This is a genomic window from Bradyrhizobium zhanjiangense, from assembly GCF_004114935.1.
Lineage (GTDB): Bacteria > Pseudomonadota > Alphaproteobacteria > Rhizobiales > Xanthobacteraceae > Bradyrhizobium > Bradyrhizobium zhanjiangense.
Window position 1 is genome coordinate 229,562 of record NZ_CP022221.1, and the last position, 57,127, is coordinate 286,688.

Annotated in this window: 52 protein-coding genes (2 of these 52 cut by a window edge); 42 read left to right on the forward strand and 10 right to left on the reverse strand. The window is 65.2% G+C overall.

Features of this window, described 5'->3' with window-relative positions; translation table 11 throughout:
* On the reverse strand, positions 1-48 hold the start of the coding sequence (locus XH85_RS01075) for an adenosine kinase (protein WP_128930376.1). Its footprint begins 954 nt before the window's first position; the window shows 48 of its 1,002 coding nt (coding positions 1-48); the start codon lies at positions 46-48; the stop codon falls past the left edge of the window.
* Positions 49-171: 123 nt separating this feature from the next.
* On the opposite strand from XH85_RS01075, the gene murJ reads away from it, so the two are divergent.
* The 16 genes from murJ to trmB all read left to right on the forward strand — a co-directional run bounded on the left by murJ (position 172) and on the right by trmB (position 15,526).
* Positions 172-1,707 (forward strand): murein biosynthesis integral membrane protein MurJ, encoded by a 1,536-nt coding sequence (gene murJ, locus XH85_RS01080; protein ID WP_128937052.1) that lies wholly within the window; start codon positions 172-174, stop codon positions 1,705-1,707.
* 110 nt (positions 1,708-1,817) lie between these two features.
* Complete coding sequence (gene trpS / locus XH85_RS01085) at positions 1,818-2,870, forward strand: tryptophan--tRNA ligase (protein ID WP_128930377.1); 1,053 nt, start codon at positions 1,818-1,820, stop codon at positions 2,868-2,870.
* A gap of 108 nt (positions 2,871-2,978) precedes the next feature.
* Positions 2,979-3,473 (forward strand): universal stress protein, encoded by a 495-nt coding sequence (locus tag XH85_RS01090; RefSeq protein WP_164934829.1) that lies wholly within the window; start codon positions 2,979-2,981, stop codon positions 3,471-3,473.
* Positions 3,474-3,638: 165 nt separating this feature from the next.
* Positions 3,639-4,208 (forward strand): NifU family protein, encoded by a 570-nt coding sequence (locus XH85_RS01095; RefSeq protein WP_128930378.1) that lies wholly within the window; start codon positions 3,639-3,641, stop codon positions 4,206-4,208.
* A 201-nt stretch (positions 4,209-4,409) separates the two neighbouring features.
* Positions 4,410-5,105, forward strand: a complete 696-nt coding sequence (gene tsaB, locus XH85_RS01100) for a tRNA (adenosine(37)-N6)-threonylcarbamoyltransferase complex dimerization subunit type 1 TsaB (protein WP_128930379.1) — start codon at positions 4,410-4,412, stop codon at positions 5,103-5,105.
* On the forward strand, positions 5,102-5,587 hold the full coding sequence (rimI, locus tag XH85_RS01105; protein ID WP_128930380.1) for a ribosomal protein S18-alanine N-acetyltransferase: 486 nt from the start codon (positions 5,102-5,104) through the stop codon (positions 5,585-5,587). The genes tsaB and rimI overlap by 4 nt, the downstream gene beginning before the upstream one ends.
* Before the next feature lie 40 nt (positions 5,588-5,627).
* Positions 5,628-6,083, forward strand: a complete 456-nt coding sequence (locus XH85_RS01110) for a Fur family transcriptional regulator (RefSeq protein WP_094894339.1) — start codon at positions 5,628-5,630, stop codon at positions 6,081-6,083.
* Positions 6,084-6,313: 230 nt separating this feature from the next.
* The gene (locus XH85_RS01115; protein WP_128930381.1) at positions 6,314-6,994 is read left to right on the forward strand and encodes an HAD family hydrolase; all 681 of its coding nucleotides are present in this window, start codon (positions 6,314-6,316) and stop codon (positions 6,992-6,994) included.
* A 192-nt stretch (positions 6,995-7,186) separates the two neighbouring features.
* Positions 7,187-8,581, forward strand: coding sequence for a tRNA (N6-isopentenyl adenosine(37)-C2)-methylthiotransferase MiaB (miaB, locus tag XH85_RS01120; protein WP_128930382.1), 1,395 nt, complete (start codon positions 7,187-7,189; stop codon positions 8,579-8,581).
* A gap of 64 nt (positions 8,582-8,645) precedes the next feature.
* Positions 8,646-9,641, forward strand: coding sequence for a PhoH family protein (locus XH85_RS01125; RefSeq protein ID WP_091882190.1), 996 nt, complete (start codon positions 8,646-8,648; stop codon positions 9,639-9,641).
* A 60-nt stretch (positions 9,642-9,701) separates the two neighbouring features.
* Positions 9,702-10,211, forward strand: a complete 510-nt coding sequence (gene ybeY, locus XH85_RS01130) for an rRNA maturation RNase YbeY (RefSeq protein ID WP_128930383.1) — start codon at positions 9,702-9,704, stop codon at positions 10,209-10,211.
* Between the two features lies 1 nt (position 10,212).
* A complete protein-coding gene (locus XH85_RS01135; RefSeq protein ID WP_164934831.1) occupies positions 10,213-11,331 on the forward strand; it encodes a hemolysin family protein in 1,119 nt (372 codons plus the stop codon).
* Positions 11,328-12,941 (forward strand): apolipoprotein N-acyltransferase, encoded by a 1,614-nt coding sequence (gene lnt, locus XH85_RS01140; RefSeq protein ID WP_128930385.1) that lies wholly within the window; start codon positions 11,328-11,330, stop codon positions 12,939-12,941. Before XH85_RS01135 ends, lnt begins: the two co-directional genes overlap by 4 nt.
* A 219-nt stretch (positions 12,942-13,160) precedes the next feature.
* Positions 13,161-13,574, forward strand: coding sequence for a helix-turn-helix domain-containing protein (locus XH85_RS01145; RefSeq protein WP_024338547.1), 414 nt, complete (start codon positions 13,161-13,163; stop codon positions 13,572-13,574).
* Between the two features lie 87 nt (positions 13,575-13,661).
* Positions 13,662-14,819 (forward strand): M20 family metallopeptidase, encoded by a 1,158-nt coding sequence (locus XH85_RS01150; RefSeq protein WP_128930386.1) that lies wholly within the window; start codon positions 13,662-13,664, stop codon positions 14,817-14,819.
* Positions 14,816-15,526 carry a tRNA (guanosine(46)-N7)-methyltransferase TrmB gene (gene trmB / locus XH85_RS01155; protein ID WP_128930387.1) on the forward strand — a complete coding sequence of 237 codons (711 nt, stop codon included), beginning with the start codon at positions 14,816-14,818 and terminating at the stop codon, positions 15,524-15,526. The genes XH85_RS01150 and trmB overlap by 4 nt, the downstream gene beginning before the upstream one ends.
* A 136-nt stretch (positions 15,527-15,662) precedes the next feature.
* Here trmB and XH85_RS01160 read toward each other — a convergent pair whose 3' ends face one another.
* On the reverse strand, positions 15,663-16,745 hold the full coding sequence (locus XH85_RS01160; RefSeq protein WP_128930388.1) for a DUF2336 domain-containing protein: 1,083 nt from the start codon (positions 16,743-16,745) through the stop codon (positions 15,663-15,665).
* 356 nt (positions 16,746-17,101) lie between these two features.
* Between XH85_RS01160 and rimP the strand changes: the two genes are divergently transcribed.
* From rimP to pnp, 8 genes are all read left to right on the forward strand, one after another.
* Positions 17,102-17,857, forward strand: coding sequence for a ribosome maturation factor RimP (gene rimP, locus XH85_RS01165; protein ID WP_128930389.1), 756 nt, complete (start codon positions 17,102-17,104; stop codon positions 17,855-17,857).
* 2 nt (positions 17,858-17,859) lie between these two features.
* The gene (gene nusA, locus XH85_RS01170) at positions 17,860-19,467 is read left to right on the forward strand and encodes a transcription termination factor NusA (protein ID WP_128930390.1); all 1,608 of its coding nucleotides are present in this window, start codon (positions 17,860-17,862) and stop codon (positions 19,465-19,467) included.
* 77 nt (positions 19,468-19,544) lie between these two features.
* The gene (locus tag XH85_RS01175; protein ID WP_128930391.1) at positions 19,545-20,228 is read left to right on the forward strand and encodes an RNA-binding protein; all 684 of its coding nucleotides are present in this window, start codon (positions 19,545-19,547) and stop codon (positions 20,226-20,228) included.
* Positions 20,229-20,298: 70 nt separating this feature from the next.
* Entirely contained in the window at positions 20,299-23,007 is a 2,709-nt protein-coding gene (infB, locus tag XH85_RS01180; protein WP_128930392.1) for a translation initiation factor IF-2, read from the forward strand.
* 154 nt (positions 23,008-23,161) lie between these two features.
* Positions 23,162-23,593 carry a 30S ribosome-binding factor RbfA gene (rbfA, locus tag XH85_RS01185; RefSeq protein WP_128930393.1) on the forward strand — a complete coding sequence of 144 codons (432 nt, stop codon included), beginning with the start codon at positions 23,162-23,164 and terminating at the stop codon, positions 23,591-23,593.
* On the forward strand, positions 23,590-24,711 hold the full coding sequence (gene truB / locus XH85_RS01190; protein WP_164940034.1) for a tRNA pseudouridine(55) synthase TruB: 1,122 nt from the start codon (positions 23,590-23,592) through the stop codon (positions 24,709-24,711). The genes rbfA and truB overlap by 4 nt, the downstream gene beginning before the upstream one ends.
* A 2-nt stretch (positions 24,712-24,713) precedes the next feature.
* Complete coding sequence (rpsO, locus tag XH85_RS01195; protein WP_008540131.1) at positions 24,714-24,983, forward strand: 30S ribosomal protein S15; 270 nt, start codon at positions 24,714-24,716, stop codon at positions 24,981-24,983.
* 379 nt (positions 24,984-25,362) lie between these two features.
* Complete coding sequence (gene pnp, locus XH85_RS01200; protein ID WP_128930394.1) at positions 25,363-27,525, forward strand: polyribonucleotide nucleotidyltransferase; 2,163 nt, start codon at positions 25,363-25,365, stop codon at positions 27,523-27,525.
* A gap of 208 nt (positions 27,526-27,733) precedes the next feature.
* Here the strand turns inward: pnp and katG are convergent, their stop codons facing one another.
* Positions 27,734-29,899, reverse strand: coding sequence for a catalase/peroxidase HPI (gene katG, locus XH85_RS01205; protein WP_128930395.1), 2,166 nt, complete (start codon positions 29,897-29,899; stop codon positions 27,734-27,736).
* Positions 29,900-30,012: 113 nt separating this feature from the next.
* On the opposite strand from katG, the gene XH85_RS01210 reads away from it, so the two are divergent.
* From XH85_RS01210 to XH85_RS01230, 5 genes are all read left to right on the forward strand, one after another.
* A complete protein-coding gene (locus XH85_RS01210; protein ID WP_128930396.1) occupies positions 30,013-30,939 on the forward strand; it encodes a hydrogen peroxide-inducible genes activator in 927 nt (308 codons plus the stop codon).
* 7 nt (positions 30,940-30,946) lie between these two features.
* A complete protein-coding gene (locus XH85_RS01215; protein ID WP_128930397.1) occupies positions 30,947-31,396 on the forward strand; it encodes a GNAT family N-acetyltransferase in 450 nt (149 codons plus the stop codon).
* A gap of 129 nt (positions 31,397-31,525) precedes the next feature.
* Positions 31,526-32,341, forward strand: a complete 816-nt coding sequence (locus XH85_RS01220; protein WP_245473349.1) for a hypothetical protein — start codon at positions 31,526-31,528, stop codon at positions 32,339-32,341.
* Between the two features lie 125 nt (positions 32,342-32,466).
* Complete coding sequence (locus tag XH85_RS01225) at positions 32,467-32,676, forward strand: hypothetical protein (protein WP_128930399.1); 210 nt, start codon at positions 32,467-32,469, stop codon at positions 32,674-32,676.
* A 143-nt stretch (positions 32,677-32,819) separates the two neighbouring features.
* Complete coding sequence (locus XH85_RS01230) at positions 32,820-33,416, forward strand: glutathione S-transferase family protein (RefSeq protein ID WP_128930400.1); 597 nt, start codon at positions 32,820-32,822, stop codon at positions 33,414-33,416.
* A gap of 111 nt (positions 33,417-33,527) precedes the next feature.
* Here XH85_RS01230 and fabI read toward each other — a convergent pair whose 3' ends face one another.
* From fabI to fabA, 3 genes are all read right to left on the reverse strand, one after another.
* Entirely contained in the window at positions 33,528-34,325 is a 798-nt protein-coding gene (gene fabI / locus XH85_RS01235; RefSeq protein ID WP_128937055.1) for an enoyl-ACP reductase FabI, read from the reverse strand.
* 137 nt (positions 34,326-34,462) lie between these two features.
* Positions 34,463-35,686, reverse strand: a complete 1,224-nt coding sequence (gene fabB, locus XH85_RS01240; RefSeq protein ID WP_128930401.1) for a beta-ketoacyl-ACP synthase I — start codon at positions 35,684-35,686, stop codon at positions 34,463-34,465.
* Positions 35,687-35,725: 39 nt separating this feature from the next.
* Positions 35,726-36,247: a 3-hydroxyacyl-[acyl-carrier-protein] dehydratase FabA gene (fabA, locus tag XH85_RS01245; protein WP_091882246.1), complete on the reverse strand. Its 522-nt coding sequence runs from the start codon at positions 36,245-36,247 to the stop codon at positions 35,726-35,728.
* A 351-nt stretch (positions 36,248-36,598) separates the two neighbouring features.
* On the opposite strand from fabA, the gene irrA reads away from it, so the two are divergent.
* Positions 36,599-37,090, forward strand: coding sequence for an iron response transcriptional regulator IrrA (gene irrA, locus XH85_RS01250; protein WP_091882249.1), 492 nt, complete (start codon positions 36,599-36,601; stop codon positions 37,088-37,090).
* Between the two features lie 68 nt (positions 37,091-37,158).
* Here irrA and XH85_RS01255 read toward each other — a convergent pair whose 3' ends face one another.
* Positions 37,159-37,692: an SH3 domain-containing protein gene (locus XH85_RS01255; protein ID WP_128930402.1), complete on the reverse strand. Its 534-nt coding sequence runs from the start codon at positions 37,690-37,692 to the stop codon at positions 37,159-37,161.
* Between the two features lie 333 nt (positions 37,693-38,025).
* Here XH85_RS01255 and XH85_RS01260 point away from each other — a divergent pair, with 333 nt between their 5' ends.
* Positions 38,026-39,027, forward strand: a complete 1,002-nt coding sequence (locus XH85_RS01260) for a 2-hydroxyacid dehydrogenase (protein WP_128930403.1) — start codon at positions 38,026-38,028, stop codon at positions 39,025-39,027.
* Positions 39,028-39,031: 4 nt separating this feature from the next.
* On the opposite strand, the gene XH85_RS01265 is transcribed toward XH85_RS01260, so the two are convergent.
* Both XH85_RS01265 and XH85_RS01270 read right to left on the reverse strand, forming a co-directional pair.
* Positions 39,032-39,361 (reverse strand): barstar family protein, encoded by a 330-nt coding sequence (locus XH85_RS01265; RefSeq protein WP_128930404.1) that lies wholly within the window; start codon positions 39,359-39,361, stop codon positions 39,032-39,034.
* 37 nt (positions 39,362-39,398) lie between these two features.
* Entirely contained in the window at positions 39,399-40,202 is an 804-nt protein-coding gene (locus XH85_RS01270) for a HesA/MoeB/ThiF family protein (protein WP_128930405.1), read from the reverse strand.
* Positions 40,203-40,435: 233 nt separating this feature from the next.
* Here XH85_RS01270 and XH85_RS01275 point away from each other — a divergent pair, with 233 nt between their 5' ends.
* Both XH85_RS01275 and XH85_RS01280 read left to right on the forward strand, forming a co-directional pair.
* On the forward strand, positions 40,436-41,794 hold the full coding sequence (locus XH85_RS01275) for a peptidoglycan-binding protein (protein ID WP_164940035.1): 1,359 nt from the start codon (positions 40,436-40,438) through the stop codon (positions 41,792-41,794).
* A 377-nt stretch (positions 41,795-42,171) separates the two neighbouring features.
* Positions 42,172-42,915, forward strand: coding sequence for a ParA family protein (locus tag XH85_RS01280; RefSeq protein WP_128930406.1), 744 nt, complete (start codon positions 42,172-42,174; stop codon positions 42,913-42,915).
* Between the two features lie 275 nt (positions 42,916-43,190).
* Here the strand turns inward: XH85_RS01280 and mutM are convergent, their stop codons facing one another.
* Positions 43,191-44,096 carry a bifunctional DNA-formamidopyrimidine glycosylase/DNA-(apurinic or apyrimidinic site) lyase gene (gene mutM / locus XH85_RS01290; protein WP_128930408.1) on the reverse strand — a complete coding sequence of 302 codons (906 nt, stop codon included), beginning with the start codon at positions 44,094-44,096 and terminating at the stop codon, positions 43,191-43,193.
* Positions 44,097-44,177: 81 nt separating this feature from the next.
* Here mutM and ubiE point away from each other — a divergent pair, with 81 nt between their 5' ends.
* The 9 genes from ubiE to addB form a co-directional block, all read left to right on the forward strand.
* The gene (ubiE, locus tag XH85_RS01295) at positions 44,178-44,939 is read left to right on the forward strand and encodes a bifunctional demethylmenaquinone methyltransferase/2-methoxy-6-polyprenyl-1,4-benzoquinol methylase UbiE (protein ID WP_128930409.1); all 762 of its coding nucleotides are present in this window, start codon (positions 44,178-44,180) and stop codon (positions 44,937-44,939) included.
* Entirely contained in the window at positions 44,936-46,510 is a 1,575-nt protein-coding gene (gene ubiB, locus XH85_RS01300; protein WP_128930410.1) for a 2-polyprenylphenol 6-hydroxylase, read from the forward strand. Before ubiE ends, ubiB begins: the two co-directional genes overlap by 4 nt.
* A gap of 56 nt (positions 46,511-46,566) precedes the next feature.
* On the forward strand, positions 46,567-48,018 hold the full coding sequence (gene coaBC / locus XH85_RS01305) for a bifunctional phosphopantothenoylcysteine decarboxylase/phosphopantothenate--cysteine ligase CoaBC (protein WP_128930411.1): 1,452 nt from the start codon (positions 46,567-46,569) through the stop codon (positions 48,016-48,018).
* Positions 48,015-48,473: a dUTP diphosphatase gene (gene dut / locus XH85_RS01310; protein WP_128930412.1), complete on the forward strand. Its 459-nt coding sequence runs from the start codon at positions 48,015-48,017 to the stop codon at positions 48,471-48,473. The genes coaBC and dut overlap by 4 nt, the downstream gene beginning before the upstream one ends.
* A 357-nt stretch (positions 48,474-48,830) precedes the next feature.
* Positions 48,831-51,335: a sensor histidine kinase gene (locus tag XH85_RS01315; RefSeq protein WP_128930413.1), complete on the forward strand. Its 2,505-nt coding sequence runs from the start codon at positions 48,831-48,833 to the stop codon at positions 51,333-51,335.
* On the forward strand, positions 51,332-52,852 hold the full coding sequence (gene tsaE / locus XH85_RS01320) for a tRNA (adenosine(37)-N6)-threonylcarbamoyltransferase complex ATPase subunit type 1 TsaE (RefSeq protein ID WP_128930414.1): 1,521 nt from the start codon (positions 51,332-51,334) through the stop codon (positions 52,850-52,852). Before XH85_RS01315 ends, tsaE begins: the two co-directional genes overlap by 4 nt.
* 89 nt (positions 52,853-52,941) lie before the next feature.
* The gene (locus XH85_RS01325) at positions 52,942-53,259 is read left to right on the forward strand and encodes a PilZ domain-containing protein (RefSeq protein WP_091883010.1); all 318 of its coding nucleotides are present in this window, start codon (positions 52,942-52,944) and stop codon (positions 53,257-53,259) included.
* A 124-nt stretch (positions 53,260-53,383) separates the two neighbouring features.
* Complete coding sequence (locus XH85_RS01330) at positions 53,384-54,106, forward strand: nucleotidyltransferase family protein (protein ID WP_128930415.1); 723 nt, start codon at positions 53,384-53,386, stop codon at positions 54,104-54,106.
* Between the two features lie 221 nt (positions 54,107-54,327).
* Positions 54,328-57,127 carry the 5' portion of a double-strand break repair protein AddB gene (gene addB / locus XH85_RS01335; RefSeq protein ID WP_128930416.1) on the forward strand. The gene runs 347 nt beyond the window's last position, so only the first 2,800 of its 3,147 coding nucleotides appear in the window; its start codon is at positions 54,328-54,330; its stop codon lies beyond the right edge, outside the window.

The following is a 57,127-nucleotide window of genomic DNA, read 5'->3' on the forward strand; positions in this document are numbered from 1 at the left end:
GAACAGCGCGTTGCCGATGCCGAGAACGTCATATTTCACGTCAGCCATTCACCTTGATCCTGTTGCCGGATTGCGATCCCTGCGGAAATCCGCTTCCTGTAGTCCTGAAATCTGGCTCGCGGCCTATCACGACCAGCCCTTCGCGGGCAAGCAACGGTATTATTGCGCCCGATGATCCGCTCCTTCCTGACCGTCTCGACGGGAACGCTGGCCTCGCGGCTGCTGGGCTTTGCCCGCGATTCCCTGATCGCGGCGCTGCTCGGCACCGGCGCCGTGGCGGATGCGTTCCTGGCGGCATTTCAGCTCGTCAACGTCGTGCGCCGGCTGCTCAGCGAGGGGGCACTGAATGCAGCACTGATCCCGGCATGGCTGCGTATCCGCGACCGTGATGGCGAGGCCGCTGCGGCGGCGTTCGCCGGACGGGTGCTCGGCACGGTCAGCGCAGCTCTGGTCGCGATCTCGATCGGCATTGCGCTTCTGATGCCGCTGATCATCACGGTGATCGCCCCGGGCTTTCTCGGTAGCCGCACGCTCGATCTCGCCGTGCAGAACGCGCGGCTGATGCTGCCTTATCTCGCCTTCGCCGGCCCCGTCACCGTGCTGATGGGACTGCTCAACGCGCAAGGGCGCTTTGCGCTGACGGCGTTCTCGCCGCTGCTGTTCAACATCGCGCTGATCGCCGCGATCGCGGCGCTGCTCGCCTGGCATGCCGATGCGGACCTCGCTGCGTGGATGCTGGCCGCCGCCGTCGGCGTCGCCGGTCTGCTGCAATTGCTGATGCTGCTGTCGCAGCGAAGCGCGCGCCTTGCGACGCCGTTGCGCGTGAGTTCTGACAAGGAGATGCGGGCCTTTTTTGCCAAGGCCATTCCCGGCATGATCGCAAGCTCGGGCCCGCAATGGTTGATGGTCGCCGGCGCGATCATCGCCTCGGCGACGCCCTCCGCTGTGTCCTGGCTCTATTTTGCCAACCGCCTGATCGAGCTGCCGCTCGGCATCGTCGGCGTCGCCATGGGCACGGTGCTGGTGCCGGAGCTGACGCGTGCGGTCGGTAGCGGCGACCGTGTCGCGGTGGCGCATGCCGAATCGCGCGCGCTGGAGCTGGCGACCGGGCTGGCGCTGCCGGCCACGCTCGGCCTGATCGTGCTGGCCGAGCCGATCGTACGGCTGCTATTTGAGCATGGTGCGTTCAGCGTCGAGGACAGCACGGCCACGGCGCGCGCATTGATGTGGCTGGCGCTGGGCCTGCCGGCGCACGTGCTGATCAAGGCGCTGTCGCCGGCCTTCTACGCCCGCAGCGACACGATGACGCCGCTACTCGCGACGGCCAAAGGCTTTGTGGTGACGGTCGGGCTCGCGGTTGTGCTCGGTCATGTCTTTGGCGCCAGCGGGATCGCGGCGAGCATCGCGGCCGGCGCCTGGAGCAGCGCGCTCTCGCTGCTTCGGAAAGGCACAACCGAATTCGGCTTCTCGGTCGACGCCTCGGCCCGCAAGCGGCTGCCGCGGATCGTGCTGGCCGCGATCGCCATGGGCGCCCTGCTCTGGCTGACCGCCGGTCTCGTGCCTGCCGAGACCCATGGCTTGATCAAATTCGTCGCACTGGGTGTGCAGATCGCGGCGGGGATCGCCGTCTACGGCCTGCTCCTGCAAATCCTCGGCGCAACCTCCTGGCGCGAGGCGATTAACGCGTTGAAACGGCCGGGTCGTTAGAGCGCTCGGCGCCCGGCTTTCCACCTCTCCTATCGGGAGAGGTGGAAATGCCCTTGACGGGGCTGCGCCGCTGTTGGAAACGACGGCCGTATCTTCCAGGAAAGCTGACCATGCCATTCGTTGAACGAGTCTTTTCGGGCGTCCAGCCGACGGGCAATCTGCATCTCGGCAATTACCTCGGCGCGATCGTCAACTTCGTGAAGATGCAGGAAACCCACAACTGCATCTATTGCGTCGTCGACATGCACGCGATTACGCAAGGCGTCGATGTCTGGGGCGGACCGGCCGAGCTCACGCGCAACACCCGCGAGGTCACCGCGGCGTTCATCGCTGCCGGCATCGATCCGAAGAAGCACATCGTGTTCAACCAGAGCCAGGTCTCCGGCCATGCCGAACTCGCCTGGATCTTCAACTGCGTCGCGCGCATGGGCTGGCTCGGCCGCATGACCCAGTTCAAGGAGAAGGCCGGCAAGGACCGCGAGAACGCCTCGGTCGGGCTGTTCGACTATCCCGTGCTGATGGCGGCGGACATCCTGCTGTACCGCGCCACCCACGTGCCGGTCGGCGAGGACCAGAAGCAGCATCTCGAGCTCTCGCGCGATATCGCGCAGAAGTTCAACAACGATTTCGGCGATTCCATTCGCGCCCAGGGACACAATGACGGCTTGTTCTTCCCGCTGCCGGAGCCGCTAATCACCGGTCCGGCGACGCGCGTGATGAGCTTGCGTGACGGCACCAAGAAAATGTCGAAGTCGGACGCTTCCGACAATTCGCGCATCAATCTCACCGACGATGCCGACACCATCGCGCAGAAGATCCGCAAGGCGAAGACCGATCCGGAGCCGCTGCCGAGCGAGGAGAAGGGCCTGGAAACGCGTCCCGAAGCCGACAATCTCGTCGGCATCTTCGCCGCGCTCTCCGGTCGCTCCAAGGCCGACGTGCTCAGGGATTTCGGCGGCGGCCAGTTCTCCAGCTTCAAGAACGCGCTGGCCGAGTTGTGCGTCACCAAGCTCGCGCCGATCGCCGGCGAGATGAAGCGCCTCGTCGCCGACCCCGGCCATATCGACGCGATCCTGAACGAGGGCTCCGACCGGGCCCGCACTATCGCCGACGAGACCATGAAGCTCTCGAAGGACATCGTCGGCTTCATCCACCGGCGCTGAAGATCGCATCTGAGAAACCGGCCTGCGCCACGGCGCTGGCCGATGTCCCCTCTCCCAAACGTTCCGGGAGTGTGGCAGCATGCTGGCCGTGCACACGCCGGGACATGCATGACCAGCAAGCGACTTTGCTTCGAGCCGGGTCACAAGCCCAAATGCCTCGTCATCGTCGACGACACCGCCGAATGGGATCGCGCGGTGTATTACGCCAGCCGCTGGGCAATCCGCGCCGGCGGCGGCGTGGTGATGCTGCGCATCATCGAGCCCGAACAGCAGAGCCAGGAATGGCTTGGTGTCGCCGACATCATGCGCGCCGAGGCACAGGAAGCGGCGGAGGCCGCGCTCGACCGCGCCGCCGGTCGCGCCAACGGCATCGCCGCGATCACGCCGGAGCGCGTGATTCGGGAAGGCGCCGCGATGGAACAACTGCTCGCGGTGATCGACGAGGATCCTGATATCGCCATGCTGGTGCTGGCCGCGAGCCCCGGTGCGGAGGGACCGGGGCCTTTGGTCTCGCTGCTCGCCCATTCGCTCGGCACGTTTCCGGTTCCGGTGACGATTATCTCCGGCGCGCTGAGCGACCGAAGCGTGGATTCGCTGTCTTAGCTCTTCCCCTCTCTCCGCAGGCGGGGAAAGGGAGACGCAAGCACCCTAACTTGCTGATATAACAGCGAAACGCCCTTCTCACCCCTTGATCGTGCGTTCCCCGTCGCCATCTGCTACTGGATAGAGCACGCGCCGGCCTTGAACCGGCGACGTCTGGAGAAAACCATGTTCATTCAAACCGAAGCCACCCCCAATCCCGCTACGTTGAAGTTCATTCCCGGCCGCGTCGTGGTCGACGGCAGCCCGGTGGAGTTTTCGAGCCGCGAAGCCGCAGGCCGCTCGCCGCTTGCCGAAAAGCTGTTCGACGTGCCCGGCGTCACCGGCGTGTTCTACGGATCGGACTTCATCACCGTGACCAAGGCGAGCGGTGAGTGGCAGCAGCTCAAGCCCGCGATTCTCGGCGCGATCATGGAGCACTATATGTCCGGCGTGCCGCTGCTCGCCGACGGCACAGTGCAAAGCGATACCGAACTCGACGACCACGGTGAATTCTTCGACGAGGCCGATGCCGAGACGGTCGACATGATCAAGGACCTGATCGAGACTCGGGTGCGGCCGGCGGTCGCCAATGACGGCGGCGACATCACCTTCCGCGGCTTCAAGGACGGCGTCGTCTATCTCAACATGAAGGGCGCCTGCTCGGGCTGCCCGTCATCGACTGCGACGCTCCAGCACGGCATCCAGAACCTCTTGAAGCACTTCGTGCCCGACGTGGTCGAAGTCCGGCCGATGTAAGCAAGCTGCCGTAGGGTGGGCAAAGCGAAGCGTGCCCACCAAGATCCCGTCATTTGCGGAACGATGGTGGGCACGGCGCAGGTGCGCCTTTGCCCATCCTACCGAGATATGGAGCTGCAAAGGCGTGGATGGCCGGGACAAGCCCGGCCATGACGATGGGAACGACGAGCATTCCCTGACGGATGATGCTACGATCGTTCCATGCTGATCCTCGCCATCGATACTGCGCTCGACGCTTGCTCCGCGGCCGTGCTCGACACCGAAACGGCCGAGCTGCGCGCGCAGGAATCGCTGCCGATGAAGCGTGGGCATGCCGAAGCCTTGATGCCGCTGATCGCGCGGGTGATGCAATCGGCCAATCTCGCCTTCACCGCGCTCGACCGCATCGCGGTCACCGTCGGTCCTGGAAGCTTCACCGGCCTGCGCGTCGGTATTTCGGCGGCGCGCGGCCTTGCGCTCGCGGCGAGGCGGCCGGCGGTCGGCCTGACCACCTTGTCGGCCTATGCCGCCGCCATCGTCGGCCAGAGCCGATCGGTGCCCGTGATGTCCGCGATCGATGCGCGGCACGACCACGTCTATTTCCAGATCGTCGCCGGCGACGGCAGCCAGCTGGTGCGACCGCAGGTCGCCAGCATCGACGAGGCGATCGCGGCTTCGCAATTCGGCGCGCCGCACCTGGTCGGCAATGCCGCGAACATCCTTGCCGGGCGCTGGCCGAAGGATGCGCCGCAACCCATTGCGGTCGACGCGCAGCCCGCGCCCGACATCGGCTGGGTCGCCTGGCTTGGCGCCGCGGCCAATCCCGACACGACCCCGGCGCGGCCGTTCTATCTGCGCGCGCCCGACGCCAAGCCGGCCGCGCAGCTACAGCTCGCAGCACAAGCTGCAAGCTCATGATGGGATGGTTCTCGCAATGGTGGCGCGGCGGCACTGCCGCCGTCGAGCCCGCGTCCGCGCGCGATGCCGCGCGGCTGGCGCAGCTTCATGGCGCCTCCTTCGCACGCGGCTGGGGCGAAGGCGAGTTCGAGAGCATGCTCGGTGAGCGCAACACGCTGGTGCATCGCTTGCGCCTCGGCGGCAAGACGATCGGCTTTGCGGTGTCGCGGATCGGCGCGGACGAAGCGGAAATCCTCTCGATCGCAGTCGATCAGGCCCATCGCGGCCGCGGCCTCTCCCGCACGCTGCTGATGACCCATCTCGGCCACCTCGCCGGGCGCGGGGTGCGCACAATATTTCTCGAAGTCGAGGAAAATAACCAGCCGGCGCGCCGCCTCTACGATCGGGCCGGATTCATGGTGGTCGGGCGCCGCGAACGCTACTATAAGCAGCCGAACGGGGAACAATTGAACGCCCTTCTGATGCGACGTGACTTGTCGTAACATTGGTGGCAGAAAGCGCCTCCGCCAGGCAGACAATCATATGACCGCACTGAAACCTTCTTCCGCATCCAAGGCATCCGGCATCGAGGCGCGCTGTGCCGCCACCGGCATGCGCATGACCGAGCAGCGCCGCGTCATCGCCCGCGTGCTCGCGGAGGCGGTCGATCATCCCGATGTCGAGGAACTGTACCGGCGCTGCGTCGCCGTCGACGACAAGATCTCGATCTCGACGGTCTACCGAACGGTGAAGCTGTTCGAGGATGCCGGCATCATCGAACGCCACGATTTCCGCGAGGGCCGCGCGCGCTACGAGCAGATGCGCGACAGCCATCACGACCACCTCATCAATCTGCGCGACGGCAAGGTGATCGAGTTCACCTCCGAAGAGATCGAGAAGCTCCAGGCCGAGATCGCCCGTAAGCTCGGCTACAAGCTGGTCGATCACCGCCTCGAGCTCTATTGCGTTCCGCTCGACGACGACAAGCCGACGAGTTAGTCGCGAATTTGAGCAGATCTCTCCGCGAGCTCACTTCACCTCTCCCCGACGGGGAGAGGTCGATTTGCTCCTGGCGATGCGTAGCATCGTCCAGCGCAAATCGGGTGAGGGGGCTCAGGTCCCACGAGAGTCCACAACCCCTCACCCGGCGCTTCGCGCCCACCTCTCCCTATGGGAGAGGTAGCACCACCCGCGCGGCACCAGAGTGCCTCCACCAAGTCAGGCGCTGAATGCCCATCGACCTCATCATCTTCGACTGCGACGGCGTGCTCGTGGACAGCGAGGTGATCTCCTGTCGCGCGCATGCCGATGTGCTGACGAGGCACGGCTATCCGATCACGTCGGATCAGGTGTTCGCGCGCTTCCTCGGCCGCTCGACGCGGCAGGCGAATCTCGAGATCGAGACCGAGCTCGGCCGCAAGCTGCCCGAGGCCTATCACGGCGATCTGCAGGACGAGCTGTTCCGCTCGTTCGAGGCCGACCTCGAAGCGATCCGCGGCATCCATGATGTGCTCGATGTCGTCACCCAACGCGTCTGCGTGGCCTCGAGCGGCTCGCATCAGCGCATGCGCGTGAGCTTGGGGAGCACGGGCCTCTACGAGCGCCTCGCGCCAAATATCTTCTCGGCCTCGCAGGTGAAGAACGGCAAGCCGGCGCCGGAGCTGTTCCTGTTCGCGGCAAACGAAATGGGCGTGCCGCCCGAGCGCTGCGTCGTGATCGAGGACAGCCTGGCCGGCATTGCCGGCGCGCGAGCTGCCGGGATGCCCGTGTTCGGCTTTTACGGGGGCAGCCATTGCCGCGATGGCTATGCCGAAACCCTGCGCCTGGCCGGCGCCGACCTGCTCTTTGCCGACATGCATCAGCTGCCGGAGCTGGTCCGGCGGGTCGAGGCGGACGCCCTGGCGGGCTGATTTCGCCCTCTCACCGTCATTCCGGGGCGCGCGCGACGCGCGTGAACCGGGAATCTCGCACCAGAACCTCTGGATTCCGGGTTCGCGACTGCGTCACGCCCCGGAATGACGACCCAAATGGCCCCCTTCGCTGGATTTTCGCGCCTCCAGCCTATATCTGAGGGCTGTCCTCCAGCTCCATTTTCGGGTTCCATGACGCCGCCGCGCAAGCTGCACATCAAATCATATGGCTGCCAGATGAACGTCTACGATGCCCAGCGCATGGTGGACACGCTGGCTCCGGAAGGATTCGTGGAGACGGCCAGCGCTGAGGACGCCGACCTCGTCATCCTCAACACCTGCCATATCCGCGAGAAGGCCTCGGAAAAGGTCTATTCCGAGCTCGGCCGCCTGCGCGTTGCCAAGGACGAGGCCGCGCGCGCGGGCCGCGCGATGCAGATCGCGGTCGCGGGCTGCGTGGCACAGGCCGAGGGCGAGGAGATCGTGCGCCGCGCGCCTGTCGTCGATGTCGTGGTGGGACCGCAGAGCTACCATCATCTGCCCGGGCTGTTGAAGCGCGCTGGCGACGAGGGCCGCGCGATCGAGACCGAATTCCCTGCGCAAGACAAGTTCGGCTTCCTGGCCCAGCCCAAACCCGATGCGATCCGCGCGCGCGGCATTTCCGCTTTCGTCACGGTGCAGGAAGGCTGCGACAAGTTCTGCACCTTCTGCGTCGTGCCGTATACCCGCGGCGCCGAGGTGTCGCGTCCCGTGGCAAAGATCGTGGACGACGTGAAGCGGCTCACTGAGAACGGCGTGCGCGAGCTCACGCTGATCGGCCAGAACGTCAACGCCTATCACGGCGAGGGGCCGGACGGAAAAAGCTGGCCGCTCGGCCGGTTGCTCGAGCATCTGGCGCAAATCCCGGGCATCGCCCGGCTGCGCTATTCCACCAGCCATCCCCGCGACGTCGATGACAGTTTGATTGCGGCCCATCGCGATCTCGATGCCCTGATGCCGTTCGTGCACCTGCCGGTGCAGTCGGGCTCGGACCGGATTCTGGCCGCCATGAACCGCAAACATACCGCCGATGATTACCGGCGGGTCATCGAGCGTTTCCGTACCGCACGCCAAGACATTGCTTTTTCATCGGATTTTATCATCGGCTTCCCCGGCGAGAGCGAGCAAGATTTTCTCGCCACCCTCGCGCTTGTCACGCAAATCGGCTACGCTGCGGCTTATTCGTTCAAATATTCCGCCCGGCCGGGAACGCCGGCCGCGGACATGCAGGAGACGGTGTCCCCCGCCGAGATGGACCAGCGATTGGAGCGGCTCCAGGAACTGATCGACAGCCAGCAATCGGCCTTCAACAAGGCTGCGATTGGCTCAACGATCGACGTGCTGTTCGAGCGTCCGGCTCGCAAGGAAGGCCAGATCGTCGGCCGCACCGCTTACCTCCAGCCCGCGCATGTGATGGCCTCGCCCGACATCATCGGCCAAATCCTGCCGGTCCGGATCGACAGCCTCGAGCGCTACAGCTTTCTCGGCGAGCTCGTGACGCCGCGCAACGCGCGCGAGCCCGCTTTATCGCAAGCCACTGGAGCCTGAACCCTTGCCAAAAAGCGCATCGGATTCGTCTTCGTTCGCTCCCAGCCGCAAATTTGACCGCGACATGCAAGTACCGCCCGAGACCCAGGTCGTCATCGATTTCGACGACAACCGTGCCGCTTCCGCGCTGGTCGGCCCGTACGGCCAGCATCTCGCGCAGATCGAGCGGCGGCTCGGCGTGATCGTCGACTCCAAGGGTAACCACATCACCATCGGCGGCACGCGCGACGGCTGCGACGCCGCACGCCGCGTGCTGGAGATGCTCTACGCGCAAGCCGTGAAGGGACAGGATCTCGACCAGGGCGAGGTCGAGGGCGCGATCCGCGCCGTGATCGCCCAGGGCTCGCTGTTCGAGTTCGACGCCAAATCGGCCAAATCGACCTTCGACAGCATCAATTTGCGCAAGCGCCCGGTGCGCGCGCGCACGGCCGCGCAAGATTCCTACATCCGCGCGCTGAAGCGCCACGAGCTGGTGTTCGGCATCGGTCCCGCCGGCACCGGCAAGACCTGGCTCGCGGTCGCGTATGCCGCGCAGCTGTTCGAGCGCAAGGAGGTCGACAAGATCATCCTATCCCGTCCGGCGGTGGAAGCCGGCGAGCGGCTCGGCTTTTTGCCCGGCGATCTCCGCGAGAAGGTCGATCCCTATCTGCGCCCGATCTACGACGCGCTCTACGATCTCATGGACGCGCGCATCGTCGAGCGGGCGCTCCAGACCGGCGAGATCGAGATCGCGCCGCTCGCCTTCATGCGCGGCCGCACGCTCACCAACGCCGCCATCATCCTGGACGAGGCGCAGAACACCACGTCGATGCAGATGAAGATGTTCCTGACCCGCCTCGGCGAGAACAGTCGCATGATCGTCACAGGCGATCCCTCGCAGATCGACCTGCCGAACGGCCAGACCTCGGGTCTGGCGGAAGCAACCCGGCTCCTGAACGGCGTCGAGGGGATTGCGCAAGTGCATTTCAAAGCCGAGGACGTGATCCGCCACGAGCTCGTGGCGCGGATCGTCGCCGCTTACGAAGGGTCGCCGCAGCGGCCGGCCACCGGTCAATCCTGACGAGGCAACAGCCGGACCAAGCGGGCGCGGACAGCGCGCCTTTTCGTCCCAGACAGCACAATGTCCCATTCCAACCTACCCATCACCGAGGTCCTCGTCGTCGCCGATTGCTGGCAGCGCGAGCCCGATTCCGAAACCGTGATCCAGCGCGCGGTTGCGGCCGCCGCCGAGAATGTCGACGAAGACGTCGCCGACGCCGAAGTGGCTGTGATGCTGACCGATGACGCCGGCATCCGCACCCTCAACGGCAACTGGCGCGGCATCGACAAGCCGACCAATGTGCTGTCGTTCCCTGCGCTTCAGCCCGAGGGCGAGTGGAAGCCGGGCGATGCGCCGCGCATGCTCGGCGACATCGCGATCGCCTACGAGACCATGCGGCGCGAGGCGGACGAGGAACACAAGCCGTTCGATCATCATTTGAGTCATCTCGCCGTGCACGGTTTCCTGCATCTGATCGGCTACGACCACGAGAACGACGACGACGCCGAGGAGATGGAAGCGCTGGAGACGCAGATCCTGGCGCATCTCGGCATTCCCGATCCCTATGCAGACCGCCCGGGGACGAATTGAGATGCCGGATTCCGATCCAATCCAGGACAACCCGCGCAACACGCGCAATCTGCCCGCCGTCGTGACCCAAGGCGAGGTGATGCGCCCGACCGCGGAAGGCTGGCTCTTGCGCGCCATCCGGACGCTGTTCGGCTGGAAGGCGGGATCGGTGCGTGACGACCTCCAGGTCGTGCTCGACGCGTCGACGCCTGACGACACCGGTTTCTCCGCGGTCGAGCGCACCATGCTGCGCAACATCCTCGGCCTGCATGAGCGCCGCATCGCCGACGTCATGGTCCATCGCGCCGACATCGTCGCGGTGAAGCGCGACATCCCGCTCGGCGAATTGATGGACCGCTTCGAGAGCGCCGGCCATTCGCGGCTCGTCGTCTACAACGAGACGCTGGACGATCCCGTCGGCATCGTCCACATCCGCGACCTGCTCGCCTTCATGACCGCGCGTGCGCGCGTGTCGGAGGCCACCAAGACCAAGCGCAAGAAGCCGCTGCCGGCCGGGCTCGATTTGCGCGCCGTCGATCTCGCGCTGCCGCTTCACGAGGCGCGCATCATCCGCAAGCTGCTCTACGTGCCGCCGTCGATGCGGGCGATCGACCTGCTCGCGCAGATGCAGGCCACGCGCATCCACCTCGCGCTGGTTGTCGACGAATATGGCGGCAGCGACGGGCTGGTCTCGCTCGAGGACATCGTCGAGCAGATCGTCGGCGAGATCGACGACGAGCACGACAGCGACGAGCCGCCCTCGATCGTGCGCCTGCCCGACAACGCCTTCATCGCCGACGCCCGTGCCAGCCTCGACGACGTCCGCTCGGTGATCGGCGAGGATTTCGTCACCGGCGAGGCCGGCGAGGAGGTGGAGACGCTGGGCGGCTATCTCGTCAGCTTCGTCGGGCGCCTGCCGGTGCGCGGCGAGGTGATCTCGGGCCCCGGCACTTACGAGGTCGAGGTGCTCGACGCTGATCCGCGTCGCGTCAAGCGGCTGCGCATCTCCACGCGGAAGGAGCGTCCCGCGCCTCGCACCCAGCGCGAGAGCCGCCGCCGCGAAGCTGCGCCGGAGAGCGGTCAACCGCCGGCCAGTGACACGCCGACCCCGCCGCCGAGCGACGGGGCCGGTCCGCAGTGAGCCCGCTCCAGCGACTTCGGCAGATTGCGCTTGCCATTATCCTCAGCTGGGGATGGAAGCGCGCCGTCATCGCCATGGCGGCCGGGGCGCTGTCGGTGCTGGCGCTGGCGCCGTTCAATCTCTTCCCGGTGCTGTTCGTCACCTTCCCGGTGCTGGTCTGGCTGATCGACGGCGCCGGCGGCGGACGATATGGCGGCGTGCCTGCCGCGGCGCTGACCGGCTACTGGTTCGGGCTCGGCTATTTCGTGCCCGGCCTCTACTGGATCGGCTACGCGTTCTTCGTCGAGGCCGACGTGTTCGCCTGGCTGACACCGTTCGCCGTGCTGGGCTTGCCGGCCTATCTCTCGATCTTCACGGCAATCGGCTTTGCGCTGGCGCGCCTGCTCTGGACCAAGAACGCCACGCGCGTGCTGGCGCTCGCAGCAAGCCTCACCATCAGCGAATGGCTGCGCGGCCACGCGCTGACCGGCTTTCCCTGGAACGCGTTCGGCTACGCGCTGTCCGAGCCGCTGCCGCTGGCGCAGACGGCATCGCTGATCGGCCTGTGGGGCATGACGTTCCTGACGGTCGCGATCTTCGCGAGCCCCGCGACGCTATTCGATCGCGCGCCCGATCGCCGCCTGCAATGGCGCGCGCCGGCCGCCGCAATTGCGCTTCTGATCGTCATGGGCATCTTCGGCGCGATCCGCCTGTCGCTGCATCCGACCACGATGGTCGCGGGCGCCAAGCTGCGCCTGATGCAGCCGAACCTCCAGCAGGACGCGAAATTCAACTACGCCGCCAAAGCGGAGGTGATGAAGAAATATTTGGCGCTGTCCGACCGCGCCTCCGGCCCGCAATCGACCGGCGTGCGCGATGCCACCATCCTGATCTGGCCGGAATCCGCCTTCCCGTTCTTCCTGACTCGCGAAGCCGACGCGATGGCTGAGATCGCCGACCTTCTGCCGAAGGGCACGGTGCTGATCACGGGTTCGGTCCGCGCGCCCGACCTGCCGCGGGGCACGCCGATCACGCGTGCCTATAACTCGATCTACGTGATCGACCACGACGGCAGCGTGCTCGCTGTGTACGACAAGCTGCATTTGGTGCCGTTCGGCGAATTTCTTCCCTACCAGGGGCTGATGGAGAAGCTCGGTTTCGAGCAGCTGACGCGCGTGCGCGGCGGCTTCATTCCCGGCACCGTGCGCCATGCGCTGCCGGTCGCCAGCGCGCCGCCCGCGCTGCCGCTGATCTGTTACGAAGCCATCTTTCCCGGCGAGGTGGGCGGACGCAGCGAACGTCCGGGCTGGATCGTGAACCTCACCAATGACGGCTGGTTCGGCATCTCGACCGGTCCCTATCAGCATCTGGAGCAGGCGCGGATGCGCGCGATCGAGCTCGGCTTGCCGCTGGTCCGCTCCGCCAATACAGGCATCTCCGCAGTGATCGATCCGGTGGGGCGCACCATCGTCAGTCTCGGCCTCGGAATCGAGGGCATTTTGGATGCAGGTCTGCCCGCCGCGATCCCGGCGACGATCTATGCGCGGGTGGGCGACGTGCCCGCAGCCATGCTCGTCGCGCTCGCCGTGATTGTGGCGGTCCGCCGACGTGTCGCCAAACGGCACCTCTGATTGCCTCGCTGCGGACTTAGCCGGAATCCTTTGACAACCGTAGTCCCACGGTTGACAGACTGCACGCGGGCTCCCCATTCTGCACCAGCTGCAAAAGACAGCGGTGCGTTGCTAAATTTCTCCGCAATGTTTCCCAATAAGAGGGGCTGATTTGACGGTGCTGACACCCGAGGCACGCTTGATGATTGCGCCGAGGGTGATGTTTGGAGGGCTGAGGAAATGTCGAAAGCGCCCAACCCTGTTGACAAATATGTCGGCAGTCGCGTGCGTATGCGCCGCATCATGTTGGGCATGAGCCAGGAAAAGCTCGGTGAAGCTTTGGGCCTGACTTTCCAGCAGATCCAGAAATACGAGAAGGGCACCAACCGGGTCGGCGCGAGCCGCATCCAGCAGATCGCCGAGATTCTCCAGGTGCCGGTGTCGTTCCTGTTCGAGGGCGGGCCGAGCGGTGTGCCGGGCCCGGAAGGCTTCAGCGAAGGCGCCTCGCCCTCTTACGTCTCGGATTTCCTCGCGACATCGGAGGGACTCGCCTTGACCAAGGCGTTCACCCGAATCACCGATTCCAAGATGCGCCGCTCCATCGTCGATCTCGTCGAGCAGATCGCCGCCCGCGAAGGCCCCGACAAGCGCTGACGCGTCCTCGCAATGGCGATTTGAGACTGCGCCAAATCTGGCCTATGTCGTCATTTGCGACCGCGCCCTCGATGCGCGTCCTTCCCGATGATGCGATTCAAAGGCATAGATGCGTTCATGGCCAGCTCCAATTGGTTCGATTCCCAAACCATTCTCGATGGCATCCGGCGCTGGGTTGAGATCGAGACGCCGACGGAAGCACCTGAACAGGTCAACAAGCTGATCTCCGTGGTCGCGGAGCAATACCGCGATCTGCCCGTGACGCTCGAGCGCGTCGCCGGCGTCGGCGGCTGCGGCGACCATCTCGTGGCGCGTTCGACCTGGGGCCAGGACGAGCCGGGCATCCTGGTGCTGAGCCACCTCGATACCGTTCATCCCATGGGCTTCATCAACCGCCTGCCGTTCAAGGTCGAAGGCGACAGTGCGTTCGGTCCGGGCATCTACGACATGAAAGGCGGCGCCTACATCGCCCATCACGCCTTTGGTGCGCTCTGCGCCGTCGGCGATCGTTCGCCGCTCGGCATCACCCACATGTTCACCTCCGACGAGGAGATCGGCAGCCCGACCTCGCGTGCGCTGATCGAGCAGGAAGGGCGCAAGGCCAAATACGTGCTGGTGACGGAGCCGGCGCGCGACGGCGGCAGGATCGTCACGGGGCGCAAGGGCGTCGGACGCTTCCGAGTCTTCATCAAGGGCGTCCCCGCTCATGCCGGCACGCGACCCGGGGACGGCCGAAGTGCCGTCCGCGAGCTCGCCAACGTGATCCTGGCGCTGGAGGGAATGAACGACCTGAAGCGCGGCGTCACCGTCAATGTCGGCGTGGTGCGCGGCGGCACGCGCCCCAACGTGACGCCGGAAGAGGCCTATGCCGAAGTCGATCTGCGCGTGTTGAGCCTCAACGACGCGGACGAATTCGTCGGCAAGATCCTCGCGCTCACGTCGAAGACCGACGGCGTCACCGTTGAGATCACCGGCGAACTCAATCGTCCGCCTTACGAGAAGAGCAATGCAGGCGCCGCACTCTACGAGCATGCGAAGACACTCGCCGCCGAGATCGGCTTCGAGCTGATCGACACCCACACCGGCGGCGGCTCGGACGGCAATTTCACCGCCGCGCACACTGCGACGCTCGACGGGCTCGGCGTCGACGGCAAGGGCGCGCACACCCATTATGAGCAGCTCTATATCTCGTCGCTCGCGCCGCGCGCGCGGCTGCTCCATCGCCTGTATCAGACGCTGCGATGAGCGAACGCAAATCAGTTTCCGAGCGCGATGACAGCGAGCGCGCCTTCTTCGGGCGCCGCAAGGGCCACAAGCTCAGGCAGCACCAGGCCGGGCTGATCGATCATCTGCTGCCGCATCTTGCGCTCGACATCGCGAGCGAAGCGCCGGCGAATGCCGGCGAGATATTCGACCCCGCGGCGAGCGAGGTGCGGCTCGAGATCGGCTTCGGCGGCGGCGAGCATCTCGCGGCCGAGGCGCAAAACTTTCCCGCCACCGGCTTCATCGGCTGCGAGCCCTATGTCAACGGCATGGCAAAAATCCTCGCGCAGATCGAGGCGGCCAATATCGGCAACATCCGCCTGTTCGCGGGCGATGCCGCCGAGCTCTTGGCCTGGCTTCCGCAAGCCTCATTGTCGCGGATCGACCTGATCCATCCCGATCCCTGGCCGAAACGGCGGCACTGGAAGCGGCGCTTCGTGCAGGACAGGACCATTGCCGCAATGGCGCGCGTGCTGAAGCCTGGCGGCGAATTCCGCTTCGTCTGCGACATCGACGATTACTGCGCCTGGACGCTGTCGCATCTTGCGCGCTCTCCGGACTTCGAATGGCTTGCCGAACGCGCCGACGATTTCCGGCAGCCCTGGGCGGGCTACACCATGACGCGCTACGGCCGGAAAGCCGCGCGCGAAGGGCGCAAGGCGGCTTATCTGCGGTTTCAGCGAGTGTAGATACTTCGCGCGGCTCGTCCGCAGTCGTCATGCCCGGGCGTGTCCCGGGCATCCACGGACTTCCTTTCTTCGGTCGCGAAGAACGTGGATGGCCGGGACAAGCCTGGCCATGACGGCAAAGCTGGATGCCTTGATTTCAGATCGTCTGCCGGTTGCGCCAGAAATTCACGACGCGTTCGGCGGTCGTCGGCATCAGGCGCGTGAAATTCATGCGCGCGGTCTCGACGTCGGCATCGGCCGGGGTGCGGTGCGGCCCGTACCAGAGCAGGATGAGCGCGCGCACCGTGGGCCAGCCGAGATTGAGCACGCGCCCCAGGATCAAAATCGGATCGTAGCGATCACCGGCGATCAGGCGGTCGAGCATCGAAAGGCGGACACCGGACATCGCCGAGAGCGAGGCGATCGATTCCTCGTATTTGTGCGCCTTGGCGAAACCGAGCAGCGCGCTCTCGCCGAGATGGCCATCACGATGCAGGGCCAGCACCGTGCGCTGTGCCGCCGAGAAGTCGCGGCGCGGCCCCGGCGGCAGCGCCGCCTCCTCGATGGCCGCCATCGCGCGCTTGATCTCGATCTGGCGCGCGGGATTGACCACGCTGGAGAGGCGACGGCGGATGACGTCGAGCGTACCGTCGAGAAGCTCCTTCAGGTGCTCGCCCGAGAGATCGTTGCGCTGACCGATCTTGAGCGTCAGCACGCCGTCCTGCGCGGCGCGCTTGATCAGCTCGGAATAGCTGCCGGGCGAGAACACCGCACCGGCATTGCCAGCGGCGCGACGCACCACGTCGCGATCACCGCGCTCGACCAGCACGTCGGTAACGACAGCCGGCAAGGTGGGGCGATCCGTCATCGCCAGCAAATGACTCTGACTCTTCAACCGCGCGATCTCGACCAGGGCGGCCTCGTCGAGGACGGGCGAGCGGCGCAGCACAGGGCCCGCCACCATAATCTCGTTTTCGCGCGCGAGCTGGTTCACCAGATGCGGCGGCGCGTTGCCGAGGCGCGAGAAGCGCTCGGCGAGATCGATGCGCGAGGCGAGCTCGGCATGCGGGACGAGATCAATCAGGAGATTGTCGAACAGATCGATCAGTTCGGGGCCGAGTTTTTCGGCATCCCGGAAAAACAATGCAGAGATGGCCCGCGCGATCTCGCCGCGACGCCGCGGATCGCCGCGTTTGACGATATCGTCCAGTCCAGGGATCAGCGACGTGGCAACGGTCATGAAACGCAACTCGGGATCTGGCACGCCGTGGGCGCGCCGTAGCTCAAGCCGCCCCACAATCGGAGAATCTAGGCCTGCTTGATGAAGGAAGCGTTGCGCGGCGGACCGTCCGAAGGGCGCAAAAAGCCTCGTCCTTCCTGCAATGGGCCTTGTCCGGGAGGGTGGAAAAGGCTATATCAGCGCCAATTCATCTTCTCATACGATCCGCGTAGTGAGAGTGGGCCCGAAAGGACCCGCTCTTTTTTATTACCTGAACGCGGCTTGGCGGAAGATGCGGCCCGACGCGTTGTCGGGAGAGTTCCGAAGCGGGCTTTGGAATTAACCGAGCCTTAACCATCGAGCGCCTGACCCCTGTCATGATCGAACCGAACTCTGGTTCCACGGATGCCGAATTGCTGGCCGAGCCGCGGCTCGTGGTCGAGCCCGGCGTCGCGGCCCGGGTGTCCGCGGTTGCAGCGCCCGTGCTCCAGGGCATGGGCTATCGCCTGGTGCGGATCCGTATTTCCGGAGAGGCCGGCTGCACCGTGCAGATCATGGCCGAGCGGCCGGATGGCTCGATGCAGATCGAGGATTGCGAGGCGATCTCGCGGGCGCTGTCGCCTGTGCTCGACGTCGCCGACCCCATCGATCGCGCCTACCGGCTGGAAATCTCCTCGCCGGGGATCGACCGCCCCCTGGTGCGACGCTCCGATTTCCAGCGGTACGCTGGACATCTGGTGAAGATCGAGATGGCGGTGGCCCATGAGGGCCGGAAGCGGTTCCGCGGCACGCTCGGTGCTGTCGAAGGCGATCGCGTGCATCTGCATCGCGACGACGTCAAGGCGGGTGATGATCCCGACGTTCTCCTGACCATGGAGGATATCGGCGAGGCACGGCTGGTGCTGACCGACGAGCTGATCGCGGAATCGATGCGTCGTGGCAAGGCCGAGGCGCGCGAGATGCGCCGCAATCTCGGCCTCGAGCCGCCGCCGGCGCCGCACGCCAAGATCAGCGAGAAGACCACCAAGAACACCAAGCCGAAGAAGAAGCCGGCCCCGACCAATACGAAGAAACACCGCCTTGCCGCCGAACGCGCGCGGCGCGGCGAGATCGAGCCTGACGAAGGAGACTAGCCATGGCAGTCAGCGCCAATCGACTTGAATTGCTCCAGATCGCGGACGCCGTTGCGCGCGAGAAATCGATCGACCGCGGCATCGTCATCGCCGCGATGGAGGACGCCATCGCCAAAGCGGCACGGGCCCGTTATGGCAGCGAGACTGACGTTCACGCCGAGATCGACCCGAAGAAGGGCGAGCTGCGGCTGTCGCGCCACATGCTGGTGGTCGATAAGGTGGAAAACCATTCCAACCAGATCTCGCTGGTGGATGCGCAGCGCGCCAATCCCGGTGCCCAGGTCGGCGACACCATCGCCGACACGCTGCCGCCGCTGGAATATGGCCGCATCGCCGCGCAGTCGGCCAAGCAGGTGATCGTGCAGAAGGTGCGCGAGGCCGAGCGCGACCGGCAATATCAGGAATTCAAGGACCGCATCGGCGACATCGTCAACGGCGTCGTCAAGCGCGTCGAATATGGCAGCGTGATCGTCGATCTCGGCCGTGGTGAAGCCATCATCCGCCGCGACGAGATGCTGCCGCGCGAAGTGTTCCGCAACGGCGACCGTGTCCGCGCCTACATCTTCGACGTCCGCCGCGAGACGAGAGGCCCGCAGATCTTCCTCTCCCGCACCCATCCGCAGTTCATGGCAAAGCTGTTCGCGCAGGAAGTGCCGGAGATCTATGACGGCATCGTCGAGATCAAGGCGGTCGCCCGCGATCCTGGCTCGCGCGCGAAAATCGGCGTGATTTCCCGCGATTCCTCGGTCGATCCGGTCGGCGCCTGCGTCGGCATGCGCGGCTCGCGCGTGCAGGCGGTGGTGAACGAATTGCAGGGCGAGAAGATCGACATCATTCCCTGGTCGCCCGACATCGCGACCTTCGTGGTCAACGCGCTGGCGCCGGCGGAAGTCTCCAAGGTCGTCATCGACGAAGATCGCGAGCGCATCGAGGTCGTCGTCCCCGATACCAACAACCAGCTTTCGCTCGCGATCGGCCGCCGCGGCCAGAACGTGCGTCTGGCCTCGCAGCTCACCGGCTGGGACATCGACATCCTGACCGAGCAGGAGGAATCGGAGCGCCGCCAGGCGGACTTCGAGAACTCCACCCGCGTCTTCATGGAATCGCTCAACGTCGACGAAGTTGTCGGCCAGTTGCTGGCGTCCGAAGGCTTCACCTCGGTCGAGGAACTCGCGATGGTGGACGTCAAGGAACTCGCCAGCATCGAGGGTTTTGACGAGGAGACCGCGCAGGAGCTCCAGAACCGCGCCCGCGAATATCTCGAGCAGCTGGAAGCCGAGCTCGAGGCCAAGCGCAAGGAACTCGGCGTCGAGGACGCGCTCAAGGACGTGCCCGGCGTGACCTCGAAAATGCTGGTGAAGTTCGGCGAGAATGACATCAAGACCGTCGACGACCTCGCCGGCTGCGCCACCGACGATCTGGTCGGCTGGACCGAGCGCAAGGAAGGCGGCGAGCCGACCAAGCATGCTGGTGCGCTCGACGGCATCGACATCTCCCGTGACGATGCCGAAGCCATGATCATGCAGGCCCGCGTCAAGGCCGGCTGGATCACCGAGGCCGATCTTGCCAAGCCCGAAGAAGCCGAGGCGACCGAAGATCAGCCGGCTTAAGGCGTGTTCAGCAAAAGTGGAGACCGGTTTTGCGTAAAGAACACGCGACTTAGAAGGCGAAGGAGGATGTCGACCGGATGCTCGCCAGCACTGACAGCGAACTCGACCATGGGCCGCGGACCGAAAAGTCCGCGACCATGCGGATGTGCGCGGTCAGCCGCGAGGTCCGGCCGATCGACGAGCTGATCCGCTTCGTCGTATCGCCCCAAGGCGACATAGTTCCCGATCTCAAGCGCAAGCTGCCCGGACGTGGCATGTGGATCACCGCCTCACGGCAGGTGGTTGCGGAAGCCGTGCGGCGTCACCAATTTAGCAAGGCCTTCAAGCGCGACCTGCGCACCCCCCAGACGCTTCCCGCCGACATCGAGACGCTTCTGGTTCGGAGCGTGACGGAAGCCCTTGGGATCGCCGCCAAGGCGGGCCAGGTCGTGGCTGGCTTCGGCAAGGTCGAGAACGCCCTTCGGGAAGGCACGGTCGAGGTCCTGATCCATGCCAGCGACGGGGCCGCGGACGGAATCCGCAAATTGGACATGCTGGCGCGTCAAAATGCCGGAAATCGCGGCGCCACGCCGCCGATTCCCGTCATCACCGCGCTGAAATCGATAGAATTGGATTTGGCACTGACCCGGTCAAATGTGATACATGCTGCGCTGCTCGCGGGCCCGGCGAGCAGGTCATTCCTGTCACGTAGCCAGATGCTGGTCCGATACCGGATGGCGGACGATGACAAGACGGCCGAAAAGCACGGCCAGGATTTCTGAGAGACAACGACGAACCGATACGACGGTGCGGCAACGCACAACGACAACAGATCAGGATTAGGACTGCTGAATGGTTGATACCAAGACCCCTGGCGACAAGAAGCTGAGCGTTCCGAGCAAGACGCTATCGCTCAAGCCGCGCGTCGAAACGGGCACCGTGCGCCAGAGCTTCAGCCATGGCCGCAGCAAGCAGGTCGTGGTCGAGAAGCGCGGCAAGCGCCGCATTGGCGACGGCCCCGAGCCGCACGCGCCCGAGGTGACGGCGAAGCCGGCACCGGCCGCGCCCGCGCCGTCGCGCCCGGCGCCACCGCCCGCCTCGCCGCGCAACGCCGGTTCCGGCGTGGTGCTGCGTACCCTGACCGAGGACGAACGTTCCGCCCGTGCCAGCGCGCTGGCCGATGCCAAGCTGCGCGAGGTCGAGGAACGCCGCCAGGCCGAGGAAGAGGCCCAGCGCCGCGCGGTCCGCGAGGCCGCTGAACGCGCCGAGCGCGAAGCCGCCGAGGCCCGCCGCAAGGCCGAGGACGAGCGTCATCGCCACGAGGACGAAGCCAAGCGGAAGGCCGAGACCGAGGCCAAGAAGCGTTTCGGCGAAGGCGAGCAGCCTTCTGCCGCACGTCCCGCAATGGCAGCTCCGACCGCTCCTGCGCCGCGACACGGCGCCCCCGCGGCGCGGCCCGGCACCCCCACGACGGCACGTCCGGGAACAACGACGGCGCGGCCTGCAACCACGACCGCGCAGCGTCCGGGTGGACCGGCTGGCCGCGGCCCCGCAGTTGCCGCCGAGCCCGACGAGGAGGAGGCTCCGCGCCAGATCCGTCGCGGTCCCGGCGGCGCCATGCGTCCCGCGGCGGCCCCCAAGACCACGCACAAGCCCGGCCCGCAGAAGGAACGCGGTCGCCTCACCGTCGTCACCGCGCTCAACGCCGATGACGTGCGCGAGCGCTCGATCGCCTCGTTCCGCCGCCGCACCCAGCGCCTCAAGGGCCATGCCTCGAACGAGCCCAAGGAAAAGCTCGTCCGCGAGGTGACGATCCCGGAAGCGATCACCATCCAGGAACTCGCCAACCGCATGTCCGAGCGCGCGGTCGACGTCATCCGCATGCTGATGAAGCAGGGCGCGATGCACAAGATCACCGACGTGATCGACGCCGACACCGCGCAGCTGATCGCCGAAGAGCTCGGCCACACCGTCAAGCGCGTCGCCGCCTCGGACGTCGAAGAAGGCCTGTTCGACCAGGTCGACGATTCCACCGATACCGAGACGCGTTCGCCAGTCGTGACCGTGATGGGCCACGTCGACCACGGCAAGACTTCGCTGCTCGACGCGCTACGCCATGCCAACGTGGTCTCCGGCGAAGCCGGCGGCATCACCCAGCATATCGGCGCCTATCAGGTGCTGTCGCCCGAGAGCGGCAAGAAGATCACCTTCATCGACACGCCCGGCCACGCCGCGTTCACCGCGATGCGCGCCCGCGGCGCCAAGGTCACCGACATCGTCGTGCTGGTGGTCGCGGCCGATGACGGCGTGATGCCGCAGACGGTCGAAGCCATCAATCACGCCAAGGCGGCAGGCGTGCCGATCATCGTTGCCATTAACAAGATCGACAAGCCCGACGCCAAGCCCGAGCGCGTCCGCACCGAGCTGCTCCAGCACGAGGTACAGGTCGAATCCTTCGGCGGCGAAGTCGTCGACGTCGAAGTGTCCGCCAAGAACAAGACCAATCTCGACAAGCTGCTCGAGATGATCGCGCTGCAGGCCGAAATCCTCGACCTGAAGACCAATTCGGAGCGTCCGGCCGAAGGCACCGTGATCGAGGCCAAGCTCGATCGCGGCCGTGGTCCGGTCGCGACCGTGCTGGTCCAGCGCGGCACGCTCCGTGTCGGCGACATCATCGTCGCCGGGGCCGAGATGGGCCGCGTCCGCGCGCTGATCTCCGATCAGGGCGAGACGGTGCAGGAGGCCGGTCCCTCGGTGCCGGTCGAGGTGCTCGGCTTCAACGGTCCGCCGGAGGCCGGCGATCGTCTCGCCGTGGTCGAGAACGAAGCCCGCGCCCGCCAGGTCACCAGCTATCGCGCGCACCAGAAGCGCGAGAACGCGGCGGCCTCGATCTCCGGCATGCGTGGCTCGCTCGAGCAGATGATGTCGCAATTGAAGACGGCGGGCCGCAAGGAATTCCCGCTGATCGTCAAGGCCGACGTGCAGGGCTCGCTGGAAGCGATCCTCGGCTCGCTGGAGAAGCTCGGTACCGACGAAGTCGCCGCCCGCATCCTGCATGCCGGCGTCGGCGGCATCTCGGAATCAGACGTGACGCTCGCGGAAGGCTTCAACGCCGCGATCATCGGCTTCTCGGTCCGAGCCAACAAGGAGGCCGCCGCGGCCGCCAAGCGCAACGGCATCGAGATCCGCTACTACAACATCATCTACGACCTCGTGGACGACGTGAAGAAGGCGATGAGCGGCCTGCTCGCGCCGACCTTGCGCGAAACCATGCTGGGCAATGCCGAGATCCTGGAGATCTTCAACATCTCCAAGGTCGGCAAGGTCGCCGGCTGCCGCGTCACCGACGGCACCGTGGAACGCGGCGCCAATGTGCGCCTGATCCGCGACAACGTCGTCGTGCACGAAGGCAAGCTGTCGACGCTCAAGCGCTTCAAGGACGAAGTGAAGGAAGTCCAGTCCGGCCAGGAATGCGGCATGGCCTTCGAGAACTATCACGACATGCGTGCCGGTGACGTCATCGAGTGTTATCGCGTGGAGACGATCCAGCGCTCCCTGTAAGTCCAAATCTTACCGAAGCGTTCGGATCTTTTTGAACTGAAATTGCGAGAGTGCGATGGCCGGATTTTTCCGGCCATCCACCTCTCTTCGTTTCAACAGGACAAATGACAATGCCCGTGTCCCAAACACGGGCATGACGAGGTGATTTTCGAGAATGCCCCGCCATCATCAAAAGAAGAGTTCCGCAGCCGGAGGCTCGCAACGTCAGTTGCGCGTCGGCGAGCAGGTTCGCCATGCGATGGCCGAGATTCTGGCGCAAGGCAACGTGCATGATGCGGATCTCGAAGGTCACATCATCACCGTGCCGGAGGTGCGGATGTCGCCGGACCTGAAGCTCGCGACAATCTACGTGATGCCGCTCGGTGGCCGCGACACCGAGATCGTCATCGCTGCGCTCGAGCGCAACAAGAAATTCCTGCGCGGCGAAGTCGCGCGGCGCGTTAACCTGAAATTTGCACCTGACATTCGCTTCCGCGTCGACGAACGATTCGACGAGGCGGAACGGATCGAGAAGCTTTTGCGAACACCTGCGGTGCAGAAGGACTTGGAACAGGATCCGGATTCGGATCGGGAAGAAGAACGATGACGATGGACCCGGCTCACGACACGATCAGCGGCGAACAGGGCGATCAACGCGACGTGCAGACAAATAATTTTGCCGATCTGGGCAGCAATTCTCAATCGTACCAGGAGCCGCGCCGCGTCAACAACGATCCGCGCGCCAAGCAGCAGCAGAAGGGCAACCAGCCGCGCCGCGACCGGCGCGACGTCCACGGCTGGGTCGTGCTCGACAAGCCGATCGGCATGACCTCGACCCAGGCCGTCGCCGTGCTCAAGCGCCTGTTCAACGCCAAGCGCGCGGGACATGCCGGCACGCTCGATCCGCTCGCCTCGGGCGGCCTGCCGATCGCACTCGGGGAGGCCACCAAGACCGTTCCCTTCGTGATGGACGGCCGCAAGCGCTACCAGTTCACCGTATGCTGGGGCGAGGAACGCGACACCGACGATATCGAGGGTCGGGTCACCGCGACCTCCGACCAGCGCCCGACCCAGGAGGCCATCCTGGCCCTGTTGCCCCGCTTCACCGGGGTAATCGAGCAGATTCCGCCGCGCTATTCCGCGATCAAGGTCCAGGGCGAGCGCGCCTATGATCTCGCCCGCGACGGCGAGGTCGTGGAGCTGGCGCCCCGCCCCGTCGAGATTCACCATTTAACCCTTGTGGATCAACCGGATAACGACCGGGCCGTGTTCGAGGCCGAGTGCGGCAAGGGCACCTATGTCCGGGCGCTGGCCCGCGATATGGGCCGGATTCTCGGCACTTATGGCCATATCTGCGCGCTGCGGCGGACCCTGGTCGGCCCATTTGGCGAAAACGACATGATTCCGCTGGATCAGCTGGAGGCTTTGTGCGATAGAGCCGCGTCCGGCGAGGGCAGCCTCGCCGACGCGCTTTTGCCCGTTGAGACCGCGCTGGACGACATCCCGGCACTGGCCGTCACTCGGGCTGATGCGGCAAGGCTCCATCGGGGCCAGGCCGTTTTGTTGCGCGGACGGGATGCGCCCACTTGTAGCGGCACAGTCTATGTCACGGTGGCAGGCCGTCTTTTGGCGCTTGCTGAAGTTGGCAATGGCGAAATCATCCCCAAGCGTGTGTTCAACCTGACCGGCCTGACTGCCAGCCCCGGTCGCAACGAGAGAAATTGACGATGTCGATTGCCGCAGAACGCAAAGCGGAAGTCATCAAGACCAATGCCACCAAGGCCGGCGACACCGGCTCGCCCGAGGTTCAGGTCGCGATCCTGTCGGAACGCATCAACAACCTCACCAACCATTTCAAGACCCACGTGAAGGACAACCATTCGCGTCGCGGCCTCTTGAAGCTGGTCTCGACCCGCCGCTCGCTCCTCGACTACCTCAAGAAGAAGGACGAGGCGCGGTACAAGGCGCTGCTCGAGAAGCACAACATTCGTCGTTAAGAGTTCCTGCGCGCGCCACTGGCGCGCGTTTTCGCGCGTGGTTTCGAACGAAAGCGCTTCCTTAAAGGTTTTTGATCGAGGCTGCGTGCGCGTCGGATGCGAGCCGTTGACGGCGAACATTCGGGGCATGATGAGCGAAGACCAAGGTTCGGTGTTCGCGTTCGTGCCGACTGACAGTCCAGCAGCAATCCGGCGGCTGGGCACAACGGGCAAGGCGCCCGTATGACCCGAAAGGATGGACGCCATCCGACATCCAAAAACCATGGCAGGATCGCAGGACGCTGATCACCCGCTCCGATCAGCGCCTCGCAATCTTGCGCATGGTTTTTGTTTTTCGAAGCGTGTCCCTTCTTTCGAGAACCCATGAAAGAAGACCTCTATGTTCAATAAGCATTCAGTCGAGATCGACTGGGGCGGACGCCCTCTCAAGCTCGAAACCGGCAAGATCGCCCGTCAGGCCGACGGCGCCGTCATCGCCACCTATGGTGAGACCGTGGTGCTTGCCACGGTCGTCGCGGCGAAGGCGCCGCGCGAAGGCGTCGACTTCCTGCCGCTGACTGTTGACTACCAGGAAAAGACCTACGCTGCGGGGCGCATTCCCGGCGGCTATTTCAAGCGCGAGGGACGTCCGACCGAGAAGGAGACGCTGGTCTCCCGCCTGATCGACCGTCCGATCCGCCCGCTGTTCGTCGACGGTTGGCGCAACGAGACCCAGGTGATCGTCACCGTGCTCTCGCACGACATGGAAAACGATCCCGATATCGTGGCGATGGTCGCGGCCTCCGCCGCGCTGACGCTGTCCGGCGTGCCGTTCAAGGGCCCGATCGGCGCGGCGCGTGTCGGCTTTGCCAATGACGAATTCGTCCTCAACCCGACGCTCGACGAGATGGTCGACACCCAGCTCGACCTCGTCGTCGCCGGCACCGCCGACGCCGTGCTGATGGTCGAGTCGGAAGCCAAGGAGCTCAACGAAGACGTGATGCTCGGCGCCGTGATGTTCGGTCACCGCCACTTCCAGCCGGTCATCAACGCGATCATCGAGCTCGCCGAGAAGGCCGCCAAGGAGCCGCGCGAAGTCACCGCGATCGACAATTCGGCGATCGAAAAGGAAATGCTCGGCCTGATCGAGCAGGAGCTGCGCGCCGCCTACGCGATCCCCGTGAAGCAGGAGCGTTATGCCGCGGTCGGCGTCGCCAAGGAAAAGGTGATGGCCCACTACTTCCCGGAGGGCCAGGAGCCGAAATACGACAAGCTCCGTATCGCCGGCGTGTTCAAGGAGCTCGAGGCCAAGATCGTTCGCTGGAACGTCCTCGACACCGGCAAGCGCATCGACGGCCGCGACGTCAAGACGGTGCGCAACATCGTCGCCGAAGTCGGCGTGCTGCCGCGCGCCCACGGCTCGGCGCTGTTTACCCGCGGCGAGACCCAGGCGATGGTCGTGACCACACTCGGCACCGGTGAGGACGAGCAGTACATCGACGCGCTGTCGGGGACGTACAAGGAAACATTCCTGCTGCACTACAACTTCCCGCCCTACTCGGTCGGCGAGACCGGCCGCCTCGGCGGCACCAAGCGCCGCGAGATCGGCCACGGCAAGCTCGCCTGGCGCGCGATCCACCCGGTGCTGCCGCCGCATCACGAGTTCCCCTACACCACGCGCGTGGTGTCGGAGATCACCGAATCCAACGGCTCCTCCTCGATGGCTTCGGTCTGCGGCGCCTCGCTGGCGCTGATGGATGCCGGCGTGCCGCTCAAGCGGCCGACCGCGGGCATCGCGATGGGCCTGATCCTCGAGGACAAGCGCTTTGCGGTTCTCTCCGACATCCTCGGTGACGAGGACCATCTCGGCGACATGGACTTCAAGGTCGCCGGTACCGAACAGGGCATCACCTCGCTCCAGATGGACATCAAGATCGAGGGCATCACCGAAGAGATCATGCGCGTCGCCCTTGGCCAGGCCAAGGAAGGCCGCATCCACATCCTCGGCGAGATGGCCAAGGCCCTGACCGCGGCCCGCGCCGAGCTCGGCGAATACGCGCCGCGCATCGAGACCTTCAAGATCCCGACCGACAAGATCCGCGAAGTGATCGGCACCGGCGGCAAGGTGATCCGCGAGATCGTCGAGAAGACCGGCGCCAAGGTCAACATCGAGGACGACGGCACCGTGAAGGTCGCCTCCAGCGACGGCGAGGCGATGAAGGCCGCGATCAAGTGGATCAAGTCGATCGCGTCGGAGCCGGAAGTCGGCCAGATCTATGACGGCACCGTCGTCAAGGTGATGGAGTTCGGCGCCTTCGTGAACTTCTTCGGCTCCAAGGACGGCCTCGTCCACATCAGCCAGCTTGCGCCCAACCGCGTGCAGAAGACCTCCGACGTCGTCAAGGAAGGCGACAAGGTCAAGGTCAAGCTGCTCGGCTTCGACGACCGCGGCAAGACCCGCCTGTCGATGAAGGTGGTCGACCAAGCCACCGGCGAAGACCTCGAGGCCAAGGAGAAGGCCGCCGAAGGCGAGAAGGCTCCGCGCGAAGCGGCCGGCGAGTAAGTTCTCGCGACACGGTCAAAAACACGAAGGGCGGCCGAAAGGCCGCCCTTTTTGTTTGTGGCTTGTCCCGTGCAAAGTGCGCCCCCTCTCCCGCTTGCGGGAGAGGCGTAGGCGGCCTATGGCCGCCGTTCTTAGATGAAGAACGCCGATGCAAGGCATCGGCTACCTTCGGCGCGACCTCTCCCGCAAGCGGGAGAGGTGCAAGACCTCAAGCCGCGAGATCGAACCGGTCGAGGTTCATCACCTTGGTCCAGGCCTTGGCGAAGTCCTTCACGAACTTCTCCTTGGAGTCCGAGGTGGCATAGACCTCGGCGAAGGCGCGGAGCTGCGAGTGCGAGCCGAAGATCAGGTCGGAACGCGTGCCGGTCCACTTCACCGCGTTGGTCTTGCGGTCGCGGGCCTCGTAGGTGCCGTCGGCAACCGGCGCCCATTGCGTGCTCATGTCGAGCAGGTTGACGAAGAAGTCGTTGCTCAGCGTGCCCACCTTCGCGGTGAAGACGCCGTGCTTCGAACCGTTCGCATTGGCGCCGAGCACACGCAGGCCACCGACCAGCACGGTTAGCTCGGGCCCGGTGAGCTTCAACAGCTGCGCGCGATCGACGAGCGCCTCTTCAGGCATCATGAACTGATGCTTCTTGCCGGTGTAGTTGCGGAAACCATCGGCCCGCGGCTCCAGCGGCGCGAAGGAGGCAGCATCCGTCTGCTCCTGCGAAGCGTCCATGCGGCCCGGCGCGAAGGCGACCTTGACGTCGACGCCGGCATCCTTGGCGGCCTTCTCGACCGCGGCGGTGCCGCCGAGCACGATCAGGTCCGCAAGCGAGACCTTCTTCGCGCCTGAGGACGCGTTGAAGTCCTTCTGGATCGCTTCGAGCTTGCCGAGGACCTTGGCGAGCTGAGCCGGCTGATTCACCTCCCAGTCCTTCTGGGGCGCGAGGCGAATGCGAGCGCCGTTGGCGCCGCCACGCTTGTCCGAGCCGCGGAACGTCGAAGCCGACGCCCACGCGGTCGAGACTAGCTCCGACACCGACAGACCCGAGGCCAGGATCTTGGTCTTCAGCGAGGCAATGTCCTGCTCGCCGACCAGCTCGTGATTCACGGCCGGAATCGGATCCTGCCAGATCAGCGTCTCCTTCGGCACCAGCGGTCCGAGATAGCGCTGGATCGGGCCCATATCGCGATGGGTGAGCTTGAACCAGGCGCGGGCGAAGGCGTCCGCAAACTGATCGGGATGCTCGAGGAAGCGCCGCGAGATCTTCTCATAGGCTGGATCGAAGCGGAGCGAGAGGTCGGTCGTCAGCATGGTCGGCACATGCTTCTTGGACTTGTCGAAGGCATCGGGAATGACGGCCTCGGTGTTCTTGGCCTTCCACTGCTGCGCCCCCGACGGCGCCTTCGTCAGCTCCCATTCGTACTTGAACAGGTTCTCGAAGAAGTAGTTGCTCCACTTGGTCGGCGTCTGCGACCAGGTGACTTCCGGGCCGCCGGTGATCGCATCGGCGCCAACGCCGGTGCCGTGCTTGCTTTTCCAGCCGAGGCCCTGATCTTCCAGCGCGCCCGCTTCCGGTTCCGGACCGACCAGCGACGGATCGCCCGCGCCGTGGGCCTTGCCGAACGTGTGACCGCCGGCGATCAGTGCGACGGTTTCCTCGTCGTTCATCGCCATGCGGAAGAAGGTCTCGCGGATGTCCTTGGCCGCCGCGATCGGATCCGGCTTGCCGTTCGGGCCTTCCGGATTGACGTAGATGAGGCCCATCTGCACCGCGCCGAGCGGCTCGGCGAGCTGACGCTCACCGCTGTAGCGCTCATCGCCCAGCCAGGTGCCTTCGGGACCCCAATAGAGCTCTTCCGGCTCCCAGACGTCGGCGCGGCCACCCGCAAAACCAAACGTCTTGAAGCCCATCGATTCCAGCGCGACGTTGCCGGCCAGCACCATCAAATCGGCCCAGGAGATCTTGCGGCCGTATTTCTGCTTGATCGGCCAGAGCAGACGGCGTGCCTTGTCGAGGTTGGCGTTGTCGGGCCAGCTGTTGAGCGGCGCGAAGCGCTGCTGACCGGCGCCGGCGCCACCGCGGCCATCGGTGATGCGGTAAGTGCCCGCGCTATGCCAGGCCATGCGGATCATCAGGCCGCCGTAATGACCGAAGTCGGCCGGCCACCATTCCTGCGAATCCGTCATCAGGGCTGTCAGGTCCTTAACGACCGCGTTCAGGTCGAGCGACTTGAACTCCTTGGCATAGTCGAATTCTTTGCCCATCGGATCGGACAGGTCGGAATTCTTGTGCAGCATCTCGATGCTGAGCTGGGTTGGCCACCAGTCGCGGTTCACGCGCGTGGGTTTTCCGCCCGTAAACGGGCACTTCGAAATGTCATCCATGATTACCTCCTCTGGTGGCGTCCGACGGCGCCTTTGACCAGGTAGAATTACTCTAAGCGTCGCCTCCCATCAGGTGAAGTTGACTTTAATGATCGCTGCGATAGGATTTTCTGATGATAAACCTGACGCTGCGGCAGCTCCGCTATTTCGATGCACTGGCGCGCCACGGCCATTTCGGCCGCGCGGCCGAGGCCTGCTCGATCTCGCAGCCGGCCTTGTCGATGCAGATCAAGGAGTTGGAAGAGACCCTTGGCGGCCTGCTGCTGGAGCGCAGCGCGCGGCAGGTCGCGCTGACCCGGTTCGGCGAGGAGCTCGCGCAACGCGTCCGCGACATTTTGCGCTCGGTCGATGAGCTCGGCGATTTCGCCCGGGCATCACGGGACCGCTTCGCCGGCCGCCTGCGCATTGGCATGATCCCGACCATCGCGCCCTATCTCTTGCCCAAGATCACCAAGAACCTGACGCGCATGCATCCGGAGCTCGATATCCGCGTGCGCGAGACCATGACGCCGCGACTGATCCAGGAGCTGGTCGAGGGCCGGCTCGACACCGCCATCGTCGCGCTGCCGGTGTCCGAGCCTTCGCTCACCGAGGTCGCGCTGTTCGACGAGAAATTCCTGCTGGTGCGTCCGGGCGCGGACGAGGGCACTCCGGTGCCGTCGCGCGAGATGATGCGCGAGATGCGGCTGTTGCTGCTCGAGGAGGGGCACTGCTTCCGCGATCAGGCGCTGTCCTTCTGCAACATGCAATCGGCGCCGCCGCGCGAGATGCTGGATGCGAATTCCCTCTCGACGCTGGTCCAGATGGTCAGTGCCGGCATCGGCGTCACTTTGATCCCGGAGATGGCGGTGCCGGTGGAGACGCGATCGGCCTCGGTCTCGCTGGCGCGCTTCCGTGACCCCCAACCCTCGCGCACCATCGGCATGGTCTGGCGCAAGACCAATCCGCTGGCGCGACAGCTGCTGCAGATCTCCGAGGTGGTGTGCCTGTCGGCCGGCAAGGCGCGCCCGCGTCCGGCCGCGCGCAGTCAGCGGGCTTGAGCGCCGGATGTCGCATCCGATCATCCGCCCAGCGCGCGCCGACGAACATGACGAGGTCGGCCGCGTCTGGATGGAGAGCTGGGTCTCGACCGGCCTCGCTGAGGCCAGCGACTTCCTGCTGGCCAACCTGCGTGCGCGCATCCGGCGCGAGATCGAGAACGGCTGGAGCCTGTTCGTCGCCGACGACAACGGCACGATCGCCGCGATGCTGGCGCTGCATCTGCCCAAGCGCTATCTCGACATGCTTTTCGTCGCGCCCGCCTATCAGAGCCAATCGCTCGGCCGGCAATTGCTCGCCTTCACGCGCACGCAACTGCCGGATGAGATGTACCTGCGCTGCGTGCGCGAGAACGAGAAGGCCTGGCGCTGGTACGAGCGCGAGGGCTTCGTATTCGAGAAGGAAGAGATCGAGCCGTCGAACGGGTTCGTGATGAAGTATTATCGGTGGAAGCGGTAGCGACCGACGGGATAGACGACGTTTGCCGGGTGCAGCTTGCGGTTGTCACACTCCCACCCTAGTGTGGTGTGTCCGACGCCCCCTTGCCTCTGATCCCGCTTGGAATTCATGTTTCGATTTGCTGCTTCGGTGCTCGTCCTGCTGTCCTTTCTGGCTCCGGCAGCCGCGCAAACCCCTCCTGCGACCGCAACTCCCTCCGCCCAGACCGCGCCCCAGGCAAAGCCGGCTGCCAAGAAGGCAACGGCGAAGCCGAAGGCTCCGGCTAAACCCACCGAGCAGACGACTGCCGGTCCTTGCGGCGTCGGCGTGATCGCGGCGACGCAGGACCCATTCGTCGTCGAGAAGATCGGCCTAACGGTGTTCGGCAACGAGTATGCGGAAGTGCCGGTTTCCTGGGGCCTTGACGACCTTGTCTTCGCACGTGTGCGTGCGGCGGCGGGCGCCACGCCGCTCAGGCGAATTGCCTACGCCAAAGGCGCGTTCGACGCCTATTATCATCCGAAGCCCAGTCTGTTTCGCAACGAGCGCGAAGAGCTGTCGAACCTGATCCGTCAGATCGCGGGCAATGCCGGCTGCGAACGATATGTCGTCGTCACGCGCGGCGAGGGGATGCTGCCGGGGACCAATCAGCCGCTCCGGGGACTCGGTATTCTCAATCGTGGCGCAGGTATCATCAGCTATTCGTTTCTGTACGCTTATATCGGCGTGACCGTGTTCGACGGCCAGACCTTTGAAATCAAGAAGGGGCCTGGCGTGACGCTGGAAGGCGTCATGAAGCATATGGCTGACAGTTTCGTGCAGGACGAACGTCTTCGCAAAGTAGACAACTCCCTGTTTCCGGTCACGGCGGCCGACTCCGCCGGCAACACGACCCTGCGTGACAACGTGCGCGATTTCCTGACGGAGCGGCTAGACAAGATCTTACCGCCCTATTTCGCGCAGTGAGACGCGGTGGGGTATAAGGATGAACGTTCTCGCCGCTGTCGCGATGGTCTCATATGCACTGTTATCGCCAAGCGGCGGTCTATGACGATCAGACCTTGGAGTTGACGAAGGAGGCGCCTGCCTTGATGACGGATGACACCTATATCGAGCGCATGACGCACAATTTTCTCGGCGGCCCCTCAACCCAGCTGGATCGCGCGATGTTTCCCGAAAAGCCTGCGGACGTGGTCAACAATCCGGTGCTCCGCGAGGGCGTGCGCACGCTGCTGACGAAAAGCCTCGACGAGACATTGCCATCCTTGTTGCAACAACCGGCGCAGACTCCGTCACGCTGATTGAAGGGGTCCGCCGACTTCGCGTTGACCAAGATGTGGCGACCGGGCGCCGCATCCGCCTAGGCGTAGTGCGTTGCGAATGCGTAGCAAACGCGTCATGAATTGCGCGCCGTTCGCCTCTCGCCGATGGAAGGTTCCTCGCCATGATCAAGCTCTATTGGTCGCCCCGCTCGCGCTCGTTCACGACGCTCTGGCTGATGGAAGAGAGCGGCCTCGCCTATGAACGCGTGCTGACCGACATCTCGACCGGCGCGCAGAAGACGCCGGACTATTTGAAGATCAACCCGATGGGCAAGGTGCCGGCGCTGACCGACGGCGACGCCGCGCTCGGCGAGGCCGCTGCGATCTGCGCCTACATTGGCGATCGCTATCCCGAGACCAAGCTCGCGCCCGCTGTGACCGATCCGCGCCGCGCGCGCTATCTGCAATGGCTGTTCTTCTCGCCGGGCTGCATCGAGCCCGCCATCATCCAGATCTACACCAAGATCGAGATCCCGACCTCGACCGCGGCCTGGGGCAGCGCGACACAGGTCTTCGACGTGCTGGAAGCCTCGCTCGAGAAGGGGCCGTGGATTCTCGGCGAGGAATTTTCTGCCGCCGACATCACCATCGGCTCCGACCTGAATTTCGCGGTGCGGCTGTTCAAGATGGTGCCGTCGCGCCCGGCGTTCGACGCCTATCTCGCGCGCTGCATGGCGCGGCCGGCATTGCAGCGCGCCGAGAAGATCGCGGCGGGGTAAACGAGCTCTCGTAGGGTGGGCAAGCGTAAGCGTGCCTACCATCTGTCCCGAATTGTCGAGAGATGGTGGACACGTCGCTTGCGCTCCTTTGCCCACCCTACAGAATCTCAGCTACTCCGTCTTCAAATCGTCAGGCCTCGGCATCAAGATGATGTTGTAGCCGGAATCGACGTAGTGGATCTCGCCGGTCACGCCGCCGGAGAGATCCGACAACAGATACAGCGCCGAGCCGCCGAGCTCGTCGAGCGTGACGCCGCGGCGCAGCGGCGCATGCTTCTGTTGGAATGCGAACATCGCCCGCGCCTCGCCGATGCCGGAGCCGGCGAGCGTGCGGATGGGGCCTGCGGAGATCGCGTTGACGCGGATGCCGCGCGGCCCGAAATCCGCGGCGAGATAGCGGACTGAGGCTTCCAGCGCCGCCTTGGCCACGCCCATCACGTTGTAATTCGGCATCGCGCGCTCCGAAGCGCCGAAGGTCAGCGTGATCATGCTGCCGCCCTCGGTCATCAGCTCGGCGGCGCGTTTTGCGACCTCCGTGAAGGAGAAGCAGGAGATCACCATGGTGCGCGAGAAATTCTCGCGGCTGGTGTCCGCATAGCGGCCCTTCAGCTCGTTCTTGTCGGCGAAGCCGATCGCGTGGATCACGAAATCGAGCTGGCCCCACTTGTCGCGAAGCGCAGCGAAAGTCGCATCGACGCTGGCGATGTCCTCGACGTCGCACGGCAGCACCAGATCGACGCCGAGCTGCTCCGCCAGCGGCTTGACGCGCTTGCCCAGGGCCTCGCCCTGGAAGGTGAAGGCGAGCTCGGCGCCATGGGCATGCAATGTCTTCGCCATGCCCCAGGCGATCGAATGATCATTGGCGATGCCCATGATCAGACCGCGCTTGCCTTTCATCAAACCTTCCATCTCACGATCACCTTCCGCTTTCGTCATGCCCGGGCTTGTCCCGGGCATCCACGCCCTTCGAAACCTGAGGCCAAGACGTGGATGGCCGGGACAAGCCCGGCCATGACGAGAAAATCAACGGTGCGCCAACAACGCCGTCACGCATCCAGCCGGCTGAACACGAGCGTGGCGTTGGTGCCGCCGAAGCCGAAGGAGTTCGACAGCACGGTGCCGATCTTGACGTTGTCGATGCGCTTGCGCACGATCGGCATGTCCGCGAACACGGGATCGAGCTCCTGGATGTGCGCGCTCTCGCAGATGAAGCCGTTGTTCATCATCAGCAGCGAATAGATCGCTTCCTGCACGCCGGTGGCACCCAGCGAGTGGCCGGTCAGCGCCTTGGTCGCCGAGATCGGCGGGCACTTCTCGCCGACGCCGAAAACTCTGCGGATTGCATCGATCTCCGGCGGATCGCCGGCGGGCGTCGAGGTCGCGTGCGGATTGATGTAGTCGACCTTGGTCTTCACCGTCGACATCGCCATGCGCATGCAGCGCTCGGCGCCTTCGCCTGACGGTGCGACCATGTCGTAACCGTCCGAGGTCGCGCCATAACCGACGATCTCGCCATAGATGCGCGCGCCGCGCGCCTTGGCATGCTCGAGCTCTTCCAGCACCAGCACGCCGGCGCCGCCGGCGATGACGAAGCCGTCGCGATTGACGTCGTAGGGACGCGAGGCCGTGGCGGGCGTGTCGTTGTATTTCGAGGACATCGCGCCCATGGCGTCGAACAGGACCGACAGAGACCAGTCCAGCTCTTCGCAGCCGCCGGCGAAGATGACGTCCTGCTTGCCGATCTGGATCGTCTCATAGGCGTTGCCGACGCAATGGTTCGACGTCGCGCAGGCCGAGGAGATCGAATAGTTCACGCCCTTGATCTTGAACCAGGTCGCAAGCGTCGCGGAGGCCGTGGATGACATCGCCTTCGGCACGGCAAACGGTCCGACGCGCTTCGGTCCCTTGCTGCGGGTGATGTCGGCGGATTCGACGATGGTGCGCGCCGAGGGGCCGCCGGAGCCCATGATGATGCCGGTGCGGATGTTGGAGACTTGGTCGGGCGACAGACCGGAATCCTGGATCGCCTGCTCCATCGCGACGTGATTCCACGCCGCGCCCTGACCGAGGAAACGCATGGCGCGACGGTCGACCACCGTCGCAGGATCGAGCGTCGGCTCGCCTTGCACCTGCGAACGGAAGCCGAGCTCGGCATATTTCTCAGCCCGCGAAATGCCCGACTTCGCCTCGTGCAGGCTCGCAAGCACTTCCTGGGTGTTGTTTCCGATCGACGAGACAATGCCCATCCCGGTGACCACAACCCGCCTCATGACAGCCTCGCCTAAATCGTTGCCTTCTTGGTGATGCGCTCAGCCCAGGCTCGTGCCCTGCTTGAACAGGCCGACCTTCAGGTCCTTGGCGCGATAAATAATCTGGTCATCGACCGAAAGCCACCCGTCGGCGATACCGAGCACGAGCTTTGAACGCATCACGCGTTTGATATCGACGTTGTACACAACCTTGCGGGCCTCGGGCAGCACCTGGCCGCCGAACTTCAACTCGCTGAGGCCGAGCGCGCGGCCGCGACCTTCGCCGCCGATCCAGCCGAGATAGAAGCCGACCATCTGCCACAGCGCATCGAGGCCGAGGCAGCCGGGCATCACCGGATCGTTCTTGAAGTGGCAGCCGAAGAACCAGAGGTCGGGCTTCACATCGAGCTCGGCGCGCACCAGGCCCTTGCCGAACTCCCCGCCATTGTCGCTAATTTCCGTGATGCGGTCGAACATGAGCATCGGCGGCAGCGGCAACTGGGCATTGCCCGGGCCGAACATCTCGCCGCGGGCACACGCCAGCAGATCTTCGTATTCGTAACCGTTGCGCCTGTTCAGCATGCACGAGCCTCTATTCTAATCCCGATTGAGCGACGTTTTTTGGCGAAAATGGGCCCCGTCTCGGTCGGAGAGCAACGCCAATTGCCATCGTCAGGCGCACCTCCCGCAAGCCCCGATGGACTGCGGACGGGCCGCCATGCCTGGCTGCGCCAAAATCGGCTAAGCGGAACCGCGCGCTCTCTAACACAGGCATTTCGGGTCGCAAAGCGCGTCCATGAAGGTAAAATGACCGCTCCCCTCGCCCGGTTCCAAGTCTGATTAGAACCTCTCTAGTTGCGAGAAACTTGCATCTGCATCTTTCTGTTCTTATATTGCAGGGAGATATTGTTCACGCGTGCCCGAAATCTGGAAATGAGCGAGAATACCGCGCCCCATCACGACGACGACGTCCATTCCGCGGCCCTCTTGTCCGGCCGCCAGCCGGCCCTGACCGGCTGCCCGTGGCACGACGTCAACGAAATGCTCCAGTCCGCGGGGCTCCGCCCGACGCGCCAGCGCATGGCGCTCGGCTGGCTCTTGTTCGGCAAGGGTGCGCGCCACCTCACGGCTGAAATGCTCTATGAGGAAGCGACCCTGGCCAAGGTTCCGGTGTCGCTGGCGACCGTCTACAACACGCTGAACCAGCTCACCGATGCCGGCCTGCTGCGCCAGGTCAGCGTCGACGGCACCAAGACCTATTTCGACACCAACGTCACCACCCACCACCACTACTACCTCGAGAACAGCCATGAGCTGGTCGATATCGAGGATCCGCATCTGGCGCTGTCCAAGATGCCTGAGGTGCCCGAGGGGTACGAGATCTCGCGGATCGACATGGTCGTGCGCCTGCGCAAGAAGCGCTGAGCCTCACTCTCCCGCGTCGTCCCGGCCTAGCGCGCAATTGCGCGCTAGGCCGGGACGACGGCAAGACGTCAGTTTACCTGCTCGTCCGAGTAGACGCCCCAGAGGCGCTCCTGCTGGATCCAGCCGTCAAAACCGTTGCCGGTGACGTGGCACCAGTTTGCGGTGCACTTCCTCACCTGCGTGACGACGCCGACCTGGAGCTTGGCTGCAACCGCGCTGTCGGGATCGGGACGGTCGTAGATCGGCGCGAGGTCGTCCTTGTTCTTCATGGTGACGACCGCGGTGCGGCGACCCGACAGCAGCGAATGATAAACCCAGCCCTCGGCGCCTTCGGAATCGCGCACCCGGCGCCAGTTCTCGAATTCAGCGGTGATTTCGACCGGCAGGCCGGCGCGGGTATAGACCCATGCCACGTCATGGTCCTTGGTCGGGCCGGCGCGAACGTTGACGTGATCCGACTTGAGGCTGACATAGCGCGGCACCGGCAGCCCGCTGGCGGTCTGGGGGGTGTTGTTGTCCTTCGCTGAATGCGAGGGGCTGACCGAGGCGCTCAACCAGGTACAAACGAGCGCCATCACCGAACAAAAACGCCCCAACGCCATCAAACCCGTCTCCTGTCGAAGACCCGCCCGAGCCGGGTCCTCACCCCAAAATCCAAAATCCTGCCGCGCCTGTCCCGCCCCACGCGGGTGTTCCCCAAAGCCAGGTCCTCAAGCCCTAACCCGTGGTTCTTGTCTTGGCCCGGTCTTCTGCTAGAGAGGACGGACGCTTGAACAACCAGTTTGCCCCGATTTTCCGGCCGGAAATATCGGGAGAGCTTGAAGGAAACGCCGGGGACGACACGGCAAGGGCAGTGTCGAACAACCGGGTTAATGAGGCCTCAACGGCCGGCCTTTGGTGACAGAGGCGGCCTGCGGCACCTCATGAGGCAGGACATGTCGGTGAAGAAAAAGCCCCTCGTCGTGGTGACGCGCAAGCTGCCGGATTCGATCGAGACGCGGATGCGCGAGCTGTTCGACGCGCGGATCAATCTCGACGACACGCCGATGTCGGCCGAGCAGATCGCGGAAGCCGCGCGCACCGCCGACGTGCTGGTTCCGACCGTGACCGACCAGATCAGTGCCGATGTCGTCAATCAGCCCGACTGCAAGCTTCGCCTGATCGCCAATTTCGGCAACGGCGTCGACAATATCGACGTCGAGGCCGCGCACGCCCGCGGCATCACCGTCACCAACACGCCAAAAGTTCTGACCGAAGACACCGCCGACATGACCATGGCGCTGATCCTCGCGGTGCCGCGCCGAATGATCGAAGGCGCCTCGATCCTGACCGAAGGAAAACCCTGGCCGGGCTGGTCGCCGACCTGGATGCTCGGCCATCGAATCGGCGGCAAACGGCTCGGCATCATCGGCATGGGCCGCATCGGCCAGGCCGTGGCGCGCCGCGCCCGCGCCTTCGGCCTGCAGATCCACTATCACAACCGCCGCCCCGTCGCGCCGAAGATCGCCGAAGAGCTGGGTGCGACCTATTGGGAAAGCCTCGACCAGATGCTGGCGCGGATGGACATCATCTCGGTGAACTGTCCGCACACGCCGGCGACCTATCATTTGCTCTCGGCGCGGCGGCTGAAGCTGATCCGGAAAGACGCCTACATCGTCAACACCGCGCGCGGCGAGGTCACCGACGAGGACACGCTGATCAAGCTGATCGAAGGCGGCGAGATCGGCGGCGCCGGCCTCGACGTCTACGAGCACGAGCCCGCGGTCAACCCGAAGCTGGTGCGGCTTGCCAAGGCCGGCAAGGTGACGCTGCTGCCGCATATGGGCTCGGCCACGATCGAGGGCCGCGTCGAGATGGGCGAGAAAGTGATCATCAACATCCGCACCTTCCTCGATGCCCACAAGCCGCCGGATCGCGTGCTGCCGAGCATGCTGTGAGGGCTCAGCGCCGGGCCTGGCTTCCTGGCCCCGCGATTTCAAGACTAGCTGCGACGTCCTCACCAGTACGGACAAGCCGACGCATTCGCGTCTCCTCCATCGCTGACGAAAGATCGCGGATCAGCTCCATAAGCTCCGGTTCGAGGTGCGTCGTATTCACGACCTTGATGACGTAGGGGGGCTTGAGGGCGTTCATTCCGCCCCCGAAAATTGAATCCAAAAAGGCAGCCACCACATCACCATGCCACTCCGGCGCCCCTATTGCTGCCTTGAGAGCTGATCGAAAATCCTGAGCAGTTGTCCAACTACCGGCATCGAGTTCTACGGTCTGCATATCGTTTTGCTGCCGTCCGTATTTGGGCCTGATGTTCCTATTTGCGATGGATGCTCAAATCCTCGAACACAGGCCCGTCGCCATTGAGCGGATTGGCTGGATCGCGCGCATAGCGCAGCGTCTCGAAGCGCATCGCACGCGCATCGATCATCAGGAGGCGGCCGACGAGGCCGTCGCCGAAGCCGACGATCTCGCGGATCGCCTCCAGCGCCATCATCGAGCCGAGCACGCCCGCCAATGCGCCCATGACGCCGGCTTCCGCACAGGCCGGCACGGTGCCGGGCGGCGGCGCTTCGGGAAACAAACAGCGGTAGGTCGGGTTGAACTCGCCCTGCTCGTTCGTCTCGTGGGCACGGATGGTGGTGAGCGAGCCATCGAAGGTGCCGATCGCCGCGGTGATCAGCGGCCGCTTGGCGAAGAAGCAGGCGTCGGAAACGAGGTAGCGCGTCGAGAAATTGTCGGAGCCGTCGAGCACGAGGTCGTAGTCGCCGATCAGGCTGAGCGCATTGTCGGCGTTGAGCCAGGTGGCGTGGCCGACGAAACGGACATGCGGATTGAGCGCCGCAATCCGCTCGGCGGCGCTTTCGACCTTGTGCCGGCCGATATCGGGCGTCGTATGGATCACCTGGCGCTGCAGGTTGGACAGCGACACCACGTCGTCATCGACCACGCCGAGCGTGCCGACGCCGGCGGCGGCCAGATACATCAAAGCGGGCGCGCCGAGTCCGCCGGCACCGATCACCAGCACGGAGGCCCGCTTCAGCGCAGCCTGGCCGGGACCGCCGACATCGCGCAGCACGATATGGCGGGCATAGCGTTCAAGTTCGTCCGGGCTCAGCATCGTTCTTCGTTCCTCTCACCCCTCATCGTGAGGAGGCGCAAAGCGCCGTCTCGAACCATGAAAGGCCCCGATCTCGCCCGTGGCCATCCTTCGAGACGCGGCCTTAAGGCCGCTCCTCAGGATGAGGACTTGGGTTCGTGGCCTCTATCGCCACCTGAACCACCCCATCATTGGTCGCGACCAAGGAGATGTGCTTCAATGACATGGCGTTCAATGGGCTGGCTGGATTTGTCATGAGATCGATGCTTGCGGCAACACTGATGTTTGCGGCTGCCACAGGCGCGAACGCCCAGATGACGGCGCCACAGGTCCCCGGCACCAAGCCGAAGACGGTGCAGACCGTGCCGATCCAGCCTCCGGCGATGCAGACGCCGTCGGCCACAGCGGATGCCATGGCAAGAGCTGAGCGGCTGGCGCTCCAGTCCGACCTCGCCTGGGTCGGCCAGTATAACGGCGCCATCACCGGCGACGTCAGCGAGCGCATGGTCAACGCCATCAAGGAGTACCAGAAGGCCAAGGGCGGCAAGCCGACCGGCGTGCTCAATCCGCAGGAGCGCGCCGCGCTTGCCGAGACGGCACGAAAGAAACAGGAGAGCGTCGGCTGGAAGATCGTGACGGAGCCGACCAGCGGCGCCCGGCTCGGCATCCCCGGCAAGCTGGTGCCGCAGCAAGCGAGCGACGCCAATGGCTCGAAATGGACTTCGCCGACCGGCACGGTTCAGGTGCTGCTCAGCCGCCGCAAAGAGGCGAACCCGACCTCGGCAAAACTCGCCGACCTGGAGAAGGAGCCGTCCGGGCGCAAGGTCGATTACACCGTGGTGAAGCCCGACTTCTTCGTGCTGTCGGGATTGCAGGGCCTTAAGAAGTTTTATGTCCGCGGCACCTTCAAAGGCGACGAGGTCCGCACCATGACGATCCTCTACGACCAGGCGACTGAGAACACGGTCGAGCCGGTCGTGATCGCGATGTCGAGCGCGTTCAATGCGTTTCCGTCGGGACCGCAAGCCGGGCCGCCGCCGCGCAAGACCGTCGAATACGGCACCGGCATCGTCGTCAGCGACGATGGTGCGATCGTCACCGACCGCCTCGTCACCGATGGCTGTCTCGCGATCACGATCGCCGGCTATGGCAGTGCCGACCGTCTCGCCGAGGACAAGGAGCACGATCTCGCGCTCCTGCACATCTACGGCGCACGCGGCCTGAAGCCGCTCAGCCTCATCGGCGGTGCGGCAAAGACGAGTGTCGATGTCATCGGTATCGCCGATCCGCAGAGCCAGGGGGGCGCGGCCGGCGTGTCGAGCCTCAAGGCTGCGCTGGCGCCGGTCGCATCAAGCAGTTCCGCACTGTCGCCTCCGCCGGCGGTCGGCTTCTCCGGCAGCCCGACCATCGATGCCGACGGCAAGTTCGCGGGCGTCGCGCTGCTGAAGCCGGCAATGGTCGCGGGACCTGCGACGTCGGTGCCGGCGTCGCAGGCGGTGATGGTCGCCGCGGAGACGGTGCGCGGATTCCTGAAAGCGAATGGCGTCACGGCGAATGGCACGTCGACGGACGCAAGAGCGGCCGTCATACGCGTGATCTGCGTGCGGAAGTAAACCAGCCGAGAGAATGATCCGCTCGTGTCCCGGACGCGGTGCGGCACGTAGTGCTGCGCCGCTGAGCCCGGACCCATGCTACCTCAAATTCCGTGGAGGTGATTTTTCTGGGCTCCGGCTCAGCAGCGCACCGCTTTCCGCTGCGCTTTGTCCGGGGCACCGCCGTGAGCACTATCTTACGTACGACTACGGGTCCGGTAATGGTACGGATTCGCTGGTATTCGCTATTCCGCCATCATCGTTGCCGTTGATTCGGACCTCCGCGATCCCCTTTGGATCGGGCCGGCACGTCCTGAGCGAGAAGAGCTCAGCATCGAGATCGATGCACGTTCGCGTGGCGTATTCCTGACCCAAGCATTCCAAAGGATTGATCTTCAATGCACACGATCGTACTGGCCACCCAAAAGGGTGGCAGCGGCAAGAGCACGCTTGCCATCGGCCTCGCGCTCGCAGCTCAGCAGGCCGGCTTCACCGTCCGCCTGATCGAGACCGACCCGCAGGGCACCCTGTCCAACTGGCAGCGCCGCCGCACCACGGATGATCTCGTCGTCGAGCCGATCTATCACGCCGCCGACATCGCGCCGCGCCTGAAAATGCTGGCCGACAGCGGCCTCCAGCTCGCGATCGTCGACACCGCGGCCGGCCTTAGCGCCGCCACCACCGCCGCGATCCGCCATTCCGATCTCTGCCTGATCCCGGCCCGCCCGAGCGTCGCCGACATCGAGGCGACCGCTTCGACGCTCAGCGTCGCGCGCGCCTGGAAGCGGCACTTTGCCTTCGTGCTGAACCAGACGCCGATCCGCGGCCAGCGCATCGACAATGCCGCCAACACCCTCGCCGAGGAAGCCGCGCTCGATCTTGCCGAGATGCTCGCGCGTCCGCTGATCGTGATGCGCAACGATCACCAGGACTCACTCGCGAACGGTCTCGCGGTCAGCGAATTCGCGCCGAACGGCAAATCGGCAGACGAGATCCGCGGCCTCTGGCAGTGGATCGAGACCCGGCTCGAACTCTCCACCACGACCCATCTGCTGGCCAGCCAGATGATGTCGGCTGCGGACGGCATGCTGCATGTCAGCGCCGAGCTTTCGGCGGACGAGACCAAGATACTGGCGTCCTGAGCGGGGCGATCGCTCGGACGGCAGCGGGCTCTTCACTATCCGGTTGAAGAGCCCAAGCGATGAAGCAACCCGGCCACCAGCCCGGCCGGGTTGCTTCGCTTCTTTTTTGGGGGACAGGCTCGACCTACCCGTCATTGCGAGCGAAGCGAAGCAATCCAGAGTACCTCCGCGGTGACAGTCTGGATTGCTTCGTCGCAAGAGCTCCTCGCAATGACGGTTGCGGTAGGCATATCGGCTAGCAGAAACTCACCTTCTGTCGGCCGCTCGCCTGATCCTCACTTCTGACATTTCGGACACCAGAAGGTCGACCGACCACTCTGCGTAAACCGCTTGATGGTGCCGCCGCAGCGCGGCGTCGTGCATTTCTCACCCTCGCGGTCATAAACCCTAAACGAATGCTGGAAATAGCCGAGCTCGCCCGAGGTCTGGCGGTGATCGCGCAAGCTGGAGCCGCCGGCCTTGATGGCATCGTTCAGCACGGTGTGGATCGCGCCGACCAATCGCTTGGCGTGGTCCGTCGGCTCGCCGCCGGCAACGCCCTTGCGTTGTCCGGCCTTGGTCGACAACGTCGCGGCGATCCGGCGCGGCGACAGATGCGAGCGGTGCAGCGCCTCGCAGACATAGATGTTGCCGAGCCCCGCCACCACGCGCTGGTCGAGCAGCGCCGCCTTCAGGCTGGTGGTCTTGCCGGCACAGGACCGCGCCAGCATCGCGGCGTCGAACTCGTTGCCGAGCGGCTCGGGACCGAGCCCGCGCAGCAGCGGCTCTTCATCAAGCGCAGCGCGTGCAATCACTTTCATGTATCCGAAGCGGCGCGGGTCGTTGAAGACGATGTCGGCGCCCGAGGACATCCGAAACAGCACGTGGTCATGCGCTGAGTCCTTGCCGCGGGGATAGTGAAACGCGCCGGGCGCGGCATCGTTGTCCGGCTTGATGACGCGGAACGAACCCGACATGCCCAGATGCATCAGGAGCACGTCGCCGGAGGCGAGATCGGCCATGAGATATTTTGCGCGGCGGCCGAGCCCGGTGACGACCTGCCCCTTGAGCCGCGCCACGAAGTCCGGCTGGAACGGAAAGCGCAAATCCGGCCGCCGGGCCTCGGCGTTGAGGATTTTCGCGCCCTCCATGACGGGCTGAAGGCCGCGGCGGACGGTCTCGACTTCGGGCAATTCAGGCATGGTCGGGCATTCACCTTATGAGGGCGGTGTGATAGCGCCATTGCGGCGGGCGCGCTATGGTCCGCCTCGTGGAGTAGAGTAATGGATCGGCCGGGCGAAACCACGCATTTTGGCTTCAGGGACGTCCCCTTAGGGGACAAGCAGACGCTGGTGAACGATGTGTTTCACAGCGTGGCCTCGCGCTATGATTTGATGAACGACCTGATGTCCGGTGGCCTGCACCGGGTCTGGAAGGACATCATGATCAACGCGCTCGACCCGCCGAGGAACGACCGGCCGTTTGCGCTGCTCGACGTCGCCGGCGGCACCGGTGACATCTCGTTCCGCGCCGCCAAGGCGGCAGGCTCCGGCTTCCATGCCACCGTCTGCGACATCAACACCGACATGCTCGCCGTGGGCCGCGAGCGCGCCATGAAGCGGCATTTCGAGACCCGGGTTGATTTCGTCGAGGGCAATGCCGAAGCGCTCGCCTTCGCCGATCGCAGCTTCGATGCCTATACGATTGCTTTCGGCATTCGCAACGTGCCGCAGATCGACCTTGCGCTCCGCGAGGCCTATCGTGTGCTCAAGCCCGGCAGCCGTTTCCTATGCCTGGAATTCTCGACCGTCGAGATGCCTGGCCTCGATCGCCTCTATGACTTGTTCTCGTTCAAGGTGATCCCGCCGCTTGGCCGCATGGTCACGGGCGACGCCGAGTCCTACCAGTACCTGGTCGAGTCGATCCGCAAGTTTCCAAAGCCAGGCGTCTTCGCCGACATGATTCGCGACGCCGGCTTTTCCCGCGTCAGCTGGCAGACGCTCAGCGGCGGCATCGTCGCACTGCATTCAGGCTGGCGTTTGTGATCTCTGCCATTAGCCACATTGCGCGCCTGACCCGCGCCGCGTTCGTGTTCGCGCGCGAAGGCGTGTTCGGCTCGGTCGATCGGAGCCTGGTGCCGCCGCCGGGACAGCTCGCGCTGAAGCTGGCGCGGCTCGTCGAGCGGCGCGGCGTCAAGCACGGTCCGCGGATATCGCGCGCCCTCACCCGAATGGGCCCGGCCTATCTCAAGCTCGGGCAGTTCCTGGCAACACGCCCCGACGTCGTCGGCGTCATCATGGCGCGCGACCTCGAAAGCCTCCAAGACCGCCTGCCGCCATTTTCGCAAGCCGAAGCGGAGGCGGCGATCACGTCGTCGCTGGAACGGCCGCTAACGGATGTGTTTGCGAGCTTCGGCCCACCGGTCGCCGCCGCCTCGATCGCGCAGGTGCATCGCGGCGAAGTCCTGCGCGACGGCGTCCGCAAGCCGGTCGCGATCAAGGTGCTCCGGCCCAACGTCGCCGCACGTTTCCGCCGCGACCTCTCCGACTTCTTCTTCGTCGCGCACAAGGCCGAAGCCTATTCTTCCGAGGCACGGCGCCTGCGCCTCATCGAAGTCATCAACACCATGTCGCGCTCGGTCGCGATGGAGATGGATCTGCGGCTGGAGGCCGCGGCGCTGTCGGAGATGGCGGAGAACACGCGCGACGACCCTGATTTCCGCGTGCCGATCGTCGACTGGGATCGCACCACGCACAACGTGCTGACGATGGAGTGGATCGACGGCATCGCGCTGAACGATCACAAGCGCCTTGCAGAGGCGCAGGTCGACCTGCCCGATCTCGGCCGCAAGGTGATCCAGAGCTTCTTGCGGCACGCGCTGCGCGACGGCTTCTTCCACGCCGACATGCATCCGGGCAACCTGTTCCTGGATGATACCGGCCGTCTCGTCGCGGTCGATTTCGGCATCATGGGCCGGCTCGGGATGAAGGAGCGGCGCTTCCTCGCCGAGATCCTGCTCGGCTTCATCACCCGCGACTACCGCCGCGTCGCCGAGGTGCATTTCGAGGCGGGCTATGTGCCCGCGCATCATTCGGTCGAGAATTTCGCGCAAGCGATCCGCGCCATCGGCGAGCCGATCCACAACCGCACCGCCGAGGAGATCTCGATGGCGCGGCTGTTGACGCTGCTGCTCGAGGTCACCGGCCTGTTCGACATGAGGACGCGGCCCGAGCTGATCCTGCTGCAAAAGACTATGGTCGTGGTCGAGGGCGTGGCGCGCGGCTTCGATCCCAAGCTCGACATCTGGAAGGTCGCGGACCCCGTGGTGCGAGAATGGATCGAGCGCAATCTCGGGCCGATCGGCCGGGTCCAGGGCGCGCTGGCGGGGACCGGAGACATCGCGCGCGTGCTGATGCGCCTGCCGGAGATCGCCGAGCGGTCGGTGAAGGTGCTGGAGCAGCTCGAGACCATGACGCGGGAGGGCATAGGGCTGTCGCCGGAGAGCATCGCCGCGATGGGCCGCAGCGAGAGCCGCAAGAACCGCGGGCGCACCGTGGCGCTCTGGATCATCGCCGCGACCTTCATCGGCATCCTGATCGCCATCCGGAATCTGTGATTGCACTGCAATCACACGGATGATAGCATCGCGATCATTCCGTGCTGGAGGGCGTCATGGCAAGCCTGACCATCCGCAAGCTCGACGACGCCGTCAAAACCTATCTGCGGCTGCGCTCGGCCAAGAACCGCAGGTCGGTCGAGGAAGAGGTCCGGGTCATCCTGCGGGAGCTCATCGAGGGCCGCGAGGAGCCCCTGACGCCGTTTGCGGTGCCGCCTGCGGCAGCCTCAGCCCCGATACCCCAACGTATCAGCGCCGCTCCCGAGGCCAGCGTCACCCTGATCATCGGCGGCGGCATTGCGGCCTACAAATCGCTCGACCTGATCCGAAGGCTCAAGGAACGGCGCGTCGAGGTCCGCTGCGTGTTGACCAAGGCAGCGCAGCAATTCGTCACGCCGCTGGCGGTGAGCGCGCTGTCGCATGAGCGCGTCTACACCGACCTGTTCGACCCCCAGAGCGAGTTCGACGCCGGCCACATTCGCCTCGCGCGCGACTGCGACCTGATCGTGGTGGCGCCGGCGACCGCCGACCTCCTGGCCAAGATGGCGAACGGCCATGCCGACGATCTCGCCAGCGCCATCCTGCTCGCGACCAATCGCAAGGTGCTGCTGGCGCCTGCGATGAACCCGCTAATGTGGAACAACGCGGCGACGCGCCGCAACGTCGCGCAGCTCCAGCGCGACGGCGCGGTGCTGATCGGCCCAAATTCCGGCGAGATGGCCGAGGCCGGGGAGGCCGGAACCGGCCGCATGTCGGAGGCGATCGAGATCGCCAATGCCGCCGAGCGGCTGCTGCGGCCGCCGGTGCCGCGCCCACTCGCCGGCAAGCGCGTGCTGATCACCGCAGGACCCACGCACGAGCCGATCGATCCGGTGCGCTACATCGCCAACCGCTCTTCCGGCAAGCAGGGCTTTGCCATTGCCGCCGCCGCCCAGGCCGCCGGCGCCGAGGTGATTTTGGTGAGCGGCCCGGTCGATCTCAGCGATCCCCAGGGCGTGACGGTGAAGCATGTCGAATCGGCACGGCAGATGCTGGAGCAGGTACAGGCCGCGCTCCCCGCCGACATTGCGATCTTCGCCGCCGCCGTCGCCGACTGGCGCGTCGCCAACGAGGGCGAGCAGAAGCTGAAGAAGACGTCGGCCGGCATGCCACCGCTTCAGCTGGTCGAAAACCCCGACATCCTCGCCACCATCTCCAAGCTGACCGACAAGCGCCCGCCGCTGGTGATCGGCTTCGCCGCCGAGACCGAACACCTCATCGACAACGCCAAATCAAAACTCGCGCGCAAGGGCTGCGACTGGATCGTCGCCAACGACGTCTCGCCGGCCACCGGCGTGATGGGCGGCGACCGCAACACTGTGCACCTGATCAGTCGCAAGAATGGTGAGAAGAATGGCGAGATCGCAGTTGATTCCTGGCCGGTGATGACCAAGGAACAGGTCGCCATCGAACTGGTCGCGCATGTCGCGAGGAGCGTGGCCGACAAATCCCGGGAGCCGGCATCTTGAGCACCAAAGTCACGGTCGAACTGCAACGCCTCGCCCATGCCGAAGGCCTGCCGCTGCCTACCTATCAGACCGCCGAGGCCGCCGGCCTCGATCTGATGGCTGCGGTTCCGGACAGCGAGCCGTTGACGCTCGCGCCCGGCCACTACGCGCTGGTGCCGACGGGCCTCGCAATCGCCTTGCCGCCGGGCCACGAGGCCCAGGTGCGGCCGCGCTCGGGGCTTGCCGCCAAGCACGGCGTCACCGTGCTGAACTCGCCGGGCACGATCGACGCGGACTACCGCGGCGAGATCAAGGTGATCCTGATCAACCACGGCCAAGCCCCCTTCGTGATCAAGCGCGGCGAGCGCATCGCGCAGATGGTGATCGCGCCCGTGGTGCAGGCCGCGCTGGTTCCCGTGGCCACCTTGTCGACAACCGATCGAGGCGCCGGCGGTTTTGGTTCCACCGGCCGCTAGTTCTTCACCTCTCCCGCTTGCGGGAGAGGTCGGCACGGAGTGCCGGGTGAGGGCTCTATCCTCTGGGGGAATGTCCCATTGTCGAGACACCCTCTCCCCAACCCTCCCCCGCAAGCGAGGGAGGGAGCGCACCTTCATCGAGGCAAGCACTCCGCATTGCCCCGCTAACGCGCGAGAGCTCCAGCCGAATCACCCGAAGAACTACGTGCGTTGGAGCATCGTGCCCGGCATTTTTGGGGGCCGCCATTGCGTTCACGATCTGGACTCTTACCGCCGGAGTCGCAGTGAGGGTATTGTCTTTTGATTCGCGCGCGACGGGGGTCGCCGCGCGCAAATCCGTGCGATCTTGGGGCAACTATGTCAGGCGTGATCGTGTCGATGCGTCGGACGCTGTTGTCGTGCACATCGTTGGCGCGCAACGGCTTGTTGGGGAGCGCTTTCGCGGCGCTGCTGCCGGCTGCGCCCGCTGAGGCCGCCGACCTCGTCGACACTCTCTCCATCATGCTGGATTTCAACCGGCAGGAACTCGCGGTGCTCGCCACCGCGCTGGCCTTGCTCGGCTTCTCGGTGGTGGCCGCGATCCTGTTGATGCGCACGCGCGTGCGCACGGCGGACAACGAGGCGCGGCTGCGCGCCCGGATCGGGGAACTGCAACTCCAGGCCGACCGCTTCGGCGCGCTGCTGTTCGCCGAGCCGCAGGTTCTGATCTCCTGGCCGGCCGGCGACAATCGCGCGCAGATCTCCGGCGACATCTCGATGGTGCTGCCGCGCGATTCTTCGCCGCAGCGCGTGCTCGCATTCGGAACCTGGCTGCCGCCGGAACCGGCGCTGCAGATGGATCACGCCGTCGATGCGCTGCGCCAGCACGGCGACGGGTTCCAACTGACGCTGACCACCGCGCATGGCCATACGCTGGAAGCCATCGGCCGCGCCATCGGCGGCCAGGCCATTGTCAGGATTCGCGAACTCTCCGGGCTGCGGCGCGATCTGGCCGAGACCAATCTGCGTTACAAGGCGCTCTCCGACGAGACCGAGATGCTGCGCGGCTTCGCCGCCGCTTCTCCATGGCCGATCTGGGCCAAGGGCGAGAACGGCGCACTGACCTACGCCAACCCCGCCTATGTCCGCGCGACCGAGGCGAACAGCGTCACCGATGCCCAGGAGCGCAAGCTCGAGCTGCTCGACAGCGCCGACCGCACCGCAATGGACCGGGGACTGAAGGACGCCGCCAACTTCAACTCACGGCTGCCGATCGTGATCGGCGGCGAGCGGCGCATGTATGACGTGCGCGCAGTCAATGTCGGCAGCGGCAGCGTCGGCATCGCCATCGACGCCAGCGAAGCGGATGCGCTGAGCTCGGCGCTCGTGCGCATGGCGGAGGCGCATCGCCGCACGCTCGACCAGCTCTCCTCGGGCGTGGCCGTGTTCGACGGTCAGCGGCGCCTTGCCTTCTACAACGATTCCTACCGGCGCCTGTGGGACCTCGACCGCACCTTCCTCGACGCCAACCCTGATGATTCCAGCGTGCTCGACCAGCTCCGCGCCGCGCGCAAATTGCCGGAGCAGCCGGACTTCCGCGCCTGGAAGGCCAAGCTGCACGAGGCCTATCGCGCGGTCGAGACCGCCAAGGACACCTGGTTCCTGCCCGACGGCCGCGCCCTCTCGGTCGTCACCACGCCGAACCCGGAAGGCGGCGTCACCTATCTGTTCGACGACGTCACCGAGAGCCTCGACCTAGCCCGCCGCTTCGACGGCCTGATCCGCGTGCAGCGCGAGACGCTCGACAGCCTCGCCGAAGGCGTCGCGGTGTTCGGCAGCAACGGCAAGGCGCAGCTGTTCAACCCGGCCTTCGTGCGGATGTGGAAGCTGTCGAGCGATGCCATGCGCGGCGAGCCGCATATCCAGACGGTCGAAGGCTGGTGCCATCAGCTGTTCGACGACCCCGGCGTCTGGCGCCAGATCCGCGAAGCCATCACCTCGATCGAGAACCGCGCCGACATCCCGCTCAAGCTGGAACGCAAGGACGGCAGCGTGCTTCATGGCATGATCCGCCCGCTGCCTGACGGCGCGACCATGTTGACGTTCCAAGACATTACCGACACCGAGAATGTCGAGCGCGCGCTGCGCGAGCGCAACGAGGCGCTGGAGGCCGCCGACCAGATGAAGGTGGATTTCGTCCACCACGTCTCCTACGAGCTGCGCTCGCCGCTCACCACCATCATCGGCTTCGCGCATTTCCTCAGCGATCCCTCAACCGGGCCGCTGACGCCGAAGCAGGCCGAATATCTCGACTACGTCACCAAATCGACCAACGCGCTGCTGGCGCTGACCAACAACATCCTCGATCTCGCCACCATCGACGCCGGCGCGATGAAGCTGGAACTCGGCCCGGTCGACGTCAGCAAGACCATCGAGCTCGCCGCCGAGGGCATCCAGGACCGCCTCGCCACCGACCGCATCCGCCTCAAGGTCGAGATCGCGCCCGACATCGGCAGCTTCATCGGCGACGAGAAGCGCGTGGTGCAGGTGCTCTATAACCTCCTCGCCAACGCCGTCGGGTTTTCTCCACAGGATTCCACCGTCGGCATCAGCGCACGCCGCACCGAACGCAGCGTGGTCTTCACCGTGACAGATTCCGGGCCTGGAATACCTGCCGACATGAAGGACAAGGTGTTCAACTGGTTCGAAAGCCGCTCGCAGGGCTCGCGTCACCGCGGCGCCGGGCTCGGCCTGTCGCTGGTGCGCTCCTTCGTCGAGCTGCATGGCGGCAAGGTGCGGGTGGATTCGATCGTCGGCCGGGGCACGGTCGTGATCTGCGATTTCCCGACCGACCAGGCGGCGCATCGCGACGCCGCCGAATGACCGAACCAACCACATTCTCCGTCGCGCTCCACAACGAGACGGCCACTGCGCAATTGATGGCCGACCTCGCGCTGCTGGTCGGCCCGGGCGATGTCATCACGCTCACCGGTGATCTCGGCGCCGGCAAGACCGCGGCCGCCCGCGCCATGATCCGCTATCTCGCCGGAGACGATGCGCTGGAAGTGCCGAGCCCGACCTTCACGCTGGTGCAGGGCTACGAGCTGCCGCCGTTTCCGGTGATGCATGCCGACCTCTACCGTGTCGAGGACGAGAGCGAGCTCGAGGAGATCGGACTGTCGCCGCTACCGGACGCAACCCTGGTTCTGATCGAATGGCCAGAGCGTGCGCCGTCGGCGATGCCGGAAGATCGCATCGACATCGCGCTGACGCACCGGCCGGCGCTGGGCTCGAATGCACGCGCGGCCGACATCACCGGTTACGGCAAGGGTGCAGCGCAAGTCGCGCGGCTGAAGGCGCTGCGCGAATTCCTCGATGCATCCGGCTATATCGACGCGACGCGACGGCGCATGAATGGCGACGCCTCGACGCGCTCCTATGCGCGGCTGCTGCGCGACGGCGAAATCGTCATCCTCATGAACTTTCCGCAGCGGCCCGACGGCGCGGCCCTCTATAACGGAAGATCCTACAGCGCTGCGGTGCATCTCGCCGAAAACGTCAAGCCGTTCGTCGCCATCGACGAAGGCCTGCGCGCACAGGGAATCTCCGCACCCGCGATCCATCACTCCGATCTCGATCATGGCTTCCTGATCACCGAAGACTTCGGCAGCGAAGGCGTGATCGAAGGCGATCCGCCGCGCCCGATCGCCGAACGTTATGAAGCTGCGACCGACGTGCTGGCCATGCTGCACAGCAGGACGTTGCCGGGGACGCTGCGGCTGGCGGACCAGACCTACACCATTCCTGTCTTCGACATCGAGGCGATGCTGATCGAGATCGGGTTAATGCCGGAATGGTATCTGCCCGACCGCAACGCGCCGCTGAGCGACGAGAAGCGCGCGGAATTCTTCGCGATGTGGCGCGAGCTGCTGAAGAAACCGCTGGCGGCGCCAAGAACCTGGGTCATCCGCGACTATCACTCGCCGAACCTGATCTGGCTCGGCAATCGCACCGGCATCGCGCGCGTCGGCGTGATCGACTTCCAGGACGCCGTGCTCGGTCCGCAATCCTACGACGTGGTGTCGCTGCTCCAGGACGCCCGCATCGACGTGCCGGAAAGCCTCGAGCTGACGCTGCTGTCGCGCTACATCAAGGCGCGCCGCGCGGCTGATGCGAGCTTCGATGCGGCCGGATTCGCCGAGCTCTACGTCATCATGTCCGCGCAGCGAAACACCCGCCTGCTCGGCACCTTCGCCCGGCTCAACCGCCGCGACGGCAAGCCGCATTATCTGCGTCACCAGCCGCGGATCTGGACCTATCTCCAGCGCTCGCTCGCGCATCCCGCGCTCACCGATCTGCGCGAGTGGTATCTCGCCAACGTCCCGCCGCCGCAGCCCTAGTCCGGGGCCCGATTTACCGGCCGTTAGCCAAGATGTCGCTATTCTGGCGGCGAGGCAGCCGGATCGTCACGGGGCTGGAGCAGGGGCAGATGGCGGCGAAAGCGGATCAACGCGGAAATAACCGGGTCGTTTTCGAGCGCGGGGTTCCGGCCCAGATGATGGGCATCGACGGCACCTGGCGGCGCGACTGCACCATGGAGGACGTCTCCGAGACCGGCGCCAAGCTGACCATCGACGGCTCGGTTGAGGGCCTGCACCTGAAGGAATTTTTTCTGCTGCTGTCGTCCACCGGACTTGCGTACCGGCGCTGCGAGCTGGCCTGGGTCAATGGCGATCAGATCGGCGTCAATTTCCTCAAGCTCGGCGACAAGAAGAAAAAGGCGCGCTCCACAGCCATCGGGGCGTAACGGCAACACTCGTCGTATAACCGTCACGGCGGGCGATTAAGGCGGTTGGGATGCGGTGCGGCAGGCCGAGGCTCATGCTAGGATTGCCGCGAAAGCGAAATAAAGGGATTTGAGAAAGCGAAGAATGTCCGTCAAACCGACCAAAGCCATGGTGCTTGCCGCAGGGTTCGGCCTGCGCATGCGTCCGCTGACGGACAAGATGCCGAAGCCGATGGTGCCGGTGGCTGGCCAGCCACTGCTCGACCACGTGCTCGACAAGCTCGGCCAAGCCGGCGTGACCGAGGCGGTGGTCAACGTGCATTACCTGCCCGATCAAATCATCGATCACACCGCATCGCGCCAATCTCCGCGCGTGATCATCTCCGACGAACGCAATCAGGTGCTCGGCACCGGCGGCGGCGTGGTCAAGGCGCTGCCGCTGCTCGGCGATGCGCCGTTCTTCCACGTCAATTCCGACACGTTGTGGATCGACGGGGTGCGCTCCAACCTGACGCGGCTTGCGGAAAACTTCGACCCCGCGCGCATGGACATTCTGCTGCTGATGGCGCCGACCGCGACCAGCATCGGCTATAGCGGCCGTGGCGATTACGGCATGCTGCCCGACGGCGCCCTGCGCAAGCGCAAGGAGAAGGAGGTCGTTCCGTTCGTCTATGCCGGCGCGGCGATCATGTCGCCCGCGATCTTTGCCGATGCGCCCAAGGGCGAATTCTCACTGACAAAAATGTTCGATCGCGCCAATGAGCAGGAGCGGCTGTTCGGCCTCCGCCTCGACGGCGTCTGGATGCATGTCGGCACGCCTGATGCCGTGCATGCGGCGGAAGAGGCGTTTCTGGAGAGCGTGGCGTAAAGGCGCCTCGAAGACGGTGCCGTAGGGTGGGCAAAGCAAAGCGTGCCCACCAATCAAGCCAAGACTCGAAGTTGGTATGGTGGGCACGGCGCAAGCGCGCCTTTGCCCACCCTACGACACCTGTTCCAGCATCGCGAACAGCGGGGAAGACCTCGCCCACACCCATGACCATTTGAGCTCGCCTCCCTATATTGGCGCCTGATTCCCGAATCAGGCAGCCCATGCGCGTTTTCAGCGTTCCCATCTCAGTTCCGTTCCTACGCACGGTCGTCGCGGCCCTGCTCGACGGCCGGCTGGTCGATGGCTTCGAGGCGCGTAAGGAGCCGGCGCGGCTTGCCGATGCCACGCTGTATCTGCCGACCCGGCGCGCGATGCGCGTGGTGCGCGAGATCTTCCTCGACGAGATGAAGGCAGACGCGGTGGTGCTGCCGCGCATCGTCGCGCTCGGTGACATCGACGAGGACGAGCTCGCTTTCGCCGACGAGGGCGAGCAGCTTTCGGGTGCAACACCTCTGGACATTCCGCCGCGGCTGAGTGAGCTCGAACGGCGGCTGACGCTGGCGCAGCTCGTCGCCGCTTGGGCCAAGGGCCCGGTGCTGGCGCCGCTGGTGGTTGGCGGCCCAGCTTCGACACTGGCGCTGGCCGGCGACCTTGCGCGCCTGATCGACGACATGGTGACGCGCGGCGTCGACTGGGGCGCGCTCGATGGTCTCGTGCCTGATAACCTCGACCGCTACTGGCAGCACTCGCTCGAATTTTTGCGCATCGCGCGCATTGCCTGGCCCAGCCATCTCGCCGAGGTCAAGCGGATCGAGCCGGCGGCGCGGCGCGATCTCTTGATCGCGGCGGAAGCCAGGCGGTTGACCGCGCATCCGAGCGGGCCGGTGATCGCGGCCGGCTCAACCGGCTCGATGCCGGCCACCGCAAAATTCCTCCATGCGGTCGCATCGCTGCCGCATGGCGCCGTGGTGCTGCCGGGCCTCGACACCGATCTCGACGATGACGCCTGGCGCACCATCGGCGGGGTGCGCGACGCGCACGGCAAATTCGCGGAGCATCCGGCCTCGAACCATCCGCAATATGCCATGCACGCGCTGTTGCAGCGTTTTGGCATCAAGCGCAGCGACGTCGAGATTCTCCAGCCGCCGGCAGAAGGCGGCCGCGATCTGCTCGCGTCCGAATCGATGCGGCCCTCGGCCAAGACAGAAGTTTGGCATGACCGGCTGAAGCAGCCGGATGTCGCCGCAAAGATCGCCGGCGGCATGAAGAACCTGGCGGTCGTGGAAGCCCCCAACCCTGAAATGGAAGCGCTCGCTATCGCGATCGCGATGCGCGAGGCCCGGCATCTCGACAAATCGGCGGCGCTGGTGACGCCCGATCGCGCGCTGGCGCGGCGGGTGATGGCTGCGCTGGCGCGATGGGACCTCGCCTTCGACGATTCCGGCGGCGATGTGTTGATGGAAACATCCGCCGGCGTCTTTGCCCGCCTGGCGGCAGAGGCGGCGACCAAGGGCCTGGAGCCGCCGACGCTTTTGGCGATCCTGAAGCATCCGCTGTGCCGGCTCGGCCGCGCGCCCAGTGCGTGGAAGGCAGCGATCGAGGGCCTCGAACTCGCGGTCCTGCGCGGCACGCGTCCACCCGCGGGCACGGCCGGCCTCCTGCGCGAATTCAACCGCTTTCGCGACGAGCTGGCAAAGCTGCGGCGCAGCGAAGTCTCCGCGCTCCACAGGGCCGAGCCGCGCGCGCGGCTCAAGGCCGAGGATCTCGACCGCATCCAGGCGCTGATCGATGCCTTGCAAAAAGCATTGGCGCCGATCGAGAGCCTGGCCTCGTCAAAACCGTATGACTTCGCCGAGCTCGCGCACCGGCATCGCGAGATCATGATCGAGCTGTCGCGCGACGAGCAGGGCATTCCGCTCGCCTTCGAGGAGCGCGAAGGCCTCGCCCTCGCCGGCGCCTTCGACGACCTGCTGCGCGGCGGCACGACCAGCGGGCTGATGGTGCCGTTGTCTGACTATCCCGATGTCTTCCAGACCGCGTTCGGCGATCGCGCCGTGCGGCGGCGCGACAGGCCGGGCGCCCGGCTGCAAATCTACGGCCCCCTGGAATCGCGCCTGATGCAGGCCGACCGCATCATCATTGGCGGCCTGATCGAGGGGGTCTGGCCACCGGCACCTCGCATCGATCCCTGGCTCAGCCGGCCGATGCGGCACGAGCTCGGTCTCGATCTGCCGGAGCGCCGCATCGGCCTCTCCGCGCACGACTTTGCGCAATTGCTCGGCGGCGACGAGGTGATCCTCACCCATTCCGCCAAGGCCGGCGGCGCGCCGGCGGTGGCGTCGCGCTTCCTGCATCGGTTAGAGGCAGTGGCGGGCGACGAGCTCTGGAAGGCGGCAGTTCGCGCCGGCGAGAAATACGTGCAGTTCGCGGGCGCGCTGGACCAGCCCGACGAGGTCAGGCCGATCAAGCAGCCCGAGCCACGACCGCCGCGCGCGACGCGGCCGCTCAAGATGTCCGTCACCGCGATCGAGGACTGGCTGCGCGATCCCTACACGATCTACGCAAAGCACATTTTGCGGCTGGATGCGCTTGACCCGGTCGACATGCCGCTCTCGGCCGCCGATCGCGGCTCGGCCATCCATGATGCGCTCGGAGAGTTCACGGAAACCTATGCGGCACGCCTGCCCGACGATCCCGCGCGCGTGCTGCGCGCGATCGGCGAGAAGCATTTTGCGCCGCTGATGGAGCGCCCCGAGGCACGGGCACTGTGGTGGCCGCGCTTCCAGCGCATCGCGCGCTGGTTCGGTGAATGGGAGACGGCGCGGCGCGATGCGATCGAGGCCATCACGGCGGAGACCCACGGCGAGATCTCGATCACGCTCGACACCACGCGTAGCTTCCGCCTCTCTGCGCGCGCGGACCGCATCGAGCGCCGCAAGGGCGGCTTCTATGCCATCCTCGACTACAAAACCGGGCAGCCGCCAAGCGACAAGCAGGTCCGCATGGGCCTGTCACCGCAGC

Bases quoted from the DNA above. Each gene is read 5' to 3' on its own strand.
- murJ (WP_128937052.1), top strand. From the start codon at position 172: ATGATCCGCTCCTTCCTGACCGTCTCGACGGGAACGCTGGCCTCGCGG.
- trpS (WP_128930377.1), top strand. From the start codon at position 1,818: ATGCCATTCGTTGAACGAGTCTTTTCGGGCGTCCAGCCGACGGGCAAT.
- XH85_RS01090 (WP_164934829.1), top strand. From the start codon at position 2,979: ATGACCAGCAAGCGACTTTGCTTCGAGCCGGGTCACAAGCCCAAATGC.
- XH85_RS01095 (WP_128930378.1), top strand. From the start codon at position 3,639: ATGTTCATTCAAACCGAAGCCACCCCCAATCCCGCTACGTTGAAGTTC.
- tsaB (WP_128930379.1), top strand. From the start codon at position 4,410: ATGCTGATCCTCGCCATCGATACTGCGCTCGACGCTTGCTCCGCGGCC.
- rimI (WP_128930380.1), top strand. From the start codon at position 5,102: ATGATGGGATGGTTCTCGCAATGGTGGCGCGGCGGCACTGCCGCCGTC.
- XH85_RS01110 (WP_094894339.1), top strand. From the start codon at position 5,628: ATGACCGCACTGAAACCTTCTTCCGCATCCAAGGCATCCGGCATCGAG.
- XH85_RS01115 (WP_128930381.1), top strand. From the start codon at position 6,314: ATGCCCATCGACCTCATCATCTTCGACTGCGACGGCGTGCTCGTGGAC.
- miaB (WP_128930382.1), top strand. From the start codon at position 7,187: ATGACGCCGCCGCGCAAGCTGCACATCAAATCATATGGCTGCCAGATG.
- XH85_RS01125 (WP_091882190.1), top strand. From the start codon at position 8,646: ATGCAAGTACCGCCCGAGACCCAGGTCGTCATCGATTTCGACGACAAC.
- ybeY (WP_128930383.1), top strand. From the start codon at position 9,702: ATGTCCCATTCCAACCTACCCATCACCGAGGTCCTCGTCGTCGCCGAT.
- XH85_RS01135 (WP_164934831.1), top strand. From the start codon at position 10,213: ATGCCGGATTCCGATCCAATCCAGGACAACCCGCGCAACACGCGCAAT.
- XH85_RS01145 (WP_024338547.1), top strand. From the start codon at position 13,161: ATGTCGAAAGCGCCCAACCCTGTTGACAAATATGTCGGCAGTCGCGTG.
- XH85_RS01150 (WP_128930386.1), top strand. From the start codon at position 13,662: ATGATGCGATTCAAAGGCATAGATGCGTTCATGGCCAGCTCCAATTGG.
- trmB (WP_128930387.1), top strand. From the start codon at position 14,816: ATGAGCGAACGCAAATCAGTTTCCGAGCGCGATGACAGCGAGCGCGCC.
- XH85_RS01160 (WP_128930388.1), bottom strand. From the start codon at position 16,745: ATGACCGTTGCCACGTCGCTGATCCCTGGACTGGACGATATCGTCAAA.
- rimP (WP_128930389.1), top strand. From the start codon at position 17,102: ATGATCGAACCGAACTCTGGTTCCACGGATGCCGAATTGCTGGCCGAG.
- nusA (WP_128930390.1), top strand. From the start codon at position 17,860: ATGGCAGTCAGCGCCAATCGACTTGAATTGCTCCAGATCGCGGACGCC.
- XH85_RS01175 (WP_128930391.1), top strand. From the start codon at position 19,545: ATGCTCGCCAGCACTGACAGCGAACTCGACCATGGGCCGCGGACCGAA.
- infB (WP_128930392.1), top strand. From the start codon at position 20,299: ATGGTTGATACCAAGACCCCTGGCGACAAGAAGCTGAGCGTTCCGAGC.
- rbfA (WP_128930393.1), top strand. From the start codon at position 23,162: ATGCCCCGCCATCATCAAAAGAAGAGTTCCGCAGCCGGAGGCTCGCAA.
- truB (WP_164940034.1), top strand. From the start codon at position 23,590: ATGACGATGGACCCGGCTCACGACACGATCAGCGGCGAACAGGGCGAT.
- rpsO (WP_008540131.1), top strand. From the start codon at position 24,714: ATGTCGATTGCCGCAGAACGCAAAGCGGAAGTCATCAAGACCAATGCC.
- pnp (WP_128930394.1), top strand. From the start codon at position 25,363: ATGTTCAATAAGCATTCAGTCGAGATCGACTGGGGCGGACGCCCTCTC.
- katG (WP_128930395.1), bottom strand. From the start codon at position 29,899: ATGGATGACATTTCGAAGTGCCCGTTTACGGGCGGAAAACCCACGCGC.
- XH85_RS01210 (WP_128930396.1), top strand. From the start codon at position 30,013: ATGATAAACCTGACGCTGCGGCAGCTCCGCTATTTCGATGCACTGGCG.
- XH85_RS01215 (WP_128930397.1), top strand. From the start codon at position 30,947: ATGTCGCATCCGATCATCCGCCCAGCGCGCGCCGACGAACATGACGAG.
- XH85_RS01225 (WP_128930399.1), top strand. From the start codon at position 32,467: ATGACGGATGACACCTATATCGAGCGCATGACGCACAATTTTCTCGGC.
- XH85_RS01230 (WP_128930400.1), top strand. From the start codon at position 32,820: ATGATCAAGCTCTATTGGTCGCCCCGCTCGCGCTCGTTCACGACGCTC.
- fabI (WP_128937055.1), bottom strand. From the start codon at position 34,325: ATGGAAGGTTTGATGAAAGGCAAGCGCGGTCTGATCATGGGCATCGCC.
- fabB (WP_128930401.1), bottom strand. From the start codon at position 35,686: ATGAGGCGGGTTGTGGTCACCGGGATGGGCATTGTCTCGTCGATCGGA.
- fabA (WP_091882246.1), bottom strand. From the start codon at position 36,247: ATGCTGAACAGGCGCAACGGTTACGAATACGAAGATCTGCTGGCGTGT.
- irrA (WP_091882249.1), top strand. From the start codon at position 36,599: ATGAGCGAGAATACCGCGCCCCATCACGACGACGACGTCCATTCCGCG.
- XH85_RS01255 (WP_128930402.1), bottom strand. From the start codon at position 37,692: ATGGCGTTGGGGCGTTTTTGTTCGGTGATGGCGCTCGTTTGTACCTGG.
- XH85_RS01260 (WP_128930403.1), top strand. From the start codon at position 38,026: ATGTCGGTGAAGAAAAAGCCCCTCGTCGTGGTGACGCGCAAGCTGCCG.
- XH85_RS01265 (WP_128930404.1), bottom strand. From the start codon at position 39,361: ATGCAGACCGTAGAACTCGATGCCGGTAGTTGGACAACTGCTCAGGAT.
- XH85_RS01270 (WP_128930405.1), bottom strand. From the start codon at position 40,202: ATGCTGAGCCCGGACGAACTTGAACGCTATGCCCGCCATATCGTGCTG.
- XH85_RS01275 (WP_164940035.1), top strand. From the start codon at position 40,436: ATGAGATCGATGCTTGCGGCAACACTGATGTTTGCGGCTGCCACAGGC.
- XH85_RS01280 (WP_128930406.1), top strand. From the start codon at position 42,172: ATGCACACGATCGTACTGGCCACCCAAAAGGGTGGCAGCGGCAAGAGC.
- mutM (WP_128930408.1), bottom strand. From the start codon at position 44,096: ATGCCTGAATTGCCCGAAGTCGAGACCGTCCGCCGCGGCCTTCAGCCC.
- ubiE (WP_128930409.1), top strand. From the start codon at position 44,178: ATGGATCGGCCGGGCGAAACCACGCATTTTGGCTTCAGGGACGTCCCC.
- coaBC (WP_128930411.1), top strand. From the start codon at position 46,567: ATGGCAAGCCTGACCATCCGCAAGCTCGACGACGCCGTCAAAACCTAT.
- XH85_RS01315 (WP_128930413.1), top strand. From the start codon at position 48,831: ATGTCAGGCGTGATCGTGTCGATGCGTCGGACGCTGTTGTCGTGCACA.
- tsaE (WP_128930414.1), top strand. From the start codon at position 51,332: ATGACCGAACCAACCACATTCTCCGTCGCGCTCCACAACGAGACGGCC.
- XH85_RS01325 (WP_091883010.1), top strand. From the start codon at position 52,942: ATGGCGGCGAAAGCGGATCAACGCGGAAATAACCGGGTCGTTTTCGAG.
- XH85_RS01330 (WP_128930415.1), top strand. From the start codon at position 53,384: ATGTCCGTCAAACCGACCAAAGCCATGGTGCTTGCCGCAGGGTTCGGC.